The sequence below is a fragment of the Avibacterium sp. 21-595 genome (assembly GCF_023611905.1).
Classification (GTDB): Bacteria; Pseudomonadota; Gammaproteobacteria; order Enterobacterales; family Pasteurellaceae; genus Avibacterium.
In genome coordinates, this window is the sequence record NZ_CP091455.1 from 57,672 (window position 1) to 115,342 (window position 57,671).

The following is a 57,671-nucleotide window of genomic DNA, read 5'->3' on the forward strand; positions in this document are numbered from 1 at the left end:
TTACTAAGCCAAAAACCGTCCAATAACTTGTCCGCCAACTAAAATCCAGGCCATTAGCATTGAAGTAAAAAACACGCCTAGATAAATATATCCTGTTTTGAGATAACACCAATGATTGATCACAATGAATACAATAAATTGTGGGATAATCACAGCAAGCATCATCATCCAGCGCCCACCAAATTGTGGTAACCCAATGAGATCAAATCCCGGTCCGATTTGCATAAAATCAGGAATGAAGTGGAATAGCCATAAAATAACTAAGCCACTGACAGCAAAGATAAGCGTTTTTATCGACCACATCATTAATGTCGCAGAAAATGTTTTCTGTAATGGTTGTTTCATTTGCACGCCAATGATCAACCCATTGAAAACGAAGAAAAAGAATAAAATAGGTAACCAATAAATAAAAAACAATTCTGCTCGTTCAATGGTGAGTGGCTTTAACAGTGGCCATAGGAAACGCAATTCTACACCTAACCAAGCGTGTAAAAAACAAGTTAAAACATAAAGATAACCTACTGCAATCATACTTAATAATAACGTGCGTAACACTAATGAAATCAAACTAATACTCGCTTGATTAAGAAGTCCCAATTCCTGTAATGAAATCGTTTGATTGGCTTTTTTCCATAATACAAAAAAGAGTAAATTTATGACCGCACTTACAAAAAGCCAGCTAATAATACCATTTCCCATTTCAAGTGGCATAAAGCTGAATTTTGCTGCAATCGGTTCATTGGCACCGCCCCATTGGGTAAAAATAGGGTAGAGCAACATTGTAAGTACAATATTAATTCCAGCAAAATACCACCATTTCTTACAAGAGAGTGCGGTTTTCTCAGAAATTTGCTGAGTAATTGCAGAAAAATAAGGTCGTTTTAATAATCCATTAATTAAAAATAATGCTGAGAGAACTGCACTAAATAATGCAATTAAGCCAGAAAATTCTTTGTACCAATAAGTTTGCTGGTCAGGATCAATCCAATCCTTATCTTTCACGCCATTTTGTAGTGCTTGGTTAAACCATAAAATCGCTTCTTTATTACTTTGTTCTGCAATCATCACGCCAAGGTGTGTGCCATTCACTAAAGCGGCACGCCTTGCACTTCCATTCTCAAAAGAACCGTAGGTATGATCCCATTTTAATTGGGCATTGTGAGGCAAAGAAAAAGCATTTAAGCGAGCTGAATTTTTTACTAACTCTTTGACAGGAAAAGTTTTTTCACGGTAACCTCCTATTTCTTCGTATAATCCCTGTGTGAGTAGATAATTATGCAATTCAGGATCACCACCATGACTACTTAATCCATTTACCGCTTTATGGTCAGGATTTAATTTTGCCACACGAATAGCGTTTAATGCCCCTGTGGAATGGCCGAAAATCCCAAGCTGATCTTTATTAACAAAAGGTAACGTTTTTAAATATTGATAGCCATTATTGGCACCACTAATGGTTTTATTGGACGCAGGTAATTTGGTGGAATAACCGTGTCCAAAATGATCGATTGCAAGGACAACAAACCCTCTTTTCGCCAACTCTAATGCACCAAAAGTATTTGTTGCTTCTTTATCACTTTGATAACCGTGTAGCGCTAACAAGGCGGGTTTTGGTGCTTGAGCTGTGGCAGAAAGTGGACGATAAAGTTTTGCCACCATTGGTTGTTTTTCTTCTGTGGGAATCGTGATTGTTCGTACATCAATACGCCCAAAATCACGCTCAATTTGAAAACCTAAGTAAGAAGACAATCCTGCAATGATAAGAAAGATTAAGGCAATGATATAGTTCGTTTTGGTGTTCATTATTTGTTTCCTCTATGGTTTAATGGCTCTGCGTTGCGCTAGCAACCAATGAATTATTTCGGGGCTGTTAAACACTGCATCCCAAGTGTTATGTGGATTCGCATTTACAATGCCGTTATCACCTGCCTGTTGCATAGTAAATTCGGTATATTTCACATTTGGTGCATTGAGCTTGTCGTGCAAAATGTGGTAATTAATCCTAGAGCCATTCACTGGGGAAACCTTGTCTTCTTTACTATGAAAAAACCAAATATTTTCATTTTTGAGCATTGCTAAATTAGCCACATTCGCATTCCCCTCCATCCACTCTAATGTATTCGCTTCTCGCCCACTCATTAATAAGGCTCCCGCAAAAAAGTGCGGTCGTTTTTGCAAAAGTTTTAATGCCCCTTCTGCGCCACGTGACAATCCAATTAAATAAATCCGTGTAGGATCGATTTGCGGTTCATTCTCTAAAGTGCGATCGATCATTTTGAGCAATAAATCAAGGCGATTATCAGTTTGCCAATGAATACCACCTTGTGGTTCAAAGGGATCAAATACCGTCTGATATTGTGGAGCAAGTACAAACCCTGCTTCATAAGTTAAGGTTGCAATAGCACCTTTACTAGACAGTAAATGAGCAAGATTATCTGTTCCCACTTGCCCTGAACCGTGTAGAAATAGGGTGAGCGGATAAGTTTGATTAGTATTAAGTTGTGGACGATAAAAGCGATAAGCTAATTGATTTTCATCAGAATTTCCTTCCACTGTTTTGGCAATAAATTCATCAAGATAAGGTGTATGGATCATTGCTTGACTGGCTGATTTCTTAATACTTGTTTTATCTAAGGTTTTGCCATTCGTTAATTTAAGCAGACCAGTTTGTTCAACGGTATAAATTAATCGATCATTGTAATATTCAGGAACTTTTGAGCGTTGGACTTTTTCCACGGAAATAATCTTGCCATTTTTATCCTTTGCTTGAAATCTCATTGGTTGTGCATTTTCTTCGCGTAGCCTATAAGGAATGGCATTTTTATCTTGGGTATCTAGCTCAATAATAACAAATTTCCCAGCCTTTGCTTGATAAGCTTTTTGCGCTTGATGATTAACATAGGCTTTCAACACAGTCCGAGAAATTGGTGCTTGTTGATCCAATGTGGTTTGAACCCGATAAAGCTGGCGTAAGTTTGATCCCGATAAAATATTGTCTTCATACTCTAAGGCGATGCCACTAATTTTTTGCCCTTGTTCAGTAATCTCACCAATTAAGCTCATTTTTATAGGTTTATCCAATGGTGTGGGCTGATCATTGGCATTAACCATATTTAGCCCACATAAAAAACTACAAAATAAAACACCGCACTTTTTCATATTTCCTCCATAAGAAAAATTCCGTGTATTGAAAACAACACACGGAATTTATGTAACGTTAAAGTTGTTTATTTTGTCTATTGACATACAACAAAATGCCCCCCAATACGCCAAGAGGAAGAATTAAATCGAAAATAGAGCCATCATTTCCCCAAATTAGATTTGCGCAAATCACCATAGAACCCCCTATAGCCCAAGCGATAGTAGTAGGAACAGACCACACAATCATTTGTTTTTTCACATCACTAATGCCCATCATTCGATTTACCACCCAGAATAAACTGTCATTGAAATAACCGAAAAAGAGCGATCCCATTGTGGCAGCTTGTGCAGCAAGTAACATATTCACCCCCGGAATTTGCGCTAAAATCGGTGCTGAGATAGAGGCAGCGGTAATCATCGCCACGGTGCCAGAACCTTGAATAAAGCGAACAAGTGTTGAAACAATAAAAGGAATTAAGATAGGGGAAATCGGTAAGGCTGCTACTTGTTTGGCTAACTCAGCCCCTGCACCACTTTCACGTAATACCGCACCTAATGCGCCACCGGCACCTGTTACTAATAAGATAATCCCTGCCGTTTTTACCCCTTCTTCTAAATGAAGTGCGGTGGTATTTTTATCTACATTTGGCAAGAGTGCATAAACAGAAATTAATACACTAATCGCCAGAGCGATGATTGGATGCCCAAGGAAGACAAAGGTTTGATAAATTACGTTATGTGATAATTCTGGAGCGCTTTTAGCAATTAAATCTAAAATCGCTTTGATAAAAATTAACACGATTGGCAATAAAATTGGCAGCAAAGAAAGCCCTAAACTTGGTAGATTTTTCTTTTCGCGACTTTCAATGTAGTCATCATATTTTTGTTTAAGTTCTTCTTGAGTGAAAACCTGTTGATTAAAGTCAGGATATTTTTTATCAAGCCATTTTGCATAGAGAACGATACCAATAACCGGAAATGCGGCCATTGACATACCAACCAATAGCATTGCCCCAATATCCACATTAAATAGCCCAGCAACGCCTAAAGGACCCGGTGTTGGCGGCACAGTATGGTGCGTTACCACTAGTCCTCCTGCAAGTGCAACGCCGAGTGTAAGTAGAGAACGTTTACCATTTTTAGCTAAAGCTTTTGCTACGGGGTATAAAATCACAAAAGCAGAATCTACAAAAATGGGGATACTCACAATATAACCGGTGATCGCTAATGCCCATTCTTCCTTTTTCTTACCAAGTATTTTGATAAAACTATATGCCATTTTTTCGGCCGCACCCGATACTTCTAAGATGCTTCCCATCATTACGCCTAAACCGATCACAATTCCGATTCCCCCTAAGGTGCCACCAAATCCTTTGGAAATCGCCCCTAAGGTTTCTTGAGCCGTCATTCCACCAATTAATCCAGCAATGGAGGACGCAATTAACATCGCAATAAAGGCGTGAACACGGGTTTTCAGAACTAAATAAACCAGTACAAAAACAGCGATAATTAAGCCAATGATTGGCGTAGGTAAACCAAACATATTGTCTCCTTACATATCGTATTGAATGAATTGATGAATGACGGATTTAAAATCCTTATCTGCTTTAAAACCTAATGCCAATACTTTATGGTTATCAATTTGCGCAGGCCAACTTGCTACAATGTCATTGATTTGTGGATCAAATTGGTATTTAACATACTGTAAAATGTCTTGACCTTTTATTTCCGCAAGGTTAGCTAACATTTCTTTCACTGAAATGCTAAAGCCGGGTAAATTCACAATATGCCAACTCCGTTCTGGTAATTTGGCTAATTGCAAACAATGAATGAAGTTATCCACGACAGTATTAGGGCTAGAGAGCCATAAACCGAGATCGTCTGAAACGGGACAAATACTCTCTTCGCTATGTAACGGTTCACGCATTATGCTACTTACAAATGAAGATGCCGCTTTATTCGGTTTACCCGGACGAATACAAATGGTGGGTAAACGTACTACTAAACCATCGACAAAGCCTTTACGGCTATAATCATTAATCAATAGCTCACACATTGCCTTTTGTGAACCATAAGTAGATTGTGGTGTTACGGCTGTACTATCAGTAATCACCGTAGGTAATTCACCACCAAACACCGCTAAAGAACTGGAGAAAATAAAACGAATATTAGGGTTATTTCTCCGACATACTTCTAATAAATGACGAGTAGCAAGAAAGTTAATTTCATAACCTAAATCAGGATCTTGTTCTGCGTGGCTACTCACAATAGCAGCCAAATGAAAAAGTGCGGTGGTTTTTGTGTTAATGATTTCCTCTAGCCCCTGCGGTTGACGTAGATCCATTTCGATACAACGTACTCTTGAATCATTATTTGGCGCAATAGGTTTGACGAGATCAATTAATACCAGTTCTTCAATAGGAAGTCTGGTTTGTGTGAGTAAGGCTTTTGCTAAGCGTTGTCCAAGGAATCCTTGCCCGCCAGTAATGACGATTTTCATTGTGCGCTCCTTTTATGAGAAGTGAATATATATTTCATTGCGACGAATAAATTAAGAGGCAAATAATGCTCGGTATAATAAAGCGGCTAAACAGGCGCCGATTATGGGGCCAACAATAGGCACCCAAGCATAGTCAAAATGCGAACGCCCTTTATTTTTAATAGGTAAGCAGTAATGCACTAATCGCGGCATAAAATCTCTTGCTGGATTAATTGCATACCCTGTCAGACCGCCAAAAGACATTACGCCCCCTGCTACCGCAGCAAAGACAAAAAACATTGCCATACCATTAGCTGGAATTTGATGTCCTAAGGCAAATAAGATGAATAATAATGAGAAAGTGGCAACGGCTTCAGACAGACAATTACGCCAATTATTTTGGTTAGATGCAATGGTTGCAAACACACCTAATTTGCTATTTTGATTATCTTCTTCATCTAAATGATCTTTAAATAACAGCCAAATTATTACTGCACCGATAAAAGCACCAATGCACTGAGCGAGAATATATCCCGCAATTAAAGATGCAGGAAAACGCCCTACTGCCCAAAAGCCAATGGTAACAGCAGGATTAACGTGCGCCCCAGTTAGCGGCCCAAAGATAACAGCAATAGAAACCATCGCTAGTCCCCAACCACAAGCGGCGACAATACCACCACTACCATACATTCCTGATTTTTTTAAGGAAATATTGGCGCAAACGCCTAACCCTAATACCATAAAAAAGGCCGTTCCTACCAATTCACCAAGGTAAAGGTTCAAATTTTCCATAATGACCTCCTTCTGCAAGAAAAATAGATGCACCTTACAGCACATCTATTCACCGATTATTCCAACTCAACAATGCAAGTTACTTGGCTAGAATCAAGCCCCGTAATACGCAAGGGTGCATTAATAAACTGCACAATCTTCGCATTATGTGGTAGCTCAGCTAGGTGCATATCTTCAATCACCGTAGTAAAACGTCCGGTGTGATAACCTAAAATGGCTTGATGGCAATGTTTCGGATTTTCACTGTCTGGTATGCGTGATGATGGTGAACCTAAGGCGAGGAAATCAATACCAACACCTTTCAAATTTGGAAAAGTATCAGATAAATATTTTCCTGCGCTGGTGGCAATATAAGGGCCTTCATTTTGATAAAGTGCAGGATTTTCTGTACGATATTTTTCAAATCCTGTACGTAAAAAAGCAAAAGAGACTTGAGATAGCATCTCAGCATAAGGTTCTAGATCTTCTTTAGTGATCCCTTCTGCCTCTCTTTTGGGTATTTCAATTAATGCGACTTTTTTGTGGCAAAAATAATCTATCGGTAATTCATTAATGCTCAACCCATCCTTTACAAAATGACGTGGGGCATCCATATGTGTGCCACAATGATTCGGTATTTCACTAATAAAACTACTAAATGGACAGTCTTCCGTAACATCTGTACATCTTGTTACTTTTACGACAGGTTCTCCTGGCCAAGCGACGTCTTTCGGATCAAGAGGGTGAGATAAATACATAAACATAGTTGTCTCCTTATTATTGGCTAAATGACAAGATGAAAGCACCCAACGCACTGGCTTTCACCAGTACGCAAATAAATCTAATAAGAGAATGAAAATCTGATGTACTAACTAGTTATGGCGATAAGGAATAAACCAGCCTAGCCCTTCTTCTGTGTTTGCTCTTGGTTTATATTCACACCCGATATAACCTTCATAACCCATCGCATCTAACTTATCAAAGAGGTATTGATAGTTAATTTCTCCTTCATCAGGCTCAACGCGATCGGGAACAGAAGCAATTTGGATATGTGCAAATTTACCCGCCAGTTTGTCCGTTAAGCGGGATAAATTGCCATCTACATTTTGTGCGTGAAAATAATCTAACTGAACAAACACATTATCGCGATTAACCAATTCAACCACTTCTAACGTATCGTATTGGCTTTTCAGTAAGTAATTGGGTTTGACTTCCGGGCTAAGTGCCTCAAGTAGCACTTTAATGCCGTAAGGCTTAAATTTATCCGCCGCATAGCGTACATTTTCAATAAATATCGCTTTATACGCTTCACGATCTTTCCCCTCAGGAACAACTGCCGCCATAACGTGAATATTCGGACAATGTAAGGTAAGGGCATATTCCAACGCTAAATCAATATCACGGCGCGCATCATTTTCTCGCCCTGGAATTGCTGCAATGCCCCATTCCCCTTGGCTAACATCACCTGCTTGCGTGTTAAATAACACTTGTTTTAAACCAAATTGATCTAAACGTTGTTTTAATTCTATGGCTGGATATTCATAAGGCCACAAATATTCTACATATTTGAAACCGGCTTTAGCTGCTGCTTCAAAACGATCTAAAAATGGCACTTCATTAAACATCATTGTGAGATTTGCTGCAAATTTCGGCATAATTATTTTCCTCTGTTTTCTAAATCTTTTACTTCCATATCAGTGAGATAACGGATATCGTGTCCTTGTAAGATAAAGAACAGTTTAGCGGTCTCTTCCAATTCTTCCGTGTTATCCACCGCATCAACCAAGCTCGTTCCCGTCACAACAACACCGTGATTAGCAAGCAAAAAAGCGTTGCCTGATAAAGCTCGCTCCCCTAATTCACGCGCAATATTTACATCACCGGGGCGATAATAAGGAATTACAGGTAGCTTACCGACTCGCATAACATAATAGGGAGTAAAGGCACGCATTGCGTTGGTTGGATTTAATCCCTCCAAACAAGAAAGTGCGGTTAAATAAGTGGAATGAAGATGAACAACCGCATTACATTGCGGATTGTTCTGATACAGCGCCAAATGAAACACATATTCTTTAGAAGGTTTATCACCAGCCAGCCAATTACCTTGCATATCCACAATAGAGAGTTTTTCAACATCTAATCGACCTAAAGAAGAGCCTGTTGGCGTCACTAAAATCCGATTTTCATCTAAACGAACAGATAAGTTTCCAGCCCCACCCACACTATAACCTCGTTCATAAAACGAACGGGCAAGATTTACCATTTCAATTTTTTGTTCTCGCTCTGTCATACTGCCATTCCTTGTGCAAACTCAAAGAAATCCACTTTGCCGAAATTACCCGATTTCAACGCAAGATAAATAGGTTCTTCCAGCGCTTTTAGCCAAGGCACACCCGGAGCAATTTGTTTACCAATATGGAAGCCACTAAAACCAAGTTGTTGCACCACGATACTCGAAGTTTCGCCTCCAGCAGTAATGAAATTGGTCATCCCTGCATTTTTGAGTTTTTTAGCTAAACATGCGAAGGTTTGTTCAATCGCGTGGCTAGCACGTTCTGCACCAAATTGCTGCTGAATGGCTTTTAACTGCTCGGGTGGCACGGTGGCGTAAATCATAGGTGCGAATGGCGACTGCAAATTTGATATCGTCCATTGATATAAGGTATCTACATAATCAGGCTGATGAATAGCCTGTTCTACATTAAGAAATAAGTGCGGTGCTTTTTTCTGATAATTTTCCACTTGTTGATTAGTCATTACAGAACAAGAGCCAGATAACACCACCGTTTTTCCTTTTTGTGGAACAAATGCGTTTTCTCCTTTCTTTCCTCCGCTTAAACGTGCCGCCATATAAGCGCCTAATCCTGAACCGCCTGTTACTAATTTGAACTCAGTAACAGCTTCTGCCAGCACAGCAAGTTGTTGATTATCTACCGCATCAACCACCGCATAGCGGTAACCTTGTTGCTTTAATTCAGCAAAGCGTGCTTTAACCTGTTCACTGCCTTGAATCACATCTGCATAAGCTACTAAACCTGTTTTTCCTTGTGCCTGAGCATCCATTAAACGTAACAAATTGGCATCTTTCATTGGCGTAATGGGGTGATGACGCATCCCCGATTCATTGAGTAGCACATCACCTACAAACAGATAACCATTGAAAATAGTTCTACCGTTAATCGGCAATGCTGGGGTAATCACGGTAAAATCATCATTTAACGCGTTCAACAAAGCATCAGTTACCGGACCGATGTTCCCTTTTGCGGTACTATCAAAGGTGGAACAATATTTAAAATAAAACTGTGAGCAGCCATTTTGTTTTAACCAATCTAATGCGTGTAACGATTGTTGAATTGCTTCATCAGCTGGATTGGAACGAGACTTCAAACTAATCACAATGGCATCAACGCTGTCTTGCAAAGATTGTGTTGGTACACCATTCATTTGCACGGTGCGAAGTCCATTTTCAACAAGGAAACTGGCAATATCGCTCGCGCCAGTAAAATCATCTGCAATCACCCCTAACATCTTAATTCTCCTCTTTTTTTGGCAAGGTAATGCCACTAAAAATTTTGATGACCGCGCTATCATCTTCTTTACCATAGCCTGCATTACTCGCTTCGGTAAACATTGAATAAGCGGTACTCGCTAAATGAAGTGGAAAATGGAGGGATTTCGCAGTGTCATTCACTAAACCCAAATCTTTAACAAAAATATCAACCATTGAAAGTGGCGTGTAATCCCCCTCTACAACGTGTTTCATTCGATTTTCAAACATCCACGAATTTCCTGCTGCATTGGTCACAACATCGTACATCAATGCAAGTGGAATACCTGCTTTCGCAGCCAACGCCATTGCTTCAGCACCTGCGGCTATATGTACCCCCGCTAAAAGCTGATGAATAATTTTTACCGTTGCGCCTAACCCAATTTCTTCACCAATGTTATAAACCTTACCGGCAACGGCATCTAACACCGGTTGCAATTTATCAAAAGCCTGTTTTGAACCTGATGCCATCACAGTCATTTCCCCTGCACTTGCTTTTGCTGCACCACCAGAAACTGGAGCATCTAGCATTAACAAATCTAATTCTGTTAATTTTTGTGAAATTATTTTTGCATCTTGTGCAGAAATAGTAGAAGAGACCATCACTGCTGTTCCTGGTTTTAAATACTGAGCTAAGCCATTTTCCCCAAATAATACCGCATTCACTTGTGTAGCATTGACCACCAATAAAATGACAGCATCTAATTGCTGTGAAAAATCCACCGCACTTTGACTCACCGCTTTCGCACCATATTGTTTTAAGGTTTCTAAGGCGGCAGGGTTGAGATCTACACCATAGGTATTTAACCCTGCATTCACGCAAGATTTCGCTGCGCCCATTCCCATCGCACCTAAGCCAATAACTGCAACTGAATAATTTTTCATTCCCATTCTCCTCTGCAATAATGATTAAGATGCAAGTCATTTTACCTATTCTGAAATAAAAAACTGCGACAAAGATCACAATATTTAACATTAAATGTTAAATATTGTTAATTCATTAAATAGGATTTTTCTGAGAAAGACTTTATAATAGGGGAAATTAATCCTTTCGGAGTATGTGATGATTCCTGCAGAGCGACAAAAACAACTGCTTAATCTTATTCGACAGCATAATATTATTAGTATCGCACAATTAGTCGAAGCACTTGGCGTATCCCATATGACAATCCGCCGAGATATTCAAAAACTAGAGCAAGAAGGGCGTGTGGTTTCCGTTTCTGGTGGTGTAAAATTATTAGAACATTTATCAGATGAACTTACTCATAATGCAAAATCTTTACTCTCTACATCACAGAAAGAAAATATCGGTATTTGTGCCGCCCAATCCATTCCACAAAATACAACAATCTATTTAGATGCCGGCACGACAACGCTGGAAATCGCCCATCGAATTATTGATAGGGAAGATCTCTTGGTGGTTACCAATGATTTTATTATCGCAGATTTTCTAATGAAAAATGGACAATGTGAGTTGATACACTGCGGCGGAACGGTAAATAAATCTAATTATTCTTCAGTGGGTGAGTTAGCAGCCCAACTCTTAAGGCAACTGGCTATTGATATTGCCTTTATTTCCACCTCCTCTTGGAATTTAAAAGGGCTTACTACACCAGATGAAAACAAACTGCCAGTGAAGCGCGCGATTTTGCAATCTAGCCAACGGAAAGTTTTAGTATCAGATTCGTCTAAATACGGAAAAAGTGCAACCTTTCATATTTGTGCATTAAATGAATTTGATCGAATTATTTCCGATCAGGATTTATTAGACAATGCACAAAAAGCCATTCTAGAAATGAAAATTAATTTAGCATTAGTGTGATCCTATGCCTTAATCAATAATTTATTTGAGATATAGAAGATAAGGTGATTTTCCTTTTTCTATAATCGTTTAAAATGAAAATAAGACAAGGTGACAGCGACCGCTACGTACAACTAATACATACATAAGGGGCTAGTAATAACCATATTATTTTTATTTGAAATGACTATAGCCTATTCATTCTCACTGATACTTATCTGCTTTTATCCCCTCTAAATACAAAAAACGCCACTGAGTTCCCTCAATGGCGTTCTTCTTTCATTCAAAACCTGGCGGTGCCCTACTCTCACATGGGAAGCTCCCACACTACCATCGGCGTTACAGCGTTTCACTTCTAAGTTCGGCATGGATTTAGGTGGGTCCACTGCACTAACGCCGCCAAGATAATTCTTTCGCTTATCTAAAGCTTATCTCTCTTATCTACAGACTTCAAAGCATTCCGCTCTAAAATCCCTACTCTCTCAATCAAAAACAAGCCAAAACCCTTGAGTGTTGTATAGTTAAGCCTCTCGGGCAATTAGTACTGGTTAGCTCAACGACTCACATCGCTTACACACCCAGCCTATCTACGTCTTAGTCTCAAACAACCCTTACCAACTTAAAGTCGGGGAGAACTCATCTTAAGGCAAGTTTCGTGCTTAGATGCTTTCAGCACTTATCTCTTCCGCATTTAGCTACCCAGCAGTGCCTCTGGCGAGACAACTGGTACACCAGTGATGCGTCCACTCCGGTCCTCTCGTACTAGGAGCAGCCCCTCTCAATTCTCCAACGCCCACGGCAGATAGGGACCGAACTGTCTCACGACGTTCTAAACCCAGCTCGCGTACCACTTTAAATGGCGAACAGCCATACCCTTGGGACCTACTTCAGCCCCAGGATGTGATGAGCCGACATCGAGGTGCCAAACACCGCCGTCGATATGAACTCTTGGGCGGTATCAGCCTGTTATCCCCGGAGTACCTTTTATCCGTTGAGCGATGGCCCTTCCATTCAGAACCACCGGATCACTATGACCTGCTTTCGCACCTGCTCGACTTGTCTGTCTCGCAGTTAAGCTTGCTTATACCATTGCACTAACCTGACGATGTCCGACCGTCATTAGCAAACCTTCGTGCTCCTCCGTTACGCTTTGGGAGGAGACCGCCCCAGTCAAACTACCCACCAGACACTGTCCGAACACCCGTTTCAGGCGCTTCGTTAGAACATCAAACGTTAAAGGGTGGTATTTCAACAACGACTCCACGATAACTGGCGTTACCGCTTCATAGTCTCCCACCTATCCTACACATCAAAATTCAAGGTTCAGTGTCAAGCTATAGTAAAGGTTCACGGGGTCTTTCCGTCTAGCCGCGGGTACACCGCATCTTCACGGCGATTTCAATTTCACTGAGTCTCGGGTGGAGACAGCCTGGCCATCATTATGCCATTCGTGCAGGTCGGAACTTACCCGACAAGGAATTTCGCTACCTTAGGACCGTTATAGTTACGGCCGCCGTTTACTGGGGCTTCGATCAGGAGCTTCTCTTTCGATTACACCATCAATTAACCTTCCAGCACCGGGCAGGCATCACACCCTATACGTCCACTTTCGTGTTTGCAGAGTGCTGTGTTTTTAATAAACAGTTGCAGCCAGCTGGTATCTTCGACTGGTTCATGCTCCATTCGCAAAGAACTTCACACTACGCCAGCGCACCTTCTCCCGAAGTTACGGTGCTATTTTGCCTAGTTCCTTCACCCGAGTTCTCTCAAGCGCCTGAGTATTCTCTACCTGACCACCTGTGTCGGTTTTCAGTACGGTTTAGTAAAGCCTGAAGCTTAGTGGCTTTTCCTGGAAGTGTGGTATCAGTTACTTCAGCTCCTTAGAGCCTCGTCATCATCTCTCTGTGTTGACAGTAGACCGGATTTGCCTAGTCTACCCACCTACCAACTTAAACGTACATCTCCAACAGTACGCTAACCTAACCTTCTCCGTCCCCACATCGCAGCTTTACCAAGTACGGGAATATTAACCCGTTTCCCATCGACTACGCTTTTCAGCCTCGCCTTAGGGGCCGACTCACCCTGCCCCGATTAACGTTGGACAGGAACCCTTGGTCTTCCGGCGAACGGGTTTTTCACCCGTTTTATCGTTACTTATGTCAGCATTCGCACTTGTGATACGTCCAGCAAACCTCTCGATTCACCTTCTTCCGCTTACACAACGCTCCCCTACCCAACAATCTTTCGATTGATGCCGCAGCTTCGGTACTATATTTTAGCCCCGTTACATCTTCCGCGCAGGCCGACTCGACTAGTGAGCTATTACGCTTTCTTTAAATGGTGGCTGCTTCTAAGCCAACATCCTAGCTGTCTAAGCCTTCCCACTTCGTTTCCCACTTAATATAGATTTTGGGACCTTAGCTGGCGGTCTGGGTTGTTTCCCTCTCCACGACGGACGTTAGCACCCGCCGTGTGTCTCCTGTGCAGTACTCTTTGGTATTCGGAGTTTGCATCGGTTTGGTAACCCGGGATGGGCCCCTAGCCGAAACAGTGCTCTACCCCCAAAGGTATTCACACAAGGCTCTACCTAAATAGATTTCGGGGAGAACCAGCTATCTCCCGGTTTGATTGGCCTTTCACCCCCAGCCACAGGTCATCCGCTAATTTTTCAACATTAGTCGGTTCGGTCCTCCAGTTAGTGTTACCCAACCTTCAACCTGCCCATGGCTAGATCACCGGGTTTCGGGTCTATACCTTGCAACTCATCGCCCAGTTAAGACTCGGTTTCCCTTCGGCTCCCTTATTCAGTTAACCTCGCTACAAAATATAAGTCGCTGACCCATTATACAAAAGGTACGCAGTCACCCCAAAGGGCTCCCACTGCTTGTACGTACAGGGTTTCAGGTTCTATTTCACTCCCCTCACCGGGGTTCTTTTCGCCTTTCCTTCACAGTACTGGTTCACTATCGGTCAATCAGGAGTATTTAGCCTTGGAGGATGGTCCCCCCATCTTCAAACAGGATTCCTCGTGTCCCGCCCTACTTCTCGTAAGCTTAGTACCACACGCGATTTTTCAGATACGGGGCTATCACCCTGTTTCGCTTGACTTCCCAGTCAATTCTCCTAAATCACTCGCTATCACTTACTGGCTCCTCCGCTTTCGCTCGCCGCTACTCACAGAATCTCGGTTGATTTCTTTTCCTCGGGGTACTTAGATGTTTCAGTTCTCCCGGTTCGCCTTGTTTACCTAGTTTATTCAGTAAACAATGATAGGTTCTTCACCTATCGGGTTTCCCCATTCGGACATCGTGGGTTAAACGCTTCTTATCAACTCACCCACGCTTTTCGCAGATTAGCACGTCCTTCTTCGCCTCTGATTGCCAAGGCATCCGCCCTGTACGCTTTCTCACTTAACTATACAACCTCAAGGATTTTTTTCCTTAAAGCTATCATCGTCATTCGTTGAGAATCGCTTACTTGCTTTTGTTCAAGTAAGTCTTCTTCTACTCAGACTTCTTCAATTCAGTGATAAACTTTATTATCACCGGCTTGAAAGTCTCTTCAGTTTTCAGCTTGTTTTTACATTGTTAAAGAGCAATTCGCTATAAGATTAGCTTTATATGGCGTCCCCTAGGGGATTCGAACCCCTGTTACCGCCGTGAAAGGGCGATGTCCTAGGCCTCTAGACGAAGGGGACTACATATAAAGGTAATCTCTACTACATCCTTTGCTTCTCATTGTCTAACATCAATCAACCAATCTGTGTGAACATTCGTCTTCTCTTCGGTAAGGAGGTGATCCAACCGCAGGTTCCCCTACGGTTACCTTGTTACGACTTCACCCCAGTCATGAATCATACCGTGGTAAACGCCCCCCTCTCGGTTAAGCTATCTACTTCTGGTACAACCCACTCCCATGGTGTGACGGGCGGTGTGTACAAGGCCCGGGAACGTATTCACCGCGACATTCTGATTCGCGATTACTAGCGATTCCGACTTCATGGAGTCGAGTTGCAGACTCCAATCCGGACTTAGATGCACTTTCTGAGATTCGCTCACCCTCGCAGGCTCGCTTCCCTCTGTATGCACCATTGTAGCACGTGTGTAGCCCTACTCGTAAGGGCCATGATGACTTGACGTCATCCCCACCTTCCTCCAGTTTATCACTGGCAGTCTCCTTTGAGTTCCCATCTCTACATGCTGGCAACAAAGGATAAGGGTTGCGCTCGTTGCGGGACTTAACCCAACATTTCACAACACGAGCTGACGACAGCCATGCAGCACCTGTCTCAAAGCTCCCGAAGGCACAGTCTTATCTCTAAGACCTTCTTTGGATGTCAAGAGTAGGTAAGGTTCTTCGCGTTGCATCGAATTAAACCACATGCTCCACCGCTTGTGCGGGCCCCCGTCAATTCATTTGAGTTTTAACCTTGCGGCCGTACTCCCCAGGCGGTCGATTTATCACGTTAGCTACGGGCGCCAAGCTCAAAGCCCAACCCCCAAATCGACAGCGTTTACAGCGTGGACTACCAGGGTATCTAATCCTGTTTGCTCCCCACGCTTTCGCACATGAGCGTCAGTATCTCCCCAAGGGGCTGCCTTCGCCTTCGGTATTCCTCCACATCTCTACGCATTTCACCGCTACACGTGGAATTCTACCCCTCCCTAGAGTACTCTAGTAAACCAGTCTGAAATGCAATTCCCAAGTTAAGCTCGGGGATTTCACATCTCACTTAATTTACCGCCTGCGTGCCCTTTACGCCCAGTTATTCCGATTAACGCTCGCACCCTCCGTATTACCGCGGCTGCTGGCACGGAGTTAGCCGGTGCTTCTTCTGTGACTAACGTCAAATCAACGTGCTATTAACACGTCCACCTTCCTCATCACCGAAAGAACTTTACAACCCGAAGGCCTTCTTCATTCACGCGGCATGGCTGCGTCAGGGTTCCCCCCATTGCGCAATATTCCCCACTGCTGCCTCCCGTAGGAGTCTGGGCCGTGTCTCAGTCCCAGTGTGGCTGGTCATCCTCTCAGACCAGCTAGAGATCGCAGGCTTGGTAGGCCTTTACCCCACCAACTACCTAATCCCACTTGGGCTCACCTTATGGCTAGTGGCCTTGCGGTCCCACTACTTTAATCCTCAGATATTACGCGGTGTTAGCCATCGTTTCCAATGGTTATCCCCCTCCATAAAACAGATTCCCAAGCATTACTCACCCGTCCGCCACTCGTCAGCATCGAAAGCAAGCTTTCAACCCGTTACCGTTCGACTTGCATGTGTTAAGCCTGCCGCCAGCGTTCAATCTGAGCCATGATCAAACTCTTCAGTTTAATCTCGCTCAATGAATACATAACGTTATATTCTTTTCGAATTTCAAGTTAAGCATCATTGATTTCTAAATTTTAAATCTTTTTGAAAATCAACGAATGCCCACACAGATTGTCTGATTGATTGTTAAAGAGCAAAAAAGAACGACGCGATTTGTATCATCTTAATTTCTACAACGTCGCGTCGTTGTGTGCGGCGTATTATAGACATCTCGAAAATCTTTGCAAGTCTTTTTTTACAAATTTTTACAAAAAATTTTAAAAATATTGCAAGTGATTATTTAGAAAACAAAGTGCGGTGAAAAAACTTACATTTTTGTTTATATTCCACCGCAATACAGCAAATATTAATCCTTAATAGGATCAATCGCTCTCATTCCTTCTTTAGCAAGGGCTGCATTTAACGCCTCTAATGCTTTTTCTTTTTCCTCTTGTGTAAGCATCATTGCGTGCTTTCTTAAAGAAGCCGCTTTTAGATTCCAGAAGAAGTGTAAATTAACACTGAACCCTGCTTTTTTAAGTGTTATATAGCAGTATTCAGCGCCCGCCTTTAAAAAATCATCAAAAGAACGAATCCCAATTTTATTTAAAAGGCGCTCGTGTCTAACAGATAAGTTCACTCGACCTCGAATTAAATCGACCTTTGCCATTTCTTTCTGATTTCTATCTTCTTCTATTTGCTCAATTGACCATAGAATCAGAGATTTATATAAATCTTTATTTTCTCTAACTTTATCAGGAAGAAGATAAAAATTTATACCGCAAGAAACCGGCTTTTCAGAATGTTCCATATAAGGTATTGCGCCTTGGCTCTCCAAATATTGCGCTAATTTCCCAACAGCTCTTAGATAAAAGCAATTATCTTGGAATAAACCAAACATTGATTTTGCCTGAAAAATTCCATAGCTATTAAACACGCCTTTCGCAGACACTTCCCCAATAAGTTCACTGAGTTCTTTTCTAATTTCAAATGTTAGAGTGCTAGTAATACTCATCATACATCTCCTCGCATTTCGGTTAATTATTAAAGTGGCTAAAGTTATATCACATAAAATGTCTCTTTTTGATGAATATTTTCAACTAATTATCATTTTTGCGACACTGATCGTAAATCTACAACATCATCCCCTTTTAGCATCTAAAACACGATAGAATAGTTTCCTTTTCCATCTTTTATTTAAATGGTATTTTCTACTTAATTTTGAGTATATTTTCAAAAATTTTGGAGGTATGGACAAAATTGAGTCTGATTTCCCAATAGCGTAACCCTAATAAACATTTTTGATGTCTGCTATGGTTTTATTTAACTTCGATGATAAATAAAATCCTTTATAAATATCATTCTTAAATAGATTTTCTTTGCCATTACATTATCAATCTTTCTACTTGTCGATGATTACCTTGCCAACAGCCTTTCCAGCAATTGTCTGATAAAGTATTTAGGCATTTGCTGGTAATATCATTAAAAAGGGCTAAGTTGTCTAGCTTACGAGTATCTTCACGATAGGCGACTTCGTTGGCATAGTTATCAAGATACACATTACTCATTTTGTGAACTTGTCCGTAATACATACATTTGAACCGTGCGAAGTAACTTTCGGCAAGGTTATTCGTAATCCCTTCATCACTACGGTATTCACGTTGATGATTTACTCGCTGCAAATCGTAATTTACTATGAGTTCATCGTAAGCTGAGTTTTCGTCCGCATGAATACGACTGTTTGGCTCAATATAGGCATCGGCTAGTTTCTTCACGGTTTCGGTATTCTCTGAGAGAATCGGAAAGGTGATAGTTTTCTTTGCCCCCACTAATTGCAGATTAGCCGCAGTTTACTGTTCGGAATAACGCTCACTCATAACTAATACCGCACGTTTATTTAGATTAGCATTAGCTTTTAACAGTCTATCCACACACTCACTTTTCTTATTCTTTGGGCGTGGGGCGGAATACACATAAGTGCCGTCAATATGGACTTCGCCTGGCAAGGGGAATAGCTCACGTTGCACAATCAGACTTTCACGAATTTTATGTGCCAACGTAAACGCCGTTTTGTACTGCACGTTCAAATTACGAGAGAGTTGGCAAGCTGAAATCCCTTTTACCGCATTCACAAATAAAGCGATAGCGAATAAATAAGTTTGAATTGGCAACTTATGATTCGCAAAAATTGTGCCTGACGTAATGCTAAAAGTATGCTTACAATGTTTGCAGCGCCACTGTTTACGAGTAGAGATGAAATAGGCTTGATGTTGTACACACCACATTTAGGACAAACTTGTTCATTTTTACTTATCCAGCGTAATTCATGCAATAAAGAAAATACAGCCGCATCAGATAGACGGGCTATCTTAAGCGGACTTAATTGTCTTGCAGAGCTAGATAATAAAAGGGGCTGTCCTAGATAACGACTAAAAACTCTATTTAGGTTAGAATGAACCAATGAGAAAAAGTCGTCTAAGTCAGCATAAACAAAATAAACTCATTGAGCTATTTGTAGCAGGGGTTACAGCAAGGACTGCAATGTAAACAAAACGACAGCAGCATACTACTTTCATCGTTTACGCCTGCTCATCTATCAAAATAGCCTACACTTAGAAATGTTTGAAGGTGAAATTGAAGCCGATGAAAGTTATTTTGGTGGTGCCCGCAAAGGTAAACCTGGTCGTGGCGCGGCAGGGAAAATCGCGGTATTCGGGCTCCTTAAACGCAATGGCAAGGTTTATACCGTTGCGGTTCCGAATACTCAATCAGCCGCCTTGTTACCTATTATTCGAGAGAAAGTAAAGCCTGATAGTATTGTTTACACCGATACTTATCGTAGTTATGATGTGCTTGATGTGAGTGAATTTAGCCATTTTCGTATCAACCACAGCACACATTTTGCTGAAAATCATAACCACATTAATGGAATTGAGAATTTTTGGAGCCAAGCAAAACGCCATTTACGCAAATTTAATGGCATTCCTAAAGCCCATTTTGAGCTTTATTTAAAGGAATGCGAATGGCGTTTTGATTACAGTGACATAAAAACTCAAATTTCCATTTTAAAACAACTAGTTAAAGGGAGTTTGGTCTAGTTATCTAGAACAGCCCCTTTTTTTAATCAAGCCAGTCTCATTATCTAGTACAATTCCAAAATCTCTCTAATTCAACCTAAATTTTTCTGCGTTAATCCTAATAAGGATGTATAGTAATACACCGTAGAAAGTTAAGTGCGGTGATTTTTTTACAAATTTTGGTAAGTACAGATCTATATGTTTACCCACTTAAGCTTATCATTCCTATCATTAGGAAACACACAGATGAATCCTCTGCAATAAAACCTCTTTTTATCGAGAAAAACTTAATGGAATTTCAAGATCTTAAACTATTTATTGATTTAGCTGAAAATAAACATTTTGCCAAAACAGCAGAACAGCATTATATGTCGCCTTCTACCCTTTCACGGCAAATTAAACGGATTGAAGAGGCATTAGGGGAAACTTTGTTATTACGCGATAATCGTAAGGTTTCTCTCACACCCGCTGGGGAGTTGTTTTTACAATTTGCTTATCAACAATGGCAACAATGGTTATCTTTAAAACAGCAATTTCATACCAATCAGCAAGAATTACAAGGTGAATTAAGGCTATTTTGTTCGGTTACCGCCGCGTATAGCCATTTGCCCCAAATGTTAGAAAAATTTCGTTTGCGTTATCCCAAAGTAGAAATTCAGCTCACTACGGGTGATCCAGCTCAAGCATTAGAAATGATCCAGCGCCAGCAAGTGGATTTAGCTTTAGCAGGACGACCTGCGCATTTACCACAAAATGTCATGTTTCATTATATTGATGCTATCACCCTTTCCCTCATTGCGCCACGAGTTGCTTGCGCAACCACGCAATTATTGCAGCAAATGCCTATTGATTGGCAAAAAGTTCCCTTTATTTTGCCCGTAGAAGGGCCTGCTAGACAGCGAATTGATCAATGGTTTCAGCAGAAAAAAATTAAACATCCCACAATCTATGCGACAGTATCAGGACACGAAGGAATTGTCTCAATGGTAGCGCTCGGTTGTGGTGTCGCCTTATTGCCTGATGTCGTGATCGAAAATAGCCCACTTAATTCACAGGTTTCAACATTAACCATTGATACGCCAGTACAGCCTTTTGATTTAGGGCTTTGTATGCAAAAGAACCGTTTAAATTTGCCCTTAGTTCGTGCATTTTGGCAAATGTTAGAGTAAAGTGCGGTTATCATTTCATTTAAATTTAGGTGGGCTATGTTAAAAGGGATTGGCTTTTCACTTTTGGCTTCAATGCTATTTGGCTACATTTATTACTTTTCCACGTTATTACTTCCATTAAGTGGCGAAGATATTTTTGGCTATCGTGTTGTTTTTACTGCGCCTTTTGTGATTGCAGCGGTGTTTATTTTCCGCCAAAAATATATGCTGATCGCTCACTTAAAACGAATTAAACGCGAGCCTTGGTTACTACTTGTTTTCTTATTTAATGGCAGTATGATGGGGTTTCAAATGTGGCTTTTTTTGTGGGCGCCAAACAATGGAGGTGCATTGAGTGTTTCCCTTGGTTATTTGCTATTACCTCTTGTTTTAGTGGCAGCAGGGCGGATTTTCTTTAAAGAACGCATCTCCCCACTTAAATTTCTTGCCATTATCATCGCTGCAATCGGTATTGGTTTTAACATTTATAGCAAAGGAGGGCTTTCTTGGGAAAGCCTTGCAGTGTGTGGCTATGCCATTTATTTTATGATGCGAAAATGGTTTAAGCTCAATGATATTACCAGCTTCGCCATTGAAATGGTTCTGACCTTACCCGTGTGTATCTATTTTGCCGCTCAAGTAAACATTGCAGAAGTGCAGTTGGTGAATCCCCATATTTTGTCTTTATTATTTCTACTCGGCTTACTCAGTGGCATTGCCTTTAATGCTTACATTATGGCAAGCAGTCTATTGCCAATTAATGTGCTAGGACTATTAGGTTACGCCGAACCGATAATGATGCTCGCCGTTTCGTTGTTTATTGGGGAAAATATTGACGCAGAAAATTACCCGCTCTTTTTATCGTTAATGATTGGAATGGGCTTAATCATCATTGATGGATTACGAGTAATACAGCGAAAAACAACGCCTGTCAGTTACTAAATACACGCCATTTTTTGCATAAAGAAATGTGAAGTGCGGTGCAAATTTTACAGAATTTTTAGCTTCTTCTACACAGACTTATTTTAGTTGTTTATACAAAATATAAAAAATACAAGAGCGAATAATTCATTCACCCAAAAAATACTAAAAAAAGCACCGCACTTTCGTTTTAACCGCCTAATAGCGTTTCAATTTCTTCCTGCACGGTGAACCATTCAATTTCAGCCGTTTCTAACTGTTTTTTATATTCCGCCTGATCTTTTAAAAGTGCGGTAAGATTTTCTTTCATTTCTGGTTGATACAGATCGCTATTGGCAAGTTGTTGTTCTATCTCTGCAAGTTGTTGAGCAATGCTATCCATTTTGTTTTCCCATTGCGTAAGCAATTTCTTCAATGGGGCAAGTTGCTGACGGCGTTCTGCTTCTTTGCGTTTTTGTTCTTTGCGATTTTGACTGCTTTCTTTATTGCTTTCTATTTTGGCAGAAGGCTGGCTTTGGCTGTTTTGTTCGTTAAGCCATTTTTGGTAATCCGCTAAATCACCTTTAAATTCTTCTACTTGCCCATCGTGAACGAGATAAAATTCATCTACCGTATTGCGTAATAGATGGCGATCGTGAGAAACGATGACGAGCGAACCTTGATAATCTACCAATGCTTCCGTTAAGGCTTGACGCATATCTAAATCTAAATGATTCGTCGGCTCATCTAATAAAAGTAAATTTGGGCGTTGCCAAACAATCAATGCTAATACTAAGCGCGCTTTTTCCCCACCTGAAAAATTAACCACTGGCTCATTAACTTTATCACCATAGAAAGCAAAACTGCCGAGATAATCGCGCAGTTGTTGCTCTGTTTGCTGTGGGGCAAGTTTTTGTAAATGCCATAAGGCGGTTTCTTCTGCTCGAAGTGTATCTAATTGATGCTGGGCGAAATAACCTAGCTGCACGCCTTTTGCAAGCTGAATATTGCCTGAAAGTGCGGTGATTTCTGCCGCTAATAATTTGATTAAAGTGGATTTCCCCGCGCCATTTTTACCTAGCAAACCAATACGTGAACCCGGTACCAGATTTAATTTTATTTGTTTAAGAATTTCTGTAGTTTGTCCGTTATTTTCGTAACCTGCACTCACTTTTTCCATTGAAAGCAATGGGTTAGGTAATGCGAACGGTTCACGAAATTCAAAGGTAAAGGGATTATCCACATAAGCGGGGGCGATAAGCTCCATACGCGCCAAGGCTTTCATTCGGCTTTGTGCTTGTTTGGCTTTGGTGGCTTTCGCCTTAAAACGATCGATATATTTTTGTAAATGTGAAATTTTTTGTTGCTGTTGGCGATAAAGTGCGCTTTGTTGTGCTAATTTTTCCGCACGTTGTTTTTCAAAAGAGGAATAATCCCCGGTGTATTCATTAATTTTTTGATTTTCAATATGCAGAATTTTATCTACCACAGGATCAAGAAAATCGCGATCGTGAGAGATCAAAACTAGCGTACCTTGATACTGTTGTAACCAGCGCTCAAGCCAGATCACTGCATCTAAATCTAAGTGGTTGGTGGGTTCATCAAGTAACAACAGATCGGAAGGACATAGCAAGGCTTGTGCTAAATTCAGACGCATACGCCAACCACCCGAAAAAGCACTCACAGGCTGGCTAAGGGCATCTTGACTAAAGCCCAATCCATTTAACAATGCCGCCGCTCGTGCTTGGATTGTCCACGCATCAATGGTATCTAACTGTTCGTGAATGCGCGCAATCGCATTGCCGTCATTGTTTAGATTAGCTTGTTCTAGCTGTTGCTGTAACGCGACATATTGGCGATCACCTAAAATCACATAATCCAGAGCAGAAATAGCAAGCGCTGGGGTTTCTTGATTCACCCAAGAGATTGCCCAATTTGAGGGATAGCTCACCTCTCCGCCCTCTGCACTAATTTCTTTTTTGAGTAACGCGAGTAGCGAGGATTTGCCACAGCCATTTTTGCCTACCAAGCCGACTTTTTGCTTGGGATTAATGGTTGCATTGGCATTTTCTAGCAACGTAGTTTGCCCACGTTTTAACGAAAGGTTGGTAAATAAAATCATTAAATTTCGGTTTATCTCTGATCAACAAAACGGTTATTTTCCACGTTTTTATAAAAATTGCCAATTATTCCAATTTTTTATTGGAAATTTTTTAAAAACCCTTTTCAACAATGTGATCTAGTTCAATTTTTTTCAATAAAAAACAGGCTATGATACAAAATGCTGTTTTACATCTTTGAGGTATAAAAATGACAAACGCTGAACTTATGCAAGAAGGCATAAACTTGATGCTTTCGGGAATGGGGTTTGTACTGGTTTTCTTATTAATCCTAATTTTTGCGATTGGATTAATGTCGAAACTGGTAAATCGCTTTTTTCCTGAGCCTGTTCTCAGTCCACCTGCACCGATAAAAGCACAATCCACTCAAACAGATGATTTAGAAAGATTACGCCCAATTATTGTGGCGGCGATTGCACACCATCGCCGTAACCAAGGGCATTAAATTGATTACGTTGGAGAAAAGACAATGACTGTTGAAAAGAAAAAAATTGCTGTAACTGATGTTGTTTTACGTGACGCTCACCAATCTCTTTTTGCGACGCGTTTACGTCTTGAGGATATGTTACCTATCGCCGCCGAGCTTGATGAAATTGGCTACTGGTCGCTTGAAGCGTGGGGGGGCGCAACCTTTGATGCGTGTATTCGTTTTCTAGGTGAAGATCCTTGGGTACGTTTGCGTGAATTAAAAAAAGCAATGCCGAAAACACCACTACAAATGTTGTTACGTGGGCAAAATTTACTTGGCTATCGCCATTATGCTGATGATGTGGTCGATCGTTTTGTGGAACGTGCTGTCGCAAATGGAATGAGCGTATTCCGTGTCTTTGATGCAATGAATGATCCACGTAATATGAAACAAGCCTTACAAGCTGTGCGTAAAAATGGCGGACACGCACAAGGTACGCTCAGTTATACCACTAGCCCTGTGCATACTTTACAAACTTGGCTTGACACCACAGAACAATTATTAGCGATCGGCATTGATTCTCTGGTAATTAAAGATATGTCCGGCATTCTTTCTCCAATGGAAGCATATCACTTAGTCAGTGAGATAAAATCCCGCTTTGATGTCCAACTTCACCTTCACTGCCACGCCACAACGGGAATGGCAGAAATGGCATTGTTAAAAGCCATTGAAGCAGGCGTAGATGGCGTGGATACGGCCATTTCTTCAATGAGTGGAACTTATGGACATCCAGCCACAGAAGCCTTGGTCGCCACCTTAAAAGGCACACCTTATGATACGGGATTAGATATTCAAAAATTAGAGAAAATTGCTGCTTATTTCCGCGATGTTCGTAAAAAATATCATAAATTTGAGGGGCAATTAAAAGGCGTTGATAGCCGTATTTTAGTGGCACAAGTACCGGGTGGAATGCTCACGAACCTTGAAAGCCAATTAAAACAACAAAATGCCTCCGATAAATTGGATTTAGTGTTGCAAGAAATTCCAAAAGTGCGGGAAGATTTAGGCTATATTCCATTGGTTACTCCAACCTCTCAAATTGTCGGCACACAGTCAGTGATTAATGTATTAATGGGTGAACGCTATAAAACCATTGCGAAAGAAACCGCTGGGATTTTAAAAGGCGAATATGGTCGTACACCAGCGCCGGTAAATGCGGAATTACAAGCCCGTGTATTAGAGGGGGGCGCACCAATTACCGATCGCCCAGCGGATCATCTTGAGCCAGAAATGGAAAAATTGATCTCAGAAATAAAACAACAGGCGAAAGAAAAAGGCATTAAGCTCTCTGATAATGAAATTGATGATGTGCTGATCGTGGCATTATTCCCACAAGTTGGCTTGAAATTCCTCGAAAATCGAGGCAATCCTGATGCCTTTGAACCGGCACCAAGTGAAGTTCAAGCCGGTGAAAAAACATCACAAAAAACAACCGCACTTGAAAAACAACGCACTTCAGGTTCCGCAGTTTATACTGTGGAGTTAGAAGGTAAAGCCTTTGTGGTGAAAGTAAGCGAGGGTGGTGATATTAATCAAATCACGCCTGTTGTCCCACAACCTGTTCAAACTGCGCCACAGCCATCACCAGCGTCTCAACCCGCTCCGCAAACAGCCTCAGGCACTGCCGTGACCGCACCAATGGCAGGCACAATTTGGAAAGTGGTGGCAACCGAGGGGCAAAAAGTGGCAGAGGGTGATGTATTGCTTATTCTTGAAGCGATGAAAATGGAAACGGAAATCCGTGCTTCGCAAGCAGGAACAGTGCAAAACATCAGCGTGAAAGCTGGTGATTCTGTTGCTGTGGGCGATACCTTATTAACCTTAGCATAAGTGCGGGGGAAAAATGGAAAGTATTTTATCTTTACTACGAGGAATGGGCATTATGCACCTAGAATGGGGGCAGGCGGTGATGATTGGCGTCAGCCTCCTGCTCTTATGGCTTGCCATTGCCCGTAAATTTGAACCCTTGTTATTATTGCCTATTGGTTTTGGTGGACTGCTCTCTAATATTCCAGAAGCTGGATTAGCAATGACCGCGTTGGATAACTTGCTACATAATGGAACAAGCCAACAGCTTGCGATTATTGCCAGTAAATTAGGTACTATTGCCGATCCTATTGCCATTAAAGCCGCACTTAACAATACCTTACCTTCTGTACAAAATGAATTAGAAGTCATAGCAGGCGATATGGGTTATAGTGCTGGGGTGTTAGCATTATTCTATAAAGTAGCGATTGGTTATGGCGTTGCCCCCCTCATTATTTTTATGGGCGTAGGGGCAATGACGGATTTCGGCCCCCTCCTTGCTAATCCACGAACATTACTCTTAGGGGCTGCAGCCCAATTTGGGATTTTTGCCACAGTATTAGGAGCGTTAGGGTTAAACTGGCTTGGTATTATTGACTTTACCCTACCACAAGCCGCCGCAATCGGCATTATTGGCGGAGCAGACGGCCCAACCGCCATTTACCTCGCCAGCAAACTCGCCCCTGAATTATTAGGCGCAATTGCAGTTGCCGCTTATTCTTATATGGCATTAGTTCCACTTATTCAACCGCCAATAATGAAAGCCCTTACCTCACAACAAGAACGTAAAATTAGAATGGTGCAAATGCGTACGGTAAGTAATCGCGAAAAAATCTTGTTTCCAATCGTGTTATTAGTGCTTGTCGCATTACTGTTGCCTGATGCAGCACCATTATTAGGTATGTTCTGCTTTGGTAATTTAATGCGTGTGAGCGGTGTGGTTGAACGTTTAAATGATACGGCACAAAATGCCCTCATTAATATCGTAACAATCTTCTTAGGGCTTTCTGTCGGGGCAAAATTGGTCGCAGATAAATTCCTACAACCACAAACCCTTGGCATTTTATTATTAGGAATGATCGCCTTTGCTATCGGTACCGCATCTGGCGTGTTAATGGCGAAATTGATGAACCGCTTTAGCAAAAATCCAATTAACCCGCTTATTGGTGCCGCAGGCGTATCTGCCGTACCAATGGCGGCTCGTGTTGCGAACAAAATTGGTTTAGAAGCCGATCACCAAAACTTCCTGTTAATGCACGCAATGGGACCCAATGTCGCTGGTGTTATTGGCTCAGCAATTGCAGCAGGGGTAATGTTGAAATATATTTCAGCACTGATGTGATAGCAATCTAATGAACAACAAAGCCACTATTAAAAGTGGCTTTTTTCTTCTTTTTTATCTAAAGAATAATTTTTCTTCACAAAGCGAAGAATTTTAGTATAAAAGAAACTCAATATTACACCTAAAATACTAAAATAGATTAGGACTAAAAACGTATCCAAACTATATTTTTTACCCAAGAAATAGCAGAGGAAAAAAATCATTAAACAACACGCAAAATAAAACAAAAGTAAATTACGACCTTTTGCATTTAAGCCATTAAATGGATTATTCGGTTTAATGGTATTTTTATTAATATATAAGGTAGAAAAGTAAATAATAGAAAGTAAAATGATGAGCGATAAAAGTACAAACTCAAGCTCATAGCCAGACACCCAGCCTGATTTTTCAACACGCCTAACCATCATACCACCAAATCCAATTATCATCATATTTAAACATTTTAAGTGTTTTTTCATTGGGTTACCTTAATAATTATTTGAAGGAAAAATTCCGCAAAATCGCACCGCACTTTATTTTAGCAATATAAATTTTTACATTCTATTTTGAGCGATATAAAGTTTATAAAACCTAAAAAATAACCCACAAAAATGTGGGTTATTTCTATTATTTTTACGGCAACAAACTTTCCAACTGCCATAATTCAGGGAAAGTTTCGCGGCGTTTGATTAAATGTGCTTGATCGCCGTCTACTATCACTTCAATGGCTCTTGGGCGAGAGTTATAGGTTGATGCCATACTTGCACCATAAGCTCCGGCAGAACGTTGGGCAATAAGATCCCCTTGAGCAATAGCGAGTTCACGCTGTTTGCCTAAGAAATCAGAGGTTTCACAAATTGGCCCAACCACATCATAAATCTTGCTTTCGCGTGGTTGGCGACGATCCACTTCAATGATATTCATATAGGCCTGATACAACGCAGGGCGGATCATATCATTCATTCCCGTATCTACAATGGCAAAGTTGCGGCTTTCATTGCTTTTTAAATATTCCACTTTAGTCACCAAAATCCCCGCATTGGCGGTAATCGCACGGCCCGGCTCAAGGATAATTTCCAAGTTTGGATAATCCTTTAACTTGGCTAATAAGGCTTTTGCATATTCACTTGGGTGCGGCGCATTTTCGTCTTTATAGGTTACGCCCAATCCGCCACCTAAATCTAAATGTTCAAGCTTAATCCCGTCTTGTTCTAATTGTTTCATTAGTACAATCAAGCGATCAGTCGCATCAAGGAAAGGTTGAATTTCGGTGAGTTGCGAACCAATATGGCAATCCATTCCCGTAATTTTGATATGCGGTAATTGGCTCGCAATACGATATACTTCACGCGCTTCATCAACGTTCACACCGAATTTATTTTCTTTTAAGCCGGTAGAAATATAAGGGTGTGTGTGCGCGTCCACATCAGGGTTCACGCGCAAAGAAATTGGCGCAATTTTATTTAACCGCCCTGCTACGTCATTAATACGGTAAAGCTCGGCAAGGCTTTCGACATTAAAGCAACGAATGCCCACATTTAACGCACGTTCAATTTCCTGTTCAGATTTTGCTACGCCAGAAAAAACGATTTTGTTTGCTTCACCACCAGCGGCAAGCACACGTTCTAATTCCCCTTGCGATACAATATCAAAGCCCGAGCCAAGTTTTGCCATCACATTTAAAATGGCTAAATTTGGGTTAGATTTCACCGCAAAGCAAATTAAATGTGGGTGATTGCCTAAGGCATTATCAAAGGCGTGCCAATGCCGCTCAAGCGTAGCCCGTGAATAAACATAAGCCGGTGTACCAAATTGTTGTGCTATTTTACTTACCGGCACTTGCTCCGCCATCAGTTGATCATCTTGATATTGAAAAAAATCCATTAGCTTGTCCTTGAATGCTTATTGTTGTGTTTGTGAATGTTGTTGTTCAGGGAAATAAAGTGGGCCTTTCACACCACAAGCGGTGGCAGAAAGCGTAACTGCCCCTAAAGTGAGGATAAAAATTAGCTTTTTCATCTTATATTCTCTTGGTTTATCTTATAAATCTTACGCATAATAACGATATTTATAGAAAGATCTATTCTTTTTTACATCATTTTGCACTTTGTATAAATGGTAAAAACTCTCTATAATTCTGCCTTATCTATTTCGCTTATGGAAAAATTATGAACGTTACAGAATTTCATCAAAATATTGAGCAAGTTTGGCTCAAAATTGAAGAGCAATTAGAAGAGCAAGATTGTGATGTGGATTGCGACACGCAAGGTTCGGTGTTTACCATCACCTTTCCTGATCGCAGCCAAGTGGTAGTAAATAAGCAAGAGCCGTTACTTGAACTCTGGCTTGCCAGCAAAGCGGGCGGTTTCCACTTTGCTTTCAAAGAGGGACAATGGATTGCCAATGACGGCAAATTATTCTGGCAATGCTTGGAAGAAGCCTGTCGCGTAAACGGCGAGCAAGTGCATTTTGCCTAATGCCCTATTTCATCAATAAACAAAGTGCGGTGCATTTTTAACGAGTTTTTCGCAAAAAATAATGAAAAAAAACACCGCACTTCAAGTTTTGAATGAGGTCTTTGGTTACCAATCTTTCCGCAACGGACAAGAAGAAGTTATCAACGCCGCCCTTTCACACCAAGATAGCCTCGTGATTATGGCAACGGGAAACGGAAAATCCCTTTGCTATCAAATTCCTGCACTTTGCTTTTCAGGTTTAACCTTAGTCATTTCGCCACTGATTTCGTTAATGAAAGATCAAGTAGATCAACTGCTTGCCAATGGTATTGAAGTGGATTATCTCAATTCCACACAAACCTTTGAGCAACAGCAAATCGTGCAAAATAAGGCGATTTCAGGGCAACTCAAATTGCTTTATATTTCGCCCGAAAAGGCGATGACAACCAGTTTTTTTCAATTTATTTCCCATTGCCAAGTGAGCTTTATTGCCATTGATGAAGCCCATTGTATTTCCCAATGGGGACACGATTTCCGCCCTGAATACACCCAACTTGGCGGCTTAAAACGTTGCTTTCCCAATGCCCCTATAATGGCACTCACCGCCACCGCCGACAGTGCCACAAGGCAAGATATTTTGCACCACTTACAACTGGATAACCCGCATATTTATATCGGCAGTTTTGATCGCCCAAATATTCGCTACACCTTGGTGGAAAAATTTAAGCCAATGGAACAACTATGCCAATTTGTACTAGGGCACAAGGGCAAAAGCGGTATCGTTTATTGCAACAGCCGTAATAAAGTGGAACGTTTGGCGGAAAGTTTACGCAAAAAGGGCGTTTCTGCCCAAGCCTATCACGCAGGAATGGAAGCCAACCAGCGCGAACAAGTGCAACGTGCTTTTCAGCGTGATAATGTGCAAGTGGTGGTGGCAACCATTGCTTTTGGAATGGGCATTAATAAATCCAATGTGCGGTTTGTGGCGCATTTTGATTTGCCGCGTAGTATCGAGGCGTATTACCAAGAAACAGGGCGTGCAGGGCGTGATGATTTGCCAGCCGAAGCCGTATTGTTTTACGAACCCGCCGATTATGCGTGGTTACAAAAAATGCTGCTGGAAAAGCCAGAAAGCCCGCAACGCCAAATTGAACAGCATAAATTAGAAGCAATCGGTGAGTTCGCCGAAAGCCAAACCTGCCGCCGTTTAGTCTTGCTGAACTATTTTGGTGAACATCGCCAAGCGCCTTGTGGAAACTGCGATATTTGCCTTGATCCACCGAAAAAATATGATGGCTTAATTGACGCACAAAAGGTGATGTCCACCATTTATCGCGTAGGGCAAATGTTCGGCGTACATTATGTGATTGGCGTGTTGCGTGGAATGCAAAATCAAAAAATTAAAGATAACCAGCACGATCAGCTCAGCGTGTACGGCATTGGCAAAGACAAAAGCAAAGAATATTGGCAATCAGTGATCCGCCAACTGATTCATCTTGGGCTTGTGCAACAAGTGATGAATCAATTTCATTCGGTGTTACAACTGACGGAAAACGCACGCCCAATTTTGCGTGGTGAACAGCCCTTAGAGCTGGCAATGCCAAGGGTTTCTTCCATTATGACCGCACAAAGCGCACAAAAAAGTGCGGTGCAAAATTACGACAAAGATCTCTTTGCTCGCCTGCGTTTCTTGCGCAAACAAATTGCCGACAAAGAAAATATCCCCCCTTATATTGTATTTAACGATGCCACCTTGCAAGAAATGGCACAATATCAACCCACCAGTAAGCGCGAAATGCTACAAATCAACGGTGTGGGCGCAACTAAATTAGAGCGCTTCGGACAAGCATTTCTGCATATTATCCAAGAGCATAAATCACTCAGCGCAAAAAACAGCCAGCCGTTTAAATTATCTAACGAAAAATGAACGATTAATCTCGTTTTAAAATCATCTGTAATAGCTTTATATAGATAAATCCTAGCCCTCCTATGGACAAGCTAAGAAAGCTAACAGGAAAAAGATCTACTTTTTGCAATTCTTTTACATAAAGATAAAAAAAGTAAAATATTACAAGAAAAATAATGCTGACAATAAAAATGAAAACTTTTCCGTTTGCAGAAATATATTTGAACTTATCTATAAAATCTGGTGTGAAAGAACCAGTTTTTATATATAAATAAAAAAATATAATAGGGAAAATAAGATAATTGCACTACATAACAAAAACGCTAATCTAAACCCTTCAATAAATTCAGATCTTTTATAAACTTTATAAGTAGTAAGGCTAATAAATACGGTTACTATATAATTAAAAACTTTGAGATTGTTTTTTGATAACATACTTCCCCCCTAAGAAAAAAACATTCTTAAACAAAGACAAATTGACTTTTTATTAATTTCATCTAAAAATATAAAAATAGGAACACTACAAAAATAGTAAATTCCTACTTTCACATTAATAAAAAGCACAATAAAATTCCTTTTTACGCCGTACTTACTAAGCAGATTAATTTATTTTTAGAATGGCACATATTCTATTTGAGATGCAATATGTACAAAACCCTATTAATCCAAAATAAATATACCTTAACTCTCCATTCATATCCAAAATAGAATTTGCGATCCAATATAAAATAAAAAACATGGCTATAAATATAATAGAACTCTTCATAGTTGTCTCCTATCTTGATCTTGTCTTAAAGATTAATTTATAAATTGGCTGAATTTTAACTAAAATCAATATTACACTAATATGATAAAAAAATGTGATCTATATCTTATTTTTATTATCTACTATATTAAAAAAATAAAACCTAAATCATCAAACTCATTTCAATTGATATAGATTGCTTTTATCACTTGATGATTTTTTGTATAATGCAATCGTTTTCGCTATTTTCAGATTGAGAGATAATCTATGTCAAGACCACTAAACTTTGTGATGATTTCACCCCATTTTCCAACTAATTTTGAAACCTTTACCGTGCGTTTGCGTGAAAATGGTTTCAATACCTTAGGTATTGCGGATACACCCTATGATCAATTGAGTGAAAATTTACGCCGTTCACTCACTGAGTATTATCGTGTGGATAATATGGAAGATTACGATCAAGTTTATCGTGCGGTGGGCTATTTTGCGCATAAATATGGCCGTATTGATCGCATTGAATCGCACAATGAGTATTGGCTTGAGCTAGATGCTAAACTTCGCACCGATTTCAATGTGTTTGGTTATAAAAATGAAGATATGAAATCCATTAAAACCAAATCTCAAATGAAAGAAATTTTCCGTCAAGCAGGCTTAAAAGTAGCAAAAGGGCAAGTGTTTGAAAGTGATGAAGATGCCAGAAAATTAGCGGACGAATTGCATTATCCCGTGATTGTCAAACCCAATTCAGGTGTGGGCGCGAGCGATACCTATAAGATCAAAAATACGCAAGAATTGGAAAACTTCTTCCAACATAAAAATCCCAACGTGAAATACATTATGGAAGAGTTTATTGATGGCGATATTGTTACCTTTGATGGCTTAACGGATCGTGACGGCAATATTGTGTTTTATTCTAGCCTTGAATATTCTGAAGCGGTGCTGGATACCGTAGAAAAAGACGGCGATATGTTCTATTACGTTCCGCGTGAAATTTCGCCCAAATTAGTGGAACTTGGTAAGCAATGTGTAAAAGCCTTTAATGTCAAAGAGCGGTTCTTTCATTTCGAGTTTTTCCGAGTGAAAAAAACCAACGAATTATTGCCACTAGAAGTAAACTGTCGTCCACCCGGCGGCTTAACTATTGATATGTGGAATTATGCCAACGATTTTGATGTGTTTAATGAATATGCGCATATTGTGAAAGACAATCAATTTAATGCACAAATTACCCATCCTTGGAATGTGGTCTATATCTCTCGCAAGGCAAATCAGCATTATGTGCATTCCATTGCTGAAGTGTGCGAAAGATTTCCTCACAATATCATTAGCGTACAACAAGTCCCCGGTGTGTTTGCCAAAATTATGGGCGAAGAAGGGATTTTAGCGCGTACGCCAAGCCTTGAACAAATGCGTGAAATTATTCAATTTGCCCATCAAAAGCAATAGGAGGAAAAATGTTTTTTGAACGCCGTCATCATTGGAGCGGAGAGCTAGGCAGGGAAATGCCGTTTAATGTTTATGGACACAGTGGCAAGCCCGTGATTGTTTTTCCTTCATCGGGGGGAAATGAAAATGAATATGGCAACTTTGGAATGATTGAAGCTTGCCGTTCTTTCATTGAACGAGGCTTAATTAAATTTTACACGCCAGATTCTTTTGATAAGGAATCTTGGCTTGCGGATTATAAATCTGGGCAGGATATGGCGCAGGCACATAATGCTTATGATCGCTATATTATCAATGAGCTAGTACCATTAATTCGCCACGAATCTCAATGGCAAGGTGCAATGATCGCCACAGGTTGTAGTATGGGCGCATTCCACACTATTAACTTCGCTTTACGCCACCCAGATCTCTTTGACACCGCTATCGCCTTAAGTGGCGTGTATGATGCCCGTTTCTTTACAGGGGAATTTCACGGCAATGCGGAAGTCTATTTTAATTCTCCCATTGATTATTTATGGAACCAAAACGATCCGTGGTTTCTCAATCATTATCGTAAAAATCATTATATTGTGGCCGTTGGACAAGGTGCGTGGGAGGAACAACATATTGCTGACACAACCCGCTTACAACAAGCGTTCCAAGCGAAAGGTATTCCTGCTTGGTTTGATTTTTGGGGAAATGATGTGGATCACGACTGGCCTTGGTGGCGTGTGCAAATGCCTTATTTTTTAGGGAAACTAGAAGAACAAGGGTGGTTAAAATAAGTAAGACGGCGGATTAATATTCCGCCTTTTTTATTAAACCCTATTTATTCAGTAAGGAAAAATGCAAAAACTCGACAAAATGATCAGCCCAGTGCATTTCGTGATGAATTTCATTTGCCATAATACGTAATCGAATATGATCAAGTGGATGTCCTGTTCGTAACAAAGCCTGATAATAACGCAAAGTACAATCAATATAGGCCTGATTCATATTGGAAATAAATTGTGAATCCATTTCATCGCCCTCATTAGTGCCAACTTGAATAAAGACGCGACTTTCTTTTTGTAAAGGATGATGATGAATGAAATCCATAAATGCCGCTTCACTAAACCAAGAAGCAAGAGAAAATACCCCTAAATGCCCAAAAATATGCGGGTATGCAGCCCCCATATAAGCGGTAATAATCCCTCCCATTGAACTACCTGCAAGCAACGTATTTTCTGCGTTCGGTAAAGTGCGGTAGGTTTTATCAATAAATGGTTTAACTTCATTGACTACCCATTGGGCATATTCCACACCTCGTCCGCCAACATTGCGTACTTCATCGTTATTGCCTACATCAGTTCGCCAAGGGGCATATTCATTCAAACGCTCCGATCCTGCATTATCAATCCCAACAATAATCAGTTTTGGTAATTGTTGATAATGTTTGATGGTAGGAATAATTTTCCACGAATGCCCTGAATAAGATTCTTTGCTATAAAACACATTTTGCCCATCGTGTATATAAAGGACAGGGTAATGCTGCCAAGGCTCATTATGATAATCTTTTGGCAGCAATACGCGTACACGGCGGTGTTGATGGTAATAAGGCACATAAAGAAAATGCTCTTGCATTTCAAGATAATGGTTAATGACATTCATTGTTTTGACTTCTATAAAAAACGCTGGCAAATCCAGCGTTTATCAATATTATTTTCTTGCCAATGGTGGCACAAAAGTAATGCCCATATCCCAAGGTTGTTCAATCCAAGTATTTTGTGGAATATCAATCACATAATCATCAACCAGCTCTGCCCCAGCTGGTTTAGCAAAAACAGTCACAAAACGGGCGTTAGGATAAAGTTCACGGATAGCACGTGCGGTATTGCCTGTATCAACGAGATCATCCACCACAATGAAACCTTCACCGCCATTAGGCACTTGGGCGGCGTGTAAAACGTTTAATTCACCTTGTTGATTATGATCATAACTTGCAATACAAACCGTTTCTACATGACGAAGACTTAATTCGCGCGCTAACACCGCAGCAGGGAATAACCCTCCGCGACTAACTGCAATAATCCCTTTCCATTGCGATGCGGGTAACAAACGTTCTGATAATTTACGTGCGTGCATTTGGAACATATCCCAAGTCACAACATATTTTTCACTCATAACTCACCTTAACTAAAAAAAGCGGAAACCGCCCAATAAATAAAATTGCGTTAGGATAACGTGAAACCCGTTTTTATGCTATTATTTTAGTAAATTTTTTTGATTTAGGAGGCAAAAATGTCAGAAATACAACAACTTCAACCTAATTTATTATGGAAATGGTTTGATCAAATTTGTGCAATACCTCACCCATCTTATCACGAAGAAGCACTCGCCAATTTCATTGTAAATTGGGCAAAGAAAAAACACTTTTTTGTTGAGCGTGATGAAGTCGGAAATATTCTCATCCGTAAACCTGCCAGCAAAGGAATGGAAAATCGCCCATCGGTTGTGCTACAAGCACATCTTGATATGGTGCCACAAGCGAATGAAGATACCCCACACAATTTCCAAACCGATCCCATTCAACCTTATATTGATGATGAATGGGTTACTGCCAAAGGCACAACCTTAGGTGCAGATAATGGTATTGGTCTTGCTTCTGCACTTGCCGCTTTAGAAGAGGAAAACCTTGCTCACCCAGAGTTAGAAGTTTTGCTTACAATGACCGAAGAACAAGGTATGGAAGGCGCAATTGGTTTACGTCCAAATTGGCTCAAAAGCCAAATTATGATCAATACCGATACTGAAGAAAATGGTGAAATTTATATTGGTTGTGCCGGTGGGGTTAATGCTGATCTTAATATTCCGATCCAACAAATAGAAAATACTTATACGCACAGCTATCAACTCGTACTAAAAGGCTTACGCGGTGGGCATTCTGGCGTAGATATTCATACAGGGCGTGTAAATGCCATTAAAACACTAGTGCGTTTTCTTGCTCATCTACAACAACATTACCCACAAATTAATATTGCTATTAGCCAGCTTAATGGGGGCTCAGTGCGTAACGCCATTCCTCGTGAAGCATTTGTTACCTTATGTTTTGATGGTGATATAGCGCCATTACAAAGTGCGGTAGAAAATTTTGCAACATTATTAAAAACGGAATTAGCCATTGCCGAACCTCATCTCCAATTATTTTTACAACCCACAGAAAAACCACAAACAATTTTAGACCGCACGTCACAAAATAAGGTTATTAATTTATTAAACGCCCTACCAAACGGTGTAATCCGCAATAGTGATGCCGTAGAAAATGTGGTGGAAACCTCGTTAAGTTTAGGTTTAATAAAGAGTGAAAATAACCACCTTCACGCAACAATTTTAATCCGCTCATTAATTGAAAGTGGTAAACACTATGTGCAAGAAACCTTACAATCTTTAACTGAACTTTGTGATGCGGAAGTGGCATTTTCTGGTGATTACCCCGGTTGGGAACCTCAGCCAGAAAGCAAAATTTTAGCCTTAACAAGCCAAATTTATGCTGACATTTTAGGTTATAAACCTGAAATTAAAGTGATTCACGCAGGATTAGAATGTGGATTATTGAAAAAAATCTATCCAAATTTAGATGTTGTGTCTATCGGCCCAACCATCATTAACGCCCATTCTCCTGATGAGAAAGTGCATATCCCTGCCGTACAAACCTACTGGCAATTACTCACCAGAATTTTAGCTGAAGTGAAGTAATTCATTAAAACATAAGTGCGGTGGAAAATTTGGATATTTTTTACCGCACTTTTTATTTAAAAAATTAAACTAATTCTTTCGATTTTCTCGTTTGATATACAACCAAAATTGAGAAAATAATTGCGGCCATAACGGAGAGTAAATCAGCGCCAACCCAGAAATATGCGAGAGAATCGAAATCATAAATTTTATTACCAGCCGAATCAATCACCGTAGTTTTATCAATCATAAAACCTGTTAAAAATTCACCAGCCGCTGCCCCCGCATAACCAAAAACGCCCATCATTCCTAATGCAATTCCTGACGCTGATTTGTGGGAAATATCTGTTGCTAATAAACCACCTAAGAAACAAAGTTGAATACCTAAAGTAATACCAAAAACAGAAAGTGCACCAATAGCAAGCCAAGTGTTACCTGCTGGTGCAAATAAAAATGCGGCAAGAGAAAGTGCATTGAGTAAACTCACTACGACCGTCATAATATTTCGCTTACCTTGCAAGAAACGATCTGATAACCAACCTGAAACGATTGTCCCTAAAATACCAACAATACTATTCACGCTAATGATTGATGCGGCTTCTAATGTTGTATAACCTTTTCCATTTTCAAGGAAAAATACCCCCCAGCTATTTACACCATAACGACCAATATACATACAGCAAGAAGCCACTGCTAACACCCAAATAGCGGGGTTTTTAATCACATCCCATTGATGTTTTAATACTTCTTTATTGTCTAACTCTTTGGTTTGTTTATCCATTGTAATAATAGGTTTAAAGCCACAAGCAGCGGGTGAATCTTTCATAAACATTATTGCAACTAGCACGCCCAGTAATCCCATAATCCCAGCAAAACTGAAGCCAAAACGCCAACCGAAAGTGGTAATAATTGCGGCAGTAACGACGAAAGTTATTCCTTCACCAACATTATGAGCTACAGACCAAAATCCGTAGTAAGAACCTCGTTCTTTGTCATCATACCAACGTGAAAGTGCAACTACACAAGGTCCAACTCCCATTGATTGCACCCAGCCATTAAATCCCCAAATAATGGTAAGAAAAATTGCACTTGTCGTCATTCCCATTGCAAAATTACATAGTGCAGAGAAAAATAATCCTACAGAAAGGTAACGTACAATATTAGAATGATCTGCTGCGGCACTATTTACAAACTTACCAACAGCATAGGTAATAAAAATAGCAGAGCCTATCACGCCAAGTTCCGTTGGGGTCAAAATATTATTATTTACTAAGGCAGGTTTAGCAACATTGAAAGATAAACGACAAACATAATAAATAGCATAAGCAAAAGAAAATGCCCAGAAACTTTTCATTCTTGTGCTTTTAAACATTGCTTCAGTATAACCTTTAAGCGGAATAGCTGGGCTTGCTTTAAAGAAGTTTAAAATAGACATTGTATTTTTCTCCTAAAAAGTTAAGGTTCGAATAGATTCAAGTTTATTAAATATGCCTTGACAACTGGCAAGTATATAATTTCCTCTTAGTAATCCATCATTGGCTAAAAAATCATTGGTTTGGCCACCAGCTTCTTGAACTAATAAAATACCTGCAAGACAATCCCATGCATTAATATGCGGTTCAAAATATCCAATGAGTCTACCTGCGGCAACATAGGCCAAAGTTAATGCGCCTGAACCATTACGGACAAACATACCTCCTTCTTTTAGTACCTGATCGATAACCGGCACAAACATACTCGGCGGAACACGATGAGACATTCCTAACCCGACTAATCCTTCTTGTAAAGAAATCACTTTTGATGTCGATAAAGGAACCTCATTCACAAAAGCCCCTTTACCTTTTATTGTGTGAAAAAGTTCTTTATGTAATGGATCATAAATGAGTCCAATGACGATTTCCTGTTTGTAAAGCACCGCAATGGAAATACACCACGCTTGTAAACCATATAAAAAAGGACTTGTGCCATCTATGGGATCAACCACCCAACAAAAGTCCTTATCAAGTCCATTCGCTCCTGATTCCTCACCTAAAAAACCATCATTTGGAAAGTGAATTTTTAATGCTGTTTTTATCTCTTTTTCAACATTTTGATCAGCTATGCTTACTAAATCTTGCGCTTCGCCCTTTTTATGTTGAATATTAAGTTTATCTCTATTTAAGTAAAATGAGAGCGCTATTTCCCCCACATTCTTAATGAGTTCTTTTGCAAAAACATAACGCTGCTGTATATGGTTATTCATATATTCCCCCTTTTTTCACATTCAATGAAATTAGAACATATATTTCAAAATATAAAAACTTCAAACTTTTTATTTTGAGATATGTTTCACAAAATATTTTCAGGGGGGCTTTGGATAGAAAAAGAAAAACCACCCGAAGGTGGTTTTTTAAATGCGGTTAAATTAGCGTTTGTTTTTAACTAATTTTTCGGTCAGTTCGTAAGCACGGAGTTTAGCTAATTCTTTAGAAAGTTTAGCTGCAAGCAATTCATAATTAGCATCTTTTGCTGAAGAAACAATATTCTCTTCTGCCTGACGTTTTGCTGCTAAAATACGATCTGCATCAAGCTCTTTACCTCGAATTGCCACATCCGCAAGGACAGTAACGACATTTGGTTGAACTTCTAAAAAGCCACCAGAAACATAGATAACTTCTTCATTGCCATTTTCTAAGGTCAATTTGACGATACCCGGTTTAATTGCCGTTAATAATGGGGTATGGCCCGGTAAAATACCAAGCTCCCCTTCTATCCCTGTGGCTTGAATGCTTTTTACTTTACCTGTAAAAATGCTTTCTTCTGCACTTACAACCGTTAAATTTAATGTTGCCATTGTGATTCTCCTTCAAGTTTTAATCTGGCTTGAAGTGATTACATATTTTTGGCTTTTTCTAGCACTTCATCAATAGAACCAACCATATAGAACGCTTGTTCTGGAATATGGTCATATTCACCTTCTAAAATACCTTTAAAACCGCGAATGGTATCTTTTAATGATACATATTTACCCGGTGAGCCTGTGAATACTTCTGCAACGAAGAATGGTTGTGATAAGAAACGTTCAATTTTACGCGCACGTGCAACCACAAGTTTATCTTCTTCTGAAAGCTCATCCATACCTAGAATAGCAATGATATCTTTTAATTCTTTATAACGCTGTAAGATACCTTGTACGCCACGAGCTACATCATAATGTTCTTGACCAACAACGAGTGGATCTAATTGACGAGAGGTTGAATCAAGTGGATCTACCGCTGGGTAAATACCTAATGAAGCAATTTGACGACTTAATACAACGGTTGAGTCTAAGTGAGCAAAGGTTGTCGCTGGTGATGGGTCAGTCAAGTCATCAGCAGGGACATAAACAGCTTGCACAGAGGTAATAGAACCTGTTTTGGTTGAAGTAATACGCTCTTGTAATGCACCCATTTCTTCTGCAAGTGTTGGCTGGTAACCTACCGCAGATGGCATACGTCCAAGTAATGCGGATACTTCTGTCCCTGCAAGAGTATAACGATAGATATTATCTACGAAAAATAAAACATCACGTCCTTCATCACGGAATTTTTCTGCCATCGTTAAACCCGTTAATGCAACACGCAGACGGTTACCCGGTGGCTCATTCATTTGTCCATAAACAAGAGACACTTTATCTAATACGTTAGATTCTGTCATTTCGTGATAGAAGTCGTTACCTTCACGAGTACGTTCACCTACCCCTGCGAATACGGAGTAGCCAGAGTGTTCAATCGCAATATTACGGATTAATTCCATCATATTTACGGTTTTACCAACACCCGCACCACCGAATAGACCAACTTTCCCCCCTTTTGCAAATGGGCAGATTAAGTCGATAACTTTGATCCCTGTTTCGAGTAATTCCGTGCTGTTTGCTTGTTCTTCATAACTTGGGGCAGCACGGTGAATAGACCACGTTTCTTCCGCACCAATAGGGCCTTGTTCATCAATAGGTTCACCAAGTACGTTCATAATACGTCCTAGTGTTTTTGTTCCTACTGGAACAGAAATTGGTTTACCTGTGTTAGATACGGATAAACCGCGTTTTAAACCATCTGATGAACCCATTGCGATACAACGTACAATTCCACCACCTAATTGTTGTTGCACTTCAAGTACTAAGCCTGTTTCAACATTTAACGCATCATATACTTTTGGTACAGCATCTTGTGGAAATTCAACGTCAATAACCGCACCGATGATTTGTACAATTTTTCCAGTTGCCATTATCGATCCTCTCTACTTAAATTGCTGCTGCACCAGCAACAATTTCATTCAATTCATTTGTAATACTTGTTTGGCGAGCTTTGTTATAAACTAATTGCAAGTCTTTAATTAAATTACCTGCATTATCAGTTGCTGCTTTCATCGCCACCATTCTAGCTGCTTGTTCAGAAGCCAAATTTTCAACCACCGCTTGATAAACTTGAGATTCTAAATAACGAACTAATAAACTATCTAACAATATTTTTGGTTCAGGTTCGTAAATGTAATCCCAAGATTGGGTATGTTCACCTAAATCATCATTGTCTAATTCAGGCAAAGGAACAAGTTTTTCTAAAGTAGGTTTTTGCGACATTGTGTTGATGAACTTATTATAAGCAATGTAGATAGCATCTAATCTGCCTTCTCTATAAGCATCAAACATTTGATTTGCCGTACCAATTAACTCTTCAACAGAAGGCGTATCACCCATACCTGAATGTTGAGCCTCAATATTCAAGCCAAGCGATTGGAAAAAACCGATACCTTTCGCACCAATTAACCCCAGTGAAACTTCCACTTGTTTTTCTTTCCAATCTTTAATTTCTTGAAGTGCGGTCTTAAATAAGTTGATATTTAAACCGCCACATAATCCACGATCTGTTGAGACAAGTAAGATACCTACTTTTTTTACTTCTCGTTCTACCAAAAACGGATGTTTATAACCAATACTGGCTTTTGACACGTGGCTAATTACACGGCGTATTGCATTTGAATACGGACGTGAAGATGACATTCGATCCTGCGTTTTACGCATTTTCGATGCAGCAACCATTTCCATTGCCTTAGTAATTTTTTGTGTACTTTGAACACTGGAAATTTTGGTTCTTATCTCTTTTGCACCTGCCATTGATTTTCTCCGTTATGTGAATTACCAAGCGCTGTTTGCTTTGAAATTATCTAAAATTGCTTGCAATGTCGCTTTGATTTCATCGTTATAATCGCCAGTTTTGGTTAAACCATTCATAAAGTCTGCATAATTATGTGCTGCATACTCTAAAAGGGCAGATTCAAAAGATGCAATACGATCTAACTCAACATCTTCTAAATAACCGAATTCAACGGCAAATAGAACTAATGCTTGTTGTGCAACGCTTAATGGAGAATATTGTTTTTGTTTCAATAATTCTGTTACTTTCTGACCGTGAGAAAGTTGTTTACGGGTTGCATCATCAAGATCTGAAGCAAATTGTGCAAAGGCGGCTAATTCACGATATTGCGCAAGTGCGGTACGAATGCCTCCAGCCAATTTTTTAATGACTTTAGTTTGCGCCGCACCACCTACACGAGATACCGAAATACCTGGGTTTACCGCAGGACGAATCCCTGAGTTAAACAAGTTAGACTCTAAGAAAATCTGACCATCGGTAATAGAAATTACGTTGGTTGGAACGAAAGCGGATACGTCACCTGCTTGGGTTTCAATAATTGGTAATGCCGTTAAAGAACCTGTTTTACCTGTTACTTTACCCTGCGTGAAACGCTCAACATATTCTGCATTAACACGAGATGCACGCTCAAGTAAGCGAGAATGTAAATAGAATACATCACCTGGGAAAGCCTCACGACCCGGTGGACGGCGTAATAATAATGAAATTTGACGATAAGCTACCGCTTGTTTTGATAAATCATCATAAACAATGAGAGCATCTTCACCACGGTCACGGAAATATTCTCCCATTGCACAGCCTGAATAAGGGGCAAGATATTGGAGTGCAGCAGATTCAGATGCAGATGCCACAACAACAATGGTATTTTGTAATGCGCCGTGTTCTTCTAATTTACGCACAACGTTTGCAATGGTTGATGCTTTTTGACCAATCGCCACATAGATACATTTAATACCAGAGTCTTTTTGGTTAATAATGGCATCAATCGCTAATGCAGTTTTACCTGTTTGACGGTCACCGATAATTAATTCACGCTGACCACGACCAATTGGTACCATTGAATCCACTGCTTTATAACCCGTTTGAACAGGCTGATCAACAGATTTACGATCGATAACACCCGGCGCAATCACTTCTACTGGTGAATAGCCATCGTGTTCAACTTCACCTTTTCCATCAATTGGCTGACCAAGCGTATTCACTACTCGGCCTAATAAACCTCGACCTACTGGTACTTCAAGAATACGTCCTGTACATTGAACTTCCATTCCTTCTGAAAGATCAACATAAGGTCCCATCACTACCGCACCTACTGAATCACGTTCTAAGTTAAGTGCCATAGCATAACGATTACCGGGTAATGCAATCATTTCCCCTTGCATTACATCGCTTAGCCCATGAATACGAATAACCCCATCACTAACAGAAACAATGGTTCCCGTATTACGAGGCTGGCTTACTACATTAAACTCGGCAATGCGTTTTTTAATTAATTCACTAATTTCAGTTGAATTTAGTTGCATCTTTTATTCCTCTTATAATTGCAACTCATTTGCTAGACGAGCCAATTGACCTCGGCTACTTCCGTCAATGACAAAATCATCAGTACGAATAATTACACCTGCAATCAGGGTACTATCAATGCTGCAATTTAATTTAACTTTACGAGCAAGTTTCTTTTCCATTGCTACAGCAATTTTATCTTGTTGCTCTTTACTTAATGGTTGAGCTGAGACAACATTCACTTCTGCAATGGCTTGATGTTCTCTGACATAATGTTGGAACTGTGCAAATACTGCAGGAAGTACAGTTAAACGCTTATTTTCAGCCATTAACCGAATCAAATTTTGCCCATATTGATCAAGTTGGTCGCCACAAATTGAAATCACCGTATCAGCAACGCTATTGGCAGATAAATCGCTAGTAAGAAAATTTTGCATCTCTTGATTTTCAACCACTTGAGAAACAAAACTTAACATTTCTGTCCATTTTTCTACCGCACTTTTATTTTGCGCTTGCTGTTCAACGGCAAAATCAAATGCTGCTTTTGCATAAGGGCGAGCTATGGTAGTTAATTCTGACATAAGCTCAACCTTCCTATAATTCTGCAACTAATTTATCAATAATGTCATTGTTTGCCGCTTCATCAACTGTACGACCCACAATTTTCTCAGCACCAGCAACGGCTAAAGAAGCAACTTTTGCACGTAATTCTTCTTGAACACGTTTACGCTCTGATTCAATTTCAGCATGACCTTGTTCAATAATTTTTGCTTTCAATGCTTCAGCTTCTGCTTTTACTTCTTCAAGAATTTCATTACGGCGTTTATTCGCTAAATCCACAATTTCTTGAGCTTGAAGTTTTGCTTGATTCATTTCTTGTTCAATCAAAACTTTTACATCAGCCTGTTCTTTTTTTGCTACTTCTGCCGAGCTTAACGCATTTGCGATTTGGCTTTGACGTTCTTCAATCGCCTTAATAATCGGGGGCCAAACGTATTTCATACAAAATAATACGAAAAGCACAAAGGCGATAGTTTGCCCGATTAATGTTGCGTTAATATTCACAACGGTCCTCCTAACTTATTAGTTATTAACTCTTTACCTAGTAAAGAATTATCCGTTATGCGCCTAATAATGAAGCAAATGGATTTGCAAATGCAAAATATAAACCAATACCTACAGCAATCATTGCGATAGCATCAAGTAAACCAGCAACAATAAACATTTTTGTAAGCAATGAGTTAGCTAATTCAGGTTGGCGAGCAGCTGATTCTAGGTATTTACCACCAAGAATACCAAAGCCAATTGCCGTTCCCAATGCAGCAAAAGCAAACATAATTGCAGAAGCAATGATTGTTGCACTAATTACAGTTTCCATAGTTTTCTCCGTTTGATTAAAAATGGGCTGGGCCCGTTAAAGTTAAAAGAAATTAATGTGCGTCTGATTTATTATAAGCAATGCTTAAATAAACAACCGTTAACATCATAAATATAAAGGCTTGTAGTGTAACAACTAAAATATGAAAAATAGCCCACGCAAGATGTAATGGAATTCCCAAACTCGCTACAAACATATTAGCTGAATACATTACGGCAATAAGAATAAAAATTAATTCCCCTGCATACATATTACCGAATAAACGTAATGCTAAAGAAACAGGTTTAGAAATTAATGTTACTGTTTCAAGAACAAAATTGACTGGAATAAATGCCCAATGATTGAATGGGTGCATCGTATATTCTTTGACTAACCCAGAAAAACCTTTTGACTTCACTGTGTAATATAAAATTAAGCAAAAAACACCTAATGCTAGCGCAAAAGTAATGTTCATATCCGTAGTAGGCACCGCACGCAATGGGATATGATGATCACCTGAAAGCATTGCAGCAATTTGTGGTAAGTAATCTACTGGCAATAAATCAATGGTATTCATAATAAATACCCAGACGAAAATAGTAAGTGCTAAAGGTGCAACAAAATCTCTACTTCCATGGAAATTTTCTTTTACCACACCATTAACCCACTCAACTAAAATTTCTACTGCGGCTTGTAACTTACTTGGAACTCCGGTTGTTGCTTTTTTTGCCACACGACGGAATAAATACAAGAAAATAATTCCAGTAACAATTGAAAAAAGAAGAGAATCAAGATTAAATGACCAAAAACCTTCTCCCGATGAAAGATAAGTTAAATGGTGTTGGATATATTCAATCGATGTTTGAGATGAACCTTCCGCTGACATATGTTTTCCTATGAATTTATTGTAGTGTGATGACTAAAAAGCAACGGAAACAAATTATTGGCAATAATAACGCCGAAGTAGCCAGAAAATAATGGCAAGGGCAATATAGGGTTTAAGTTCAATAAACAAATTGAAAATAAAATCACCGTTATGCCAAATTTGATCCCTTCACTTTGGTATAAACGTTTTACTTGTTGCGATAAGTCTTTTTTGTTTTTACTAAACATTATCCACAAAAAGCAAAGTTGCGGAACAAATGCACATATCATTCCAGCAAATAAGGATAAAAACTGTGCATCAGTAAGTAATAAAAAAGCACTCAACGTGAGCAAACTAATGAGTAATCCTTCAATGACTAAAATACGATAATATTGTTTTCTTGTTTGTTGTAGAATTTTTGACATCGTATTGATTACTTATAAAAAATCATCTTATAAAATCGAAATAAATTATACAATTCCCACGATTTTATGCAATAGCTAAGCTGACAAAAAAGCACAGCAATGCTAAATATTCTGTCAGAAGTTATTACGGTTTTTTTATCCCGATCACGCTTTCTTTGTTAGTAAAACCAAATGCCGTTCCCCTACTAATTCAGGTACGGCTAAAGGCACAATCTTATTAACCTGAATTGATGGGCTTAACGCCGATGCTTCTTGAGGTTGATAAATACCTTTCAAAGCATAAAAAATGCCTTGTTGATTGAGTAAATGAATACACCAATCCGTCATATCTTTAAGCGAGGCAAACGCGCGACTTAATACGCCATCAAAGCGTTCCTCAGGCTGATATTCTTCCACTCGACTCAATACGGGCGTAACATTGGTAATGCCTAGCTCTCGCAGCGCATTACGAATAAAACTAATGCGTTTGCCTAAGCTATCTAACAACACAAAGGTTTTATCTGGGTTGATAATGGCTAAGGGTAAACCGGGTAAGCCGGGGCCTGTTCCTACATCAATAAAACGTTCACCTTGTAAGTAAGGACTGACAACAAGGCTATCCATAATATGCTTGACTAACATATCTTGCGGATCTCGCACAGAAGTGAGATTGTAAGCCTTGTTCCATTTATCTAGCAAAGCCACGAGCTTAACTAGCTGCGCTTTTTGCTGATCGCTCACAGAAAGTGCGGTGCTTTTTAGCAGAAAATTTAATTTTTCTTTAAGTTCTTCAATGTTAGCCATTATTCACCACGCTTTAGCATACCTTGTTTTTTCAGGTTCACCAATAAAATAGAAATTGCCGCAGGAGTTACCCCTGAAATACGGCTTGCTTGTCCAATAGAAGTAGGACGATGTTGGATTAATTTTGACCGCACTTCATTAGATAATCCAGATACCGCATCATAATCAAAATTATCGGGAATTTCTGTATTTTCATAACGTTTTTGACGTGCGATTTCTTCTTGCTGATGTTCAATATAACCTTGATATTTGATCGCAATTTCTACTTGCTCAGCGGCTTCTTTATCTTCAATCGCAGGCGCAAAAGGAGTTAATTGCGTAAGAGATTGATAATTCACTTCAGGGCGACGTAATAAATCTTCACCACTTGCTTCACGGCTTAATGGACTATTGAGCAAGGCATTCGCTTGTGCTAAATATTCAGAACGAGGGTGCAACCAAATACTACGTAAACGCTGGCGCTCTAATTCAATATTTTCCATTTTTTGATTAAAACGCGCCCAACGCTTTTCATCAATTAAGCCAAGTTTATGCGCCGTTGGGGTTAAGCGAATATCCGCATTGTCTTCACGTAACAATAAACGGTATTCTGCACGAGAAGTGAACACTCGATAAGGCTCTTTTGTTCCTAAGGTACAAAGATCATCAACTAACACACCAATATAAGCCTGATCACGATGTGGATACCAACTGTCTTTGCCCTGAACATAAAGTCCCGCATTGATGCCCGCTAATAAGCCCTGTGCAGCAGCTTCTTCATAGCCTGTGGTACCGTTAATTTGTCCAGCAAAAAATAACCCGTTAATGGCTTTTGTTTCTAGGGTCGGTTTTAAATCACGCGGATCAAAATAATCATATTCAATGGCATAACCCGGTTTGATAATGCGTGCATTTTCCAGCCCTTTCATTGAATTCACAATGCCCATTTGCACATCAAATGGCAAACTGGTTGAAATGCCGTTTGGATAAACTTCATTTGAAGTCAAACCTTCAGGCTCAAGATAAATTTGGTGAGAATTACGTTCAGCAAAACGCATTACCTTATCTTCAATAGAAGGACAATAACGTGGGCCAATGCCTTCGATCACGCCTGCATACATTGGGCTACGATCTAAATTATTCCGGATCAATTCATGCGTTTGTTCATTTGTATGGGTGATATAGCAAGGAATTTGGCGAGGATGTTGATCCACCGATCCCATAAAGGAAAAAACAGGTAATTTTTCATCGCCGTGTTGTTTTGCGAGTACATCAAAATTAATTGTCCTCGCATCAATACGCGGTGGTGTGCCTGTTTTTAGACGATCTACGCGTAAGTTAAGATCACGCAAGCGATGAGCTAAACTCACTGAAGCCGGATCCCCAGCACGACCGCCTGCATAATTTTCCATTCCAATGTGGATCTTGCCCGATAAAAATGTTCCCGCAGTTAAGATCACGGATTTGGCTCGAAATTTTAATCCCATTTTGGTTTCTACACCAGATACACGATCCTGTTCGATCAAAATATCCGTAACCTCTTGTTGGAAAATATCTAAATTTGGTTGGTTTTCAAGTGCGATCCTAACTGCTTGGCGATACAACACGCGATCCGCTTGCGCACGGGTAGCACGTACCGCAGGGCCTTTGCTGCTATTTAACGTACGAAATTGAATACCGGCTTGATCCGCAGCCGTTGCCATCAAGCCTCCCATTGCATCAATTTCTTTTACCAAATGGCCTTTACCAATACCACCAATGGCAGGGTTACAAGACATTTGCCCTAATGTATCCACATTGTGGGTTAATAATAAGGTTTTTAATCCCATTCGTGCTGGTGCAAGCGCTGCTTCAGTTCCTGCGTGTCCACCACCAATAACAATCACATCATAATTTTCCGTATAAAACATAATAACCTTAATTGCGTGATAAATTTGATCTTCATAAAAGTAACCGCGTATTCTACATTAAATTGATCATTGCTTAAATCGAAGATTGAAGATCCCGTGAAATTTGTTTACAAGATCAAAGGATCAAGAAAAATGATCGTTGCTTATAAATATAAGATCTATTTTTATATATAAAGATCTTATTATGATAATTATTAGGATCGCTGATCTTTGTGAATAAGGGGAAAATTCATTTAAAAATAAAGGAGTTAGATCCTTTTTAAAGCTGTTTAGATCACCGCTTGATCTTGCTGTATATCTTGTGAGTAAAAGTAAAAGTTATCCACAGATAATCGTTAAGGTATTTTTATTTACAGAGTAAATACAATATTTAGACAAGTTTCTTCTTAGTTATCCACAGATGAAATTTAAAGAGATCATAAAAAACAAGAAAGCGATCTGATGAAATGCTCATCAGATCTAAGGTTAAAGATGAGATAAAAAAGTCGGGATCCAATCTTCGGCATACTGTTCTTGATCGTCCACAGCAAGAACATCAATTGTTAAAGGATCACAAATTTGTTGTGCGCTTTGTTCGGTTAAATGGTCTTGTACAATGTTTACCGCATTGCAGAAAGTATCATAATCGGAATTTCCTAACCCGATCACCGCAAAGCGCAAATGGGATAAATCTGGCTTTCGTAGCTTAATTTCATCAAATAATGGTTTCAAATTATCGGGTAATTCTCCCGCTCCGTGAGTTGAGGTTACAATAAGCCAAAGGGGTTCATTGGCCACCTCGGCAAAATGAGGCCCGTGAAAAAGTGCGGTACAAATTTGTTGTGTTTCTAATACTTGTTGTAGATGTTCTGCGACATATTCTGCGCCACCTAATGTACTACCGCTAATTAAGCATACTTTATTATTCATTTTTACTCCTAAAAAATAAGGCTTAGATGATCACCTAAGCCTCTATTTTTATTAATAAAATTAAACGTTATCAATACGACCTAACAAAGAGCGCAAACGTTCTTGCCAGTTTTCATGTTCGCTCTTGAGTTGCTCATTTTCATTGCGTAATGTTTCGTTTTGTTGTTGCGCTTGATTATTTTTTTCTTTTAATTCTTCAACTTCTAATTGAAGTAATTCAATTGTTTCAACGGCTTGTTTAATTTTTGTTTCAAGTTGGTCTAAAATTTCTAACGACATAGTGGATTCCTTTTAAAAAAATGGTTAATGAACATAGATGTATGCTTATTCTACCTGAGTTTATTGATTTCGCAAAAAAATTTATCTTTTTATAACGCAATCGTTTGCAGAAATGATAGAATACGCCGATTTTTAAACAACCAAAGGATCAAAAAATGAATAGAGCATTAGCCATTGAATTTTCTCGAGTTACCGAAGCTGCTGCGCTTGCTGGTTTTGCTTGGTTGGGGCGTGGGGATAAAAATGCCGCCGATGATGCCGCTGTGCAAGCAATGCGATTGATGTTAAATCAAATTGAAATGCGTGGTGAAGTGGTGATTGGTGAAGGCGAAATTGATGAAGCGCCGATGCTCTATATTGGTGAGAAAATTGGTACAGGAACTGGCGAAGAGGTTTCTATTGCTGTTGATCCTATTGAAGGGACAAGAATGACGGCAATGGGGCAACCAAATGCACTTTCTGTGTTAGCTGCAGGGGGAAAAGAGACCTTTTTACGTGCGCCGGATATGTATATGGAAAAATTGGTCGTAGGTCCTGAAGCAAAAGGAATGATTGATTTAAACTTACCATTGGAACAAAACTTGCGCCGTGTAGCATCAAAAATGGGAAAATTACTTTCTCAATTAACGGTGATTACCCTAGATAAACCGCGCCACACTGAAGTCATTAAAAAAATGCAGCTACTTGGAGTGAAAGTCTTGGCGATTCCAGATGGTGATGTTGCCGCATCAATTTTATGCTGTTTGCCTGATGGTGGCGCAGATATGCTGTATGGTATTGGCGGCGCGCCTGAAGGCGTGGTGGCTGCGGCAGCTATTCGTGCCTTAGGGGGAGAAATGCAAGCACGTTTAATTCCTCGTCATCAAGTAAAAGGCAGTTCACCAGAAAATCAATCCATTGCGGCAGATGAAATTCGTCGTTGCCAAGAAATGGGCATTGAAGTGAATCAAGTGCTGAAATTAGAAGAGTTAGTGCGTGATGATAATCTTGTTTTTTCTGCCACAGGTATTACTAATGGTGATTTGCTTAAAGGTATTCATCGTCGCGGTAATTTAGCGACAACGGAAACCTTACTGATTCGTGGCCGTTCACGTACCATTCGTCGTATTCAATCTGTGCATTATTTAGATAGAAAAGACACCGCACTTTATCGTTTAATTGATGCCTAACTGCGTTTTATTTGTTTTATGCTCATCTAGGCGGAAGTTCTCCGCCTAATGGGGTTTTCTGCAAATTAAAGTGCGGTGCTTTTTTTCATTATTTTTCAATTTATTATTTACCTGCCTGAGATTTTTGCGAAATTAGCCAAAAGCCTAAAAATTTGCTATAATCTGCCCAATTTTTTATCAATAAAAACAGAGAATTGTTATGTCGAATAATGTCCCAGAAAATTATGGTGCAAGTAGTATCAAAGTATTAAAAGGCCTTGATGCAGTGCGTAAACGCCCCGGTATGTATATTGGTGATACCGATGACGGAACAGGGTTACATCATATGGTTTTTGAAGTTGTAGATAACGCCATTGATGAAGCATTGGCGGGCTATTGTTCTGATATTATTGTGACTATTCATTCTGATAATTCTGTTTCAGTGCAAGATGATGGTCGTGGTATTCCAGTGGATATTCACCCTGAAGAAGGGGTATCGGCCGCAGAAGTGATTATGACAGTATTGCACGCAGGCGGAAAATTTGATGATAATTCTTATAAAGTGTCTGGTGGATTGCATGGTGTGGGTGTGTCCGTAGTTAATGCGTTATCTGATAAATTACAGCTCACCATTCGCCGTCAAGGCAATGTTCACGAACAATTCTATCATTTAGGTGATCCGCAAGCACCTTTAACTATTATTGGTGAAACTAGCCAAACGGGAACGACGGTGCGTTTTTGGCCAAGTCCAAGCATTTTCACCAATATTGAATTTGAATATGACATTTTGGCTAAACGCTTGCGCGAGCTTTCTTTTTTAAATTCAGGGGTATCCATTCGTTTAATTGATGAACGTGATGATAAACAGGATCACTTTCATTATGAAGGCGGAATCCAAGCCTTTGTGGAATATTTAAATAAAAATAAAAATCCAATTCATCAAAAACCATTTTATTTTTCCACAGAAAAAGATGATATTGGTGTTGAAGTTGCTTTGCAGTGGAATGAAGGCTATCAATCGGAAAATATTCATTGCTTCACCAATAATATTCCACAACGTGATGGAGGAACTCACTTAGCTGGTTTCCGTGCCGCTTTAACGCGAACCTTAAATGCCTATATGGAAAAATCAGGGCTGAATAAAAAAGGCAAGAACGATAAAGTGGAAACCTCAGGTGATGACGCACGTGAAGGGCTAGTCGCGATTATTTCAGTGAAAGTACCTGATCCAAAATTCTCTTCACAAACTAAAGATAAATTGGTTTCTTCCGAAGTAAAAGGGGCGGTGGAATCCGCCATGAATGAGCGCTTGCAAGAATATTTGGAAGAAAATCCAAATGACGCCAAAATGATTGCAAGTAAAATTATTGATGCAGCGCGCGCGCGCGAAGCTGCACGCAAAGCTCGTGAAATGACACGTCGTAAAGGGGCATTGGATATTGCAGGGTTACCCGGTAAGTTAGCAGATTGCCAAGAACGTGATCCCGCTTTATCTGAACTCTACCTTGTGGAAGGGGATTCTGCCGGAGGGTCAGCAAAACAAGGGCGTAATCGTAAAAATCAAGCAATTTTGCCATTAAAAGGGAAAATCCTAAATGTAGAAAAAGCCCGTTTTGATAAAATGCTTTCTTCCCAAGAAGTGGGAACATTAATTACTGCGCTTGGCTGTGGAATTGGGCGTGATGAATATAATCCAGATAAATTGCGTTATCACAGTATTATTATAATGACCGATGCTGATGTGGACGGTGCGCATATTAGCACCTTATTGCTCACTTTCTTCTATCGTCAAATGCCTGAATTAATTGAACGTGGTCATATTTATATTGCTCAACCGCCACTTTATAAAGTGAAAAAAGGTAAAAATGAAGAGTACATTAAAGATGATGAAGCAATGGCACAATATGAACTGAATATTGCTTTAGATGGCGCAGCGTTATATACCACGAAAGATGCTCCTGCAATGAGTGGGGTGGCATTAGAAAAATTGGTGTCTGAATATAACAGCGTGCAAAAAATGATTGCACGTTTAAGCCGCCATTATCCAGAAAGTGTTTTAAAAACCTTGATTTATCAACCTGAATTAACCGTCGCTTTAATGCAAAATGAAAGTGCGGTGGAATTTTGGGCCAAATCTTTGGTTGAAAACTTAACGGAAAAAGAAAGCAGCGGTAATCATTATAGTTATAAATTGCATTTCAATAGCGAACGCCATTTACACGAAGTTGTGCTAACCGTGCGTACTCACGGCATTGATACAGAATATGTATTTGGCTTCCAATTTATCAATGGTAATGATTATGCCCGCATTGTGAAATTGGGTTCACAGCTCAACGGCTTACTTGAGCCTGATGCTTATATCGCACGCGGTGAACGTCAATATCCAGTAACAACGTTTGAACAAGCGGTAGAATGGTTAGTAAAAGAATCGCGTCGCGGTTTAATGGTACAACGTTATAAAGGGTTAGGTGAAATGAATCCAGAGCAGCTTTGGGAAACCACAATGGATCCTGAAACACGTACAATGTTGCAAGTTACCATTAAAGATGCTGTGGCAGCTGATCAGCTCTTCACTACCTTAATGGGGGATGAAGTTGAACCTCGTCGTGAGTTTATTGAATCTAATGCATTACGAGCTAACTTAGATATTTAATCCTTTCTAATAAAAAAAGCCACTTACAAAAAATGTGAGTGGCTTTTTTGTTAGGGAAAAGGAACAAAATGGGCAGAATATTATTACCCATTTTATATTTTGCTATTTAACTGAAGATTATTTTTTCATATTATCGTTTGTTAACGGTTTGCCTTGGTATTCTCCCGTTAGGCTATATAAGAAATCAACAATATCGCTAACTTGTTCTTTTGACAAACTTACGCCACGTTGATATTTCAACATCATTTCCACAGCTTGGGTTAAATCTTGTGCGTTTGCATCGTGGAAATAAGGGGCAGTAAGCGCAATATTACGTAATGTTGGTACTTTAAAACGGTGTTTATCATAAGGATTTTTTGTTTGTGCGAAGCGACCGTCATCGGCTTCTGTTAATGGTTTATTACGGTCAGCAAAATAATCTGCTTTCACGCCCATCAGTTCATAAGATTGACCACCTAAATTGATGCCAGTATGACAGGTATCACATTTATATTGGTGGAATAAGGCATAACCGTTTTTCTGTGTTGCAGTTAAGGCACTTTCATCACCTTGTAAATAGCGATCGAAAGGGCTATTTGGGGTAATTAAGGTTTTCTCAAATTCTGCAATGGCATCTGTAATCGTTTTTTCGTTAAAGCCTTCAGGGTAAATTTTTTCAAAAGCTTGTTTGAGTGCTTCATCTTTATTGAGATTATTAATAATTTGTTGCCAATTTTCTGCACCCATTTCTACGGGGTTTAAAGGCGGTCCTCCTGCTTGTTCTGCTAAGTTTGCAGCACGCCCATCCCAGAATTGAACGATATTGAAAGCTGCGTTATAGACAGTAGGTGCATTAATTCCTCCTTTCTGCCCTTTAATTCCAGTAGAAGTGGCAAGATTATCCACCCCGCCGGTATTCAAACCGTGACAAGTGGCACAAGCAATGGTACCGTCACCTGATAATGAGGTACTATGATAAAGGGTATTACCCAAATCAACTTTGGCAGGATTAACTGGCACATTTTGTGGTACAGGTTGTACGAAGCGTTCGGCTGATGTGCCAGAGGTATTTGCAGGAAGCTGGTATTCTTGACGAACTTTATGAATCCAATCAAGCAAGGTTGTTTTCTCTTGTTCATTTAAACCGGATCCCCAATGTACTATTTTGAAAGAATGAATAGGCATTTCGTTATTTTGAATGACACTTTCAAGTTTAGCTAACGCTGCGGCAGAAATGCGTTGAGGTTGATTAAGATAATCTGTGATGTTATCCAACAAAAAATGAGCTTGTCCTTGTTGAATGTCTTTTTTCATTAGACTGCTAGCGATAGGTAATTTAGCGTAAAATGGCATATTAGTGTTGCTGCTATGGCAATATTGACAGCCATTATTATATAACACTGTTTCAACGACACGTTGCTGTTGATCAGTCGTTTGACTTTCTTGCAAACGCCGTTGTGTTTCTTGTTTATCAAAATGGTGGATATATGCCACCGTCCCTAGGTAAGTGGCGACACTTGCACCAATAAATGTAAATAACCACGATTGAGGTTTCATAAGATTCTCCTTTATAGAATAGTAAGTTAGGAAACATCTCGCACAGTATTAACAATTATTAAGAAAGGAATATTGATAGAAATCAATAAATTTCATTGGTAAATTCTATAGATTTAATAGGTATAATTTTTGTGTGGTTATTTATAATTGTTTGATTATTAAAATAATAAAGTATGATATAGAGACACTGCATTATTTTTAGTCTAAATAGTAGGAATATAAAAAAGCCAAAAAAATAACCGCACTTTAGTTATGAGTAAAATTTTGCTTTCATTTGTTGCAATACCGCATTAGGATCAAGTTCCAAAGCAAAGCAGTAATCCATAAATTCTATAACATCAAGACGGCGATCCCCTGTCTCAATTTTCCCAATCAAAGAATAGATCACGCCTAAACGCTCTGCTAAGGCACGTTGTGATAACCCCAGTGATTTTCGTTGAGAAATAAATAATTGGCGAAGGAATTGTTGTTCCTCTGAGTGAATTGAGGTTCGTAATTTTTTCATTGCACCTATTTTAGGTTCGGTATAGAATGAACCTGTTTTAGGTGCTAATTAGGAGAATACGATGTCACTTATCAGTAAAACCTTTGGAGGGTTAAATAAAGCATATTATTTTCGCCATCTTTTCTTTGGAGTAGTGATATTTATATTACTTGAACTACTAATCTTTAATGCAGGAAAGGGGATTATTGATCATAAATTCATTCTTTCAACATTAATGTTCTTGATTTTTACGCTATTGTATCCTTATTCTCGTTTTGTTTATGAAAGTATAGTCGGTTATATTTTCGGAGAGAATGTATTTATTGTGAATGCCATTTTGTTATTAATAACAAAAATGGTCACAATGTTAATATGTTTTATGTTTAGTTGGATAATTGCGCCAATTGGTTTAGTTTTTCTTTATTTTTATCATACAAAACAAGAAAAACAGACTGAACAAGAATAATATAGCCACTTAATTTTAAGCTAATAAGGCGTATCTTATTTTAAGATACGCCTTATTCTATTTTTAGAT

The 57,671-nt window shown here is 39.7% G+C and carries 48 protein-coding genes, 1 tRNA gene, 3 rRNA genes and 2 pseudogenes; 15 read left to right on the plus strand and 39 right to left on the minus strand.

Annotated features, from left to right (window positions below; genetic code table 11):
* Positions 1-3: 3 nt before the first annotated feature.
* The 10 genes from L4F92_RS00195 to ltnD all read right to left on the minus strand — a co-directional run bounded on the left by L4F92_RS00195 (position 4) and on the right by ltnD (position 10,829).
* Positions 4-1,803, minus strand: coding sequence for an alpha/beta hydrolase (locus tag L4F92_RS00195; protein ID WP_250363778.1), 1,800 nt, complete (start codon positions 1,801-1,803; stop codon positions 4-6).
* A gap of 12 nt (positions 1,804-1,815) precedes the next feature.
* Entirely contained in the window at positions 1,816-3,111 is a 1,296-nt protein-coding gene (locus L4F92_RS00200; protein ID WP_250364607.1) for a phospholipase, read from the minus strand.
* A 106-nt stretch (positions 3,112-3,217) separates the two neighbouring features.
* Positions 3,218-4,684: a GntT/GntP/DsdX family permease gene (locus L4F92_RS00205; RefSeq protein ID WP_250363779.1), complete on the minus strand. Its 1,467-nt coding sequence runs from the start codon at positions 4,682-4,684 to the stop codon at positions 3,218-3,220.
* Positions 4,685-4,693: 9 nt separating this feature from the next.
* The gene (denD, locus tag L4F92_RS00210; RefSeq protein ID WP_250363780.1) at positions 4,694-5,641 is read right to left on the minus strand and encodes a D-erythronate dehydrogenase; all 948 of its coding nucleotides are present in this window, start codon (positions 5,639-5,641) and stop codon (positions 4,694-4,696) included.
* A 51-nt stretch (positions 5,642-5,692) separates the two neighbouring features.
* Positions 5,693-6,412, minus strand: a complete 720-nt coding sequence (locus tag L4F92_RS00215; protein ID WP_250363781.1) for an MIP/aquaporin family protein — start codon at positions 6,410-6,412, stop codon at positions 5,693-5,695.
* Positions 6,413-6,468: 56 nt separating this feature from the next.
* Entirely contained in the window at positions 6,469-7,155 is a 687-nt protein-coding gene (locus tag L4F92_RS00220; RefSeq protein ID WP_250363782.1) for a cyclase family protein, read from the minus strand.
* Between the two features lie 108 nt (positions 7,156-7,263).
* Positions 7,264-8,046 (minus strand): 2-oxo-tetronate isomerase, encoded by a 783-nt coding sequence (gene otnI, locus L4F92_RS00225; RefSeq protein ID WP_250363783.1) that lies wholly within the window; start codon positions 8,044-8,046, stop codon positions 7,264-7,266.
* Between the two features lie 2 nt (positions 8,047-8,048).
* Positions 8,049-8,681: a 3-oxo-tetronate 4-phosphate decarboxylase gene (gene otnC / locus L4F92_RS00230; protein ID WP_250363784.1), complete on the minus strand. Its 633-nt coding sequence runs from the start codon at positions 8,679-8,681 to the stop codon at positions 8,049-8,051.
* Complete coding sequence (gene otnK / locus L4F92_RS00235; protein WP_250363785.1) at positions 8,678-9,919, minus strand: 3-oxo-tetronate kinase; 1,242 nt, start codon at positions 9,917-9,919, stop codon at positions 8,678-8,680. The genes otnC and otnK overlap by 4 nt, the downstream gene beginning before the upstream one ends.
* 1 nt (position 9,920) lies before the next feature.
* The gene (gene ltnD / locus L4F92_RS00240) at positions 9,921-10,829 is read right to left on the minus strand and encodes an L-threonate dehydrogenase (protein ID WP_250363786.1); all 909 of its coding nucleotides are present in this window, start codon (positions 10,827-10,829) and stop codon (positions 9,921-9,923) included.
* A gap of 172 nt (positions 10,830-11,001) precedes the next feature.
* On the opposite strand from ltnD, the gene L4F92_RS00245 reads away from it, so the two are divergent.
* A complete protein-coding gene (locus L4F92_RS00245) occupies positions 11,002-11,760 on the plus strand; it encodes a DeoR/GlpR family DNA-binding transcription regulator (protein ID WP_250364608.1) in 759 nt (252 codons plus the stop codon).
* A gap of 267 nt (positions 11,761-12,027) precedes the next feature.
* Here L4F92_RS00245 and rrf read toward each other — a convergent pair.
* The 6 genes and pseudogenes from rrf to L4F92_RS00275 all read right to left on the minus strand — a co-directional run bounded on the left by rrf (position 12,028) and on the right by L4F92_RS00275 (position 19,508).
* A 5S ribosomal RNA gene (rrf, locus tag L4F92_RS00250) occupies positions 12,028-12,143 on the minus strand.
* A 113-nt stretch (positions 12,144-12,256) separates the two neighbouring features.
* Positions 12,257-15,155, minus strand: a 23S ribosomal RNA gene (locus L4F92_RS00255).
* A 205-nt stretch (positions 15,156-15,360) separates the two neighbouring features.
* A tRNA-Glu gene (locus L4F92_RS00260) sits at positions 15,361-15,436 on the minus strand.
* A 90-nt stretch (positions 15,437-15,526) separates the two neighbouring features.
* A 16S ribosomal RNA gene (locus L4F92_RS00265) occupies positions 15,527-17,070 on the minus strand.
* Together the 16S, 23S and 5S rRNA genes with 1 tRNA gene alongside form the textbook arrangement of a ribosomal RNA operon.
* 344 nt (positions 17,071-17,414) lie before the next feature.
* Entirely contained in the window at positions 17,415-18,065 is a 651-nt protein-coding gene (locus L4F92_RS00270) for a TfoX/Sxy family DNA transformation protein (protein WP_250363787.1), read from the minus strand.
* Between the two features lie 367 nt (positions 18,066-18,432).
* Positions 18,433-19,508, minus strand: a pseudogene (locus L4F92_RS00275) (IS1595 family transposase).
* Between L4F92_RS00275 and L4F92_RS00280 the strand changes: the two are divergent.
* From L4F92_RS00280 to rarD, 3 genes and pseudogenes are all read left to right on the plus strand, one after another.
* Positions 19,508-20,145: pseudogene (locus L4F92_RS00280) on the plus strand (IS1595 family transposase). The pseudogenes L4F92_RS00275 and L4F92_RS00280 sit on opposite strands and share 1 nt — an antisense overlap.
* Before the next feature lie 269 nt (positions 20,146-20,414).
* Positions 20,415-21,293: an HTH-type transcriptional activator IlvY gene (gene ilvY, locus L4F92_RS00285; RefSeq protein WP_250351211.1), complete on the plus strand. Its 879-nt coding sequence runs from the start codon at positions 20,415-20,417 to the stop codon at positions 21,291-21,293.
* 36 nt (positions 21,294-21,329) lie between these two features.
* Entirely contained in the window at positions 21,330-22,214 is an 885-nt protein-coding gene (gene rarD / locus L4F92_RS00290) for an EamA family transporter RarD (RefSeq protein ID WP_250351212.1), read from the plus strand.
* Between the two features lie 169 nt (positions 22,215-22,383).
* On the opposite strand, the gene L4F92_RS00295 is transcribed toward rarD, so the two are convergent.
* Positions 22,384-24,294: an ABC transporter ATP-binding protein gene (locus L4F92_RS00295; RefSeq protein ID WP_250363788.1), complete on the minus strand. Its 1,911-nt coding sequence runs from the start codon at positions 24,292-24,294 to the stop codon at positions 22,384-22,386.
* A 188-nt stretch (positions 24,295-24,482) separates the two neighbouring features.
* On the opposite strand from L4F92_RS00295, the gene L4F92_RS00300 reads away from it, so the two are divergent.
* Genes L4F92_RS00300 through L4F92_RS00310 form a run of 3 tightly spaced genes read left to right on the plus strand, consistent with a single transcriptional unit; the run spans position 24,483 to position 27,909 of the window.
* Positions 24,483-24,737 carry an oxaloacetate decarboxylase subunit gamma gene (locus L4F92_RS00300; RefSeq protein ID WP_250363789.1) on the plus strand — a complete coding sequence of 85 codons (255 nt, stop codon included), beginning with the start codon at positions 24,483-24,485 and terminating at the stop codon, positions 24,735-24,737.
* 24 nt (positions 24,738-24,761) lie between these two features.
* Positions 24,762-26,591: a sodium-extruding oxaloacetate decarboxylase subunit alpha gene (gene oadA / locus L4F92_RS00305; RefSeq protein WP_250363790.1), complete on the plus strand. Its 1,830-nt coding sequence runs from the start codon at positions 24,762-24,764 to the stop codon at positions 26,589-26,591.
* Between the two features lie 13 nt (positions 26,592-26,604).
* Positions 26,605-27,909: a sodium ion-translocating decarboxylase subunit beta gene (locus tag L4F92_RS00310; protein ID WP_250363791.1), complete on the plus strand. Its 1,305-nt coding sequence runs from the start codon at positions 26,605-26,607 to the stop codon at positions 27,907-27,909.
* 29 nt (positions 27,910-27,938) lie between these two features.
* Here L4F92_RS00310 and L4F92_RS00315 read toward each other — a convergent pair whose 3' ends face one another.
* From L4F92_RS00315 to lptM, 3 genes are all read right to left on the minus strand, one after another.
* Positions 27,939-28,367: a hypothetical protein gene (locus tag L4F92_RS00315; protein ID WP_250363792.1), complete on the minus strand. Its 429-nt coding sequence runs from the start codon at positions 28,365-28,367 to the stop codon at positions 27,939-27,941.
* Positions 28,368-28,521: 154 nt separating this feature from the next.
* Entirely contained in the window at positions 28,522-29,772 is a 1,251-nt protein-coding gene (lysA, locus tag L4F92_RS00320) for a diaminopimelate decarboxylase (RefSeq protein ID WP_250363793.1), read from the minus strand.
* An 18-nt stretch (positions 29,773-29,790) separates the two neighbouring features.
* Positions 29,791-29,907, minus strand: a complete 117-nt coding sequence (gene lptM, locus L4F92_RS00325; RefSeq protein WP_250363794.1) for an LPS translocon maturation chaperone LptM — start codon at positions 29,905-29,907, stop codon at positions 29,791-29,793.
* A gap of 149 nt (positions 29,908-30,056) precedes the next feature.
* Here lptM and cyaY point away from each other — a divergent pair, with 149 nt between their 5' ends.
* The 4 genes from cyaY to L4F92_RS00345 all read left to right on the plus strand — a co-directional run bounded on the left by cyaY (position 30,057) and on the right by L4F92_RS00345 (position 35,205).
* Positions 30,057-30,365, plus strand: a complete 309-nt coding sequence (gene cyaY, locus L4F92_RS00330) for an iron donor protein CyaY (protein ID WP_250363795.1) — start codon at positions 30,057-30,059, stop codon at positions 30,363-30,365.
* Between the two features lie 61 nt (positions 30,366-30,426).
* Entirely contained in the window at positions 30,427-32,271 is a 1,845-nt protein-coding gene (gene recQ, locus L4F92_RS00335) for a DNA helicase RecQ (protein WP_250363796.1), read from the plus strand.
* Positions 32,272-33,262: 991 nt separating this feature from the next.
* On the plus strand, positions 33,263-34,441 hold the full coding sequence (locus tag L4F92_RS00340; protein WP_250363797.1) for an ATP-grasp domain-containing protein: 1,179 nt from the start codon (positions 33,263-33,265) through the stop codon (positions 34,439-34,441).
* A gap of 8 nt (positions 34,442-34,449) precedes the next feature.
* A complete protein-coding gene (locus L4F92_RS00345) occupies positions 34,450-35,205 on the plus strand; it encodes an esterase family protein (protein ID WP_250363798.1) in 756 nt (251 codons plus the stop codon).
* Between the two features lie 40 nt (positions 35,206-35,245).
* Here L4F92_RS00345 and L4F92_RS00350 read toward each other — a convergent pair whose 3' ends face one another.
* Both L4F92_RS00350 and gpt read right to left on the minus strand, forming a co-directional pair.
* Complete coding sequence (locus tag L4F92_RS00350) at positions 35,246-36,070, minus strand: alpha/beta hydrolase (protein WP_250363799.1); 825 nt, start codon at positions 36,068-36,070, stop codon at positions 35,246-35,248.
* A 48-nt stretch (positions 36,071-36,118) separates the two neighbouring features.
* Positions 36,119-36,583, minus strand: coding sequence for a xanthine phosphoribosyltransferase (gpt, locus tag L4F92_RS00355; protein ID WP_250363800.1), 465 nt, complete (start codon positions 36,581-36,583; stop codon positions 36,119-36,121).
* 117 nt (positions 36,584-36,700) lie between these two features.
* Between gpt and L4F92_RS00360 the strand changes: the two genes are divergently transcribed.
* Complete coding sequence (locus L4F92_RS00360) at positions 36,701-38,155, plus strand: aminoacyl-histidine dipeptidase (RefSeq protein ID WP_250363801.1); 1,455 nt, start codon at positions 36,701-36,703, stop codon at positions 38,153-38,155.
* A 64-nt stretch (positions 38,156-38,219) separates the two neighbouring features.
* On the opposite strand, the gene L4F92_RS00365 is transcribed toward L4F92_RS00360, so the two are convergent.
* From L4F92_RS00365 to L4F92_RS00435, 15 genes are all read right to left on the minus strand, one after another.
* Complete coding sequence (locus L4F92_RS00365; RefSeq protein ID WP_250363802.1) at positions 38,220-39,569, minus strand: MFS transporter; 1,350 nt, start codon at positions 39,567-39,569, stop codon at positions 38,220-38,222.
* Between the two features lie 12 nt (positions 39,570-39,581).
* Positions 39,582-40,376 (minus strand): inositol monophosphatase family protein, encoded by a 795-nt coding sequence (locus L4F92_RS00370; RefSeq protein ID WP_250363803.1) that lies wholly within the window; start codon positions 40,374-40,376, stop codon positions 39,582-39,584.
* A 162-nt stretch (positions 40,377-40,538) separates the two neighbouring features.
* Complete coding sequence (locus tag L4F92_RS00375) at positions 40,539-40,967, minus strand: F0F1 ATP synthase subunit epsilon (protein WP_250351234.1); 429 nt, start codon at positions 40,965-40,967, stop codon at positions 40,539-40,541.
* Positions 40,968-41,005: 38 nt separating this feature from the next.
* A complete protein-coding gene (gene atpD / locus L4F92_RS00380; RefSeq protein WP_250363804.1) occupies positions 41,006-42,379 on the minus strand; it encodes a F0F1 ATP synthase subunit beta in 1,374 nt (457 codons plus the stop codon).
* 16 nt (positions 42,380-42,395) lie between these two features.
* Positions 42,396-43,265 carry a F0F1 ATP synthase subunit gamma gene (gene atpG, locus L4F92_RS00385; protein WP_250363805.1) on the minus strand — a complete coding sequence of 290 codons (870 nt, stop codon included), beginning with the start codon at positions 43,263-43,265 and terminating at the stop codon, positions 42,396-42,398.
* Positions 43,266-43,286: 21 nt separating this feature from the next.
* On the minus strand, positions 43,287-44,828 hold the full coding sequence (atpA, locus tag L4F92_RS00390) for a F0F1 ATP synthase subunit alpha (RefSeq protein WP_250351237.1): 1,542 nt from the start codon (positions 44,826-44,828) through the stop codon (positions 43,287-43,289).
* A 12-nt stretch (positions 44,829-44,840) separates the two neighbouring features.
* Positions 44,841-45,389, minus strand: a complete 549-nt coding sequence (atpH, locus tag L4F92_RS00395) for a F0F1 ATP synthase subunit delta (RefSeq protein WP_250351238.1) — start codon at positions 45,387-45,389, stop codon at positions 44,841-44,843.
* Positions 45,390-45,402: 13 nt separating this feature from the next.
* Positions 45,403-45,873 carry a F0F1 ATP synthase subunit B gene (gene atpF, locus L4F92_RS00400; RefSeq protein ID WP_250351239.1) on the minus strand — a complete coding sequence of 157 codons (471 nt, stop codon included), beginning with the start codon at positions 45,871-45,873 and terminating at the stop codon, positions 45,403-45,405.
* Positions 45,874-45,928: 55 nt separating this feature from the next.
* The gene (atpE, locus tag L4F92_RS00405; protein WP_250351240.1) at positions 45,929-46,186 is read right to left on the minus strand and encodes a F0F1 ATP synthase subunit C; all 258 of its coding nucleotides are present in this window, start codon (positions 46,184-46,186) and stop codon (positions 45,929-45,931) included.
* Positions 46,187-46,238: 52 nt separating this feature from the next.
* Positions 46,239-47,051, minus strand: coding sequence for a F0F1 ATP synthase subunit A (gene atpB, locus L4F92_RS00410; RefSeq protein WP_250351241.1), 813 nt, complete (start codon positions 47,049-47,051; stop codon positions 46,239-46,241).
* A gap of 8 nt (positions 47,052-47,059) precedes the next feature.
* Positions 47,060-47,455, minus strand: a complete 396-nt coding sequence (locus L4F92_RS00415) for an ATP synthase subunit I (RefSeq protein ID WP_250363806.1) — start codon at positions 47,453-47,455, stop codon at positions 47,060-47,062.
* 144 nt (positions 47,456-47,599) lie between these two features.
* Positions 47,600-48,238: a 16S rRNA (guanine(527)-N(7))-methyltransferase RsmG gene (rsmG, locus tag L4F92_RS00420; protein WP_250363807.1), complete on the minus strand. Its 639-nt coding sequence runs from the start codon at positions 48,236-48,238 to the stop codon at positions 47,600-47,602.
* The gene (gene mnmG / locus L4F92_RS00425; RefSeq protein WP_250363808.1) at positions 48,238-50,127 is read right to left on the minus strand and encodes a tRNA uridine-5-carboxymethylaminomethyl(34) synthesis enzyme MnmG; all 1,890 of its coding nucleotides are present in this window, start codon (positions 50,125-50,127) and stop codon (positions 48,238-48,240) included. The genes rsmG and mnmG overlap by 1 nt, the downstream gene beginning before the upstream one ends.
* A gap of 465 nt (positions 50,128-50,592) precedes the next feature.
* Complete coding sequence (gene mioC, locus L4F92_RS00430) at positions 50,593-51,036, minus strand: FMN-binding protein MioC (protein ID WP_250363809.1); 444 nt, start codon at positions 51,034-51,036, stop codon at positions 50,593-50,595.
* Positions 51,037-51,096: 60 nt separating this feature from the next.
* Positions 51,097-51,315, minus strand: coding sequence for a cell division protein ZapB (locus L4F92_RS00435; protein WP_250351246.1), 219 nt, complete (start codon positions 51,313-51,315; stop codon positions 51,097-51,099).
* Positions 51,316-51,470: 155 nt separating this feature from the next.
* On the opposite strand from L4F92_RS00435, the gene glpX reads away from it, so the two are divergent.
* Positions 51,471-52,484 carry a class II fructose-bisphosphatase gene (gene glpX, locus L4F92_RS00440; protein ID WP_250363810.1) on the plus strand — a complete coding sequence of 338 codons (1,014 nt, stop codon included), beginning with the start codon at positions 51,471-51,473 and terminating at the stop codon, positions 52,482-52,484.
* Between the two features lie 199 nt (positions 52,485-52,683).
* Positions 52,684-55,116, plus strand: coding sequence for a DNA topoisomerase (ATP-hydrolyzing) subunit B (gene gyrB / locus L4F92_RS00445; RefSeq protein WP_250351248.1), 2,433 nt, complete (start codon positions 52,684-52,686; stop codon positions 55,114-55,116).
* A gap of 117 nt (positions 55,117-55,233) precedes the next feature.
* On the opposite strand, the gene L4F92_RS00450 is transcribed toward gyrB, so the two are convergent.
* Entirely contained in the window at positions 55,234-56,652 is a 1,419-nt protein-coding gene (locus L4F92_RS00450; protein ID WP_250363811.1) for a cytochrome-c peroxidase, read from the minus strand.
* A gap of 250 nt (positions 56,653-56,902) precedes the next feature.
* The gene (locus tag L4F92_RS00455) at positions 56,903-57,157 is read right to left on the minus strand and encodes a helix-turn-helix domain-containing protein (RefSeq protein ID WP_250363812.1); all 255 of its coding nucleotides are present in this window, start codon (positions 57,155-57,157) and stop codon (positions 56,903-56,905) included.
* Between the two features lie 61 nt (positions 57,158-57,218).
* On the opposite strand from L4F92_RS00455, the gene L4F92_RS00460 reads away from it, so the two are divergent.
* Entirely contained in the window at positions 57,219-57,602 is a 384-nt protein-coding gene (locus L4F92_RS00460) for a hypothetical protein (protein WP_250351254.1), read from the plus strand.
* The last annotated feature ends 69 nt before the right edge of the window (positions 57,603-57,671 follow it).

Coding starts and splice junctions, on each gene's coding strand:
- L4F92_RS00195 (WP_250363778.1), bottom strand. CDS start 1,803: ATGAACACCAAAACGAACTATATCATTGCCTTAATCTTTCTTATCATT.
- L4F92_RS00200 (WP_250364607.1), bottom strand. CDS start 3,111: ATGGTTAATGCCAATGATCAGCCCACACCATTGGATAAACCTATAAAA.
- L4F92_RS00205 (WP_250363779.1), bottom strand. CDS start 4,684: ATGTTTGGTTTACCTACGCCAATCATTGGCTTAATTATCGCTGTTTTT.
- denD (WP_250363780.1), bottom strand. CDS start 5,641: ATGAAAATCGTCATTACTGGCGGGCAAGGATTCCTTGGACAACGCTTA.
- L4F92_RS00215 (WP_250363781.1), bottom strand. CDS start 6,412: ATGGAAAATTTGAACCTTTACCTTGGTGAATTGGTAGGAACGGCCTTT.
- L4F92_RS00220 (WP_250363782.1), bottom strand. CDS start 7,155: ATGTTTATGTATTTATCTCACCCTCTTGATCCGAAAGACGTCGCTTGG.
- otnI (WP_250363783.1), bottom strand. CDS start 8,046: ATGCCGAAATTTGCAGCAAATCTCACAATGATGTTTAATGAAGTGCCA.
- otnC (WP_250363784.1), bottom strand. CDS start 8,681: ATGACAGAGCGAGAACAAAAAATTGAAATGGTAAATCTTGCCCGTTCG.
- otnK (WP_250363785.1), bottom strand. CDS start 9,919: ATGTTAGGGGTGATTGCAGATGATTTTACTGGCGCGAGCGATATTGCC.
- ltnD (WP_250363786.1), bottom strand. CDS start 10,829: ATGGGAATGAAAAATTATTCAGTTGCAGTTATTGGCTTAGGTGCGATG.
- L4F92_RS00245 (WP_250364608.1), top strand. CDS start 11,002: ATGATTCCTGCAGAGCGACAAAAACAACTGCTTAATCTTATTCGACAG.
- L4F92_RS00270 (WP_250363787.1), bottom strand. CDS start 18,065: ATGATGAGTATTACTAGCACTCTAACATTTGAAATTAGAAAAGAACTC.
- ilvY (WP_250351211.1), top strand. CDS start 20,415: ATGGAATTTCAAGATCTTAAACTATTTATTGATTTAGCTGAAAATAAA.
- rarD (WP_250351212.1), top strand. CDS start 21,330: ATGTTAAAAGGGATTGGCTTTTCACTTTTGGCTTCAATGCTATTTGGC.
- L4F92_RS00295 (WP_250363788.1), bottom strand. CDS start 24,294: ATGATTTTATTTACCAACCTTTCGTTAAAACGTGGGCAAACTACGTTG.
- L4F92_RS00300 (WP_250363789.1), top strand. CDS start 24,483: ATGACAAACGCTGAACTTATGCAAGAAGGCATAAACTTGATGCTTTCG.
- oadA (WP_250363790.1), top strand. CDS start 24,762: ATGACTGTTGAAAAGAAAAAAATTGCTGTAACTGATGTTGTTTTACGT.
- L4F92_RS00310 (WP_250363791.1), top strand. CDS start 26,605: ATGGAAAGTATTTTATCTTTACTACGAGGAATGGGCATTATGCACCTA.
- L4F92_RS00315 (WP_250363792.1), bottom strand. CDS start 28,367: ATGAAAAAACACTTAAAATGTTTAAATATGATGATAATTGGATTTGGT.
- lysA (WP_250363793.1), bottom strand. CDS start 29,772: ATGGATTTTTTTCAATATCAAGATGATCAACTGATGGCGGAGCAAGTG.
- lptM (WP_250363794.1), bottom strand. CDS start 29,907: ATGAAAAAGCTAATTTTTATCCTCACTTTAGGGGCAGTTACGCTTTCT.
- cyaY (WP_250363795.1), top strand. CDS start 30,057: ATGAACGTTACAGAATTTCATCAAAATATTGAGCAAGTTTGGCTCAAA.
- recQ (WP_250363796.1), top strand. CDS start 30,427: ATGAAAAAAAACACCGCACTTCAAGTTTTGAATGAGGTCTTTGGTTAC.
- L4F92_RS00340 (WP_250363797.1), top strand. CDS start 33,263: ATGTCAAGACCACTAAACTTTGTGATGATTTCACCCCATTTTCCAACT.
- L4F92_RS00345 (WP_250363798.1), top strand. CDS start 34,450: ATGTTTTTTGAACGCCGTCATCATTGGAGCGGAGAGCTAGGCAGGGAA.
- L4F92_RS00350 (WP_250363799.1), bottom strand. CDS start 36,070: ATGAATGTCATTAACCATTATCTTGAAATGCAAGAGCATTTTCTTTAT.
- gpt (WP_250363800.1), bottom strand. CDS start 36,583: ATGAGTGAAAAATATGTTGTGACTTGGGATATGTTCCAAATGCACGCA.
- L4F92_RS00360 (WP_250363801.1), top strand. CDS start 36,701: ATGTCAGAAATACAACAACTTCAACCTAATTTATTATGGAAATGGTTT.
- L4F92_RS00365 (WP_250363802.1), bottom strand. CDS start 39,569: ATGTCTATTTTAAACTTCTTTAAAGCAAGCCCAGCTATTCCGCTTAAA.
- L4F92_RS00370 (WP_250363803.1), bottom strand. CDS start 40,376: ATGAATAACCATATACAGCAGCGTTATGTTTTTGCAAAAGAACTCATT.
- L4F92_RS00375 (WP_250351234.1), bottom strand. CDS start 40,967: ATGGCAACATTAAATTTAACGGTTGTAAGTGCAGAAGAAAGCATTTTT.
- atpD (WP_250363804.1), bottom strand. CDS start 42,379: ATGGCAACTGGAAAAATTGTACAAATCATCGGTGCGGTTATTGACGTT.
- atpG (WP_250363805.1), bottom strand. CDS start 43,265: ATGGCAGGTGCAAAAGAGATAAGAACCAAAATTTCCAGTGTTCAAAGT.
- atpA (WP_250351237.1), bottom strand. CDS start 44,828: ATGCAACTAAATTCAACTGAAATTAGTGAATTAATTAAAAAACGCATT.
- atpH (WP_250351238.1), bottom strand. CDS start 45,389: ATGTCAGAATTAACTACCATAGCTCGCCCTTATGCAAAAGCAGCATTT.
- atpE (WP_250351240.1), bottom strand. CDS start 46,186: ATGGAAACTGTAATTAGTGCAACAATCATTGCTTCTGCAATTATGTTT.
- atpB (WP_250351241.1), bottom strand. CDS start 47,051: ATGTCAGCGGAAGGTTCATCTCAAACATCGATTGAATATATCCAACAC.
- L4F92_RS00415 (WP_250363806.1), bottom strand. CDS start 47,455: ATGTCAAAAATTCTACAACAAACAAGAAAACAATATTATCGTATTTTA.
- rsmG (WP_250363807.1), bottom strand. CDS start 48,238: ATGGCTAACATTGAAGAACTTAAAGAAAAATTAAATTTTCTGCTAAAA.
- mnmG (WP_250363808.1), bottom strand. CDS start 50,127: ATGTTTTATACGGAAAATTATGATGTGATTGTTATTGGTGGTGGACAC.
- mioC (WP_250363809.1), bottom strand. CDS start 51,036: ATGAATAATAAAGTATGCTTAATTAGCGGTAGTACATTAGGTGGCGCA.
- L4F92_RS00435 (WP_250351246.1), bottom strand. CDS start 51,315: ATGTCGTTAGAAATTTTAGACCAACTTGAAACAAAAATTAAACAAGCC.
- glpX (WP_250363810.1), top strand. CDS start 51,471: ATGAATAGAGCATTAGCCATTGAATTTTCTCGAGTTACCGAAGCTGCT.
- gyrB (WP_250351248.1), top strand. CDS start 52,684: ATGTCGAATAATGTCCCAGAAAATTATGGTGCAAGTAGTATCAAAGTA.
- L4F92_RS00450 (WP_250363811.1), bottom strand. CDS start 56,652: ATGAAACCTCAATCGTGGTTATTTACATTTATTGGTGCAAGTGTCGCC.
- L4F92_RS00455 (WP_250363812.1), bottom strand. CDS start 57,157: ATGAAAAAATTACGAACCTCAATTCACTCAGAGGAACAACAATTCCTT.
- L4F92_RS00460 (WP_250351254.1), top strand. CDS start 57,219: ATGTCACTTATCAGTAAAACCTTTGGAGGGTTAAATAAAGCATATTAT.